Source organism: Pseudomonas sp. LP_7_YM (genome assembly GCF_004364435.1).
Lineage (GTDB): Bacteria > Pseudomonadota > Gammaproteobacteria > Pseudomonadales > Pseudomonadaceae > Aquipseudomonas.
In genome coordinates this window covers 173,015-230,685 of the sequence record NZ_SOCT01000006.1, presented here as the reverse complement: position 1 = coordinate 230,685, position 57,671 = coordinate 173,015, and the positions used below count along the sequence as shown (strand labels likewise).

Annotated in this window: 39 protein-coding genes and 2 pseudogenes (2 of these 41 running past the window's edge); 16 read left to right on the top strand and 25 right to left on the bottom strand. The window is 59.2% G+C overall.

What is annotated here, in order from left to right; translation table 11 throughout:
• The 3 genes in view from iolB to iolC are tightly spaced (at most 54 nt apart) and all read right to left on the bottom strand, a layout consistent with a single transcriptional unit that may run on beyond the window.
• Nucleotides 1-408, bottom strand: the 5' portion of a protein-coding gene (iolB, locus tag EC915_RS16500; RefSeq protein WP_133751594.1) for a 5-deoxy-glucuronate isomerase. The gene continues 402 nt to the left of window position 1, outside the view; 408 of the gene's 810 nt are visible here — the first part of the coding sequence; it begins with the start codon at nt 406-408; the stop codon falls past the left edge of the window.
• A gap of 2 nt (nt 409-410) precedes the next feature.
• Nucleotides 411-1,331, bottom strand: a complete 921-nt coding sequence (gene iolE / locus EC915_RS16495) for a myo-inosose-2 dehydratase (RefSeq protein ID WP_133751593.1) — start codon at nt 1,329-1,331, stop codon at nt 411-413.
• Between the two features lie 54 nt (nt 1,332-1,385).
• The gene (gene iolC, locus EC915_RS16490) at nt 1,386-3,323 is read right to left on the bottom strand and encodes a 5-dehydro-2-deoxygluconokinase (protein WP_133751592.1); all 1,938 of its coding nucleotides are present in this window, start codon (nt 3,321-3,323) and stop codon (nt 1,386-1,388) included.
• A 234-nt stretch (nt 3,324-3,557) separates the two neighbouring features.
• Here iolC and EC915_RS16485 point away from each other — a divergent pair, with 234 nt between their 5' ends.
• From EC915_RS16485 to EC915_RS25665, 3 genes and pseudogenes are all read left to right on the top strand, one after another.
• Complete coding sequence (locus EC915_RS16485; RefSeq protein ID WP_133751591.1) at nt 3,558-4,481, top strand: MurR/RpiR family transcriptional regulator; 924 nt, start codon at nt 3,558-3,560, stop codon at nt 4,479-4,481.
• A gap of 446 nt (nt 4,482-4,927) precedes the next feature.
• Nucleotides 4,928-5,704 (top strand): annotated as a pseudogene (locus EC915_RS25670) (PAS domain-containing protein); the annotation flags it as partial.
• A complete protein-coding gene (locus EC915_RS25665; protein ID WP_372237910.1) occupies nt 5,690-6,241 on the top strand; it encodes a methyl-accepting chemotaxis protein in 552 nt (183 codons plus the stop codon). The pseudogene EC915_RS25670 and the gene EC915_RS25665, both read left to right, overlap by 15 nt.
• 89 nt (nt 6,242-6,330) lie before the next feature.
• Here the strand turns inward: EC915_RS25665 and EC915_RS16475 are convergent, their stop codons facing one another.
• The 11 genes from EC915_RS16475 to EC915_RS16425 all read right to left on the bottom strand — a co-directional run bounded on the left by EC915_RS16475 (nt 6,331) and on the right by EC915_RS16425 (nt 16,306).
• A complete protein-coding gene (locus EC915_RS16475) occupies nt 6,331-7,329 on the bottom strand; it encodes a lysylphosphatidylglycerol synthase domain-containing protein (protein ID WP_256658756.1) in 999 nt (332 codons plus the stop codon).
• Nucleotides 7,330-7,334: 5 nt separating this feature from the next.
• On the bottom strand, nt 7,335-8,585 hold the full coding sequence (gene clsB, locus EC915_RS16470; RefSeq protein WP_133751588.1) for a cardiolipin synthase ClsB: 1,251 nt from the start codon (nt 8,583-8,585) through the stop codon (nt 7,335-7,337).
• Nucleotides 8,582-9,283: an endonuclease/exonuclease/phosphatase family protein gene (locus tag EC915_RS16465; protein ID WP_166651008.1), complete on the bottom strand. Its 702-nt coding sequence runs from the start codon at nt 9,281-9,283 to the stop codon at nt 8,582-8,584. The genes clsB and EC915_RS16465 overlap by 4 nt, the downstream gene beginning before the upstream one ends.
• An 89-nt stretch (nt 9,284-9,372) precedes the next feature.
• Complete coding sequence (locus EC915_RS16460; protein WP_133751587.1) at nt 9,373-10,290, bottom strand: DUF72 domain-containing protein; 918 nt, start codon at nt 10,288-10,290, stop codon at nt 9,373-9,375.
• Nucleotides 10,291-10,436: 146 nt separating this feature from the next.
• Nucleotides 10,437-11,066 carry a CGNR zinc finger domain-containing protein gene (locus EC915_RS16455; RefSeq protein ID WP_166651004.1) on the bottom strand — a complete coding sequence of 210 codons (630 nt, stop codon included), beginning with the start codon at nt 11,064-11,066 and terminating at the stop codon, nt 10,437-10,439.
• A 110-nt stretch (nt 11,067-11,176) separates the two neighbouring features.
• The gene (gene cysC, locus EC915_RS16450; RefSeq protein ID WP_133751585.1) at nt 11,177-11,785 is read right to left on the bottom strand and encodes an adenylyl-sulfate kinase; all 609 of its coding nucleotides are present in this window, start codon (nt 11,783-11,785) and stop codon (nt 11,177-11,179) included.
• A gap of 21 nt (nt 11,786-11,806) precedes the next feature.
• Nucleotides 11,807-12,601 carry a bifunctional 2-polyprenyl-6-hydroxyphenol methylase/3-demethylubiquinol 3-O-methyltransferase UbiG gene (locus EC915_RS16445; RefSeq protein WP_133751584.1) on the bottom strand — a complete coding sequence of 265 codons (795 nt, stop codon included), beginning with the start codon at nt 12,599-12,601 and terminating at the stop codon, nt 11,807-11,809.
• A complete protein-coding gene (locus EC915_RS16440) occupies nt 12,561-13,745 on the bottom strand; it encodes a hypothetical protein (protein ID WP_133751583.1) in 1,185 nt (394 codons plus the stop codon). Before EC915_RS16440 ends, EC915_RS16445 begins: the two co-directional genes overlap by 41 nt.
• A 37-nt stretch (nt 13,746-13,782) precedes the next feature.
• Nucleotides 13,783-14,508: an SDR family NAD(P)-dependent oxidoreductase gene (locus EC915_RS16435; RefSeq protein WP_133751582.1), complete on the bottom strand. Its 726-nt coding sequence runs from the start codon at nt 14,506-14,508 to the stop codon at nt 13,783-13,785.
• The gene (locus EC915_RS16430) at nt 14,505-15,242 is read right to left on the bottom strand and encodes a sulfotransferase family protein (protein WP_133751581.1); all 738 of its coding nucleotides are present in this window, start codon (nt 15,240-15,242) and stop codon (nt 14,505-14,507) included. Before EC915_RS16430 ends, EC915_RS16435 begins: the two co-directional genes overlap by 4 nt.
• Nucleotides 15,239-16,306 carry a transaldolase family protein gene (locus EC915_RS16425; RefSeq protein ID WP_166651003.1) on the bottom strand — a complete coding sequence of 356 codons (1,068 nt, stop codon included), beginning with the start codon at nt 16,304-16,306 and terminating at the stop codon, nt 15,239-15,241. Before EC915_RS16425 ends, EC915_RS16430 begins: the two co-directional genes overlap by 4 nt.
• A gap of 742 nt (nt 16,307-17,048) precedes the next feature.
• Here EC915_RS16425 and EC915_RS16420 point away from each other — a divergent pair.
• Nucleotides 17,049-17,588, top strand: a complete 540-nt coding sequence (locus EC915_RS16420; RefSeq protein ID WP_133751653.1) for a cytochrome b — start codon at nt 17,049-17,051, stop codon at nt 17,586-17,588.
• 4 nt (nt 17,589-17,592) lie between these two features.
• Here the strand turns inward: EC915_RS16420 and EC915_RS16415 are convergent, their stop codons facing one another.
• The 3 genes from EC915_RS16415 to EC915_RS16405 all read right to left on the bottom strand — a co-directional run bounded on the left by EC915_RS16415 (nt 17,593) and on the right by EC915_RS16405 (nt 21,762).
• A complete protein-coding gene (locus tag EC915_RS16415) occupies nt 17,593-18,777 on the bottom strand; it encodes an HlyD family secretion protein (protein ID WP_133751579.1) in 1,185 nt (394 codons plus the stop codon).
• Nucleotides 18,774-20,453 carry an MFS transporter gene (locus EC915_RS16410; RefSeq protein WP_133751578.1) on the bottom strand — a complete coding sequence of 560 codons (1,680 nt, stop codon included), beginning with the start codon at nt 20,451-20,453 and terminating at the stop codon, nt 18,774-18,776. The genes EC915_RS16415 and EC915_RS16410 overlap by 4 nt, the downstream gene beginning before the upstream one ends.
• Nucleotides 20,454-20,574: 121 nt before the next feature.
• Nucleotides 20,575-21,762 (bottom strand): XdhC family protein, encoded by a 1,188-nt coding sequence (locus tag EC915_RS16405; RefSeq protein WP_133751577.1) that lies wholly within the window; start codon nt 21,760-21,762, stop codon nt 20,575-20,577.
• Nucleotides 21,763-22,379: 617 nt separating this feature from the next.
• Here EC915_RS16405 and egtB point away from each other — a divergent pair.
• The 4 genes from egtB to EC915_RS16385 all read left to right on the top strand — a co-directional run bounded on the left by egtB (nt 22,380) and on the right by EC915_RS16385 (nt 27,923).
• A complete protein-coding gene (gene egtB / locus EC915_RS16400; protein WP_133751576.1) occupies nt 22,380-24,527 on the top strand; it encodes an ergothioneine biosynthesis protein EgtB in 2,148 nt (715 codons plus the stop codon).
• Nucleotides 24,528-24,836: 309 nt separating this feature from the next.
• Nucleotides 24,837-25,430 carry a TetR/AcrR family transcriptional regulator gene (locus EC915_RS16395; RefSeq protein ID WP_133751575.1) on the top strand — a complete coding sequence of 198 codons (594 nt, stop codon included), beginning with the start codon at nt 24,837-24,839 and terminating at the stop codon, nt 25,428-25,430.
• A 241-nt stretch (nt 25,431-25,671) separates the two neighbouring features.
• A complete protein-coding gene (locus tag EC915_RS16390; RefSeq protein WP_133751574.1) occupies nt 25,672-26,769 on the top strand; it encodes an enoyl-CoA hydratase/isomerase family protein in 1,098 nt (365 codons plus the stop codon).
• Nucleotides 26,770-26,771: 2 nt separating this feature from the next.
• On the top strand, nt 26,772-27,923 hold the full coding sequence (locus tag EC915_RS16385) for an acyl-CoA dehydrogenase family protein (RefSeq protein ID WP_133751573.1): 1,152 nt from the start codon (nt 26,772-26,774) through the stop codon (nt 27,921-27,923).
• Nucleotides 27,924-27,941: 18 nt separating this feature from the next.
• Here the strand turns inward: EC915_RS16385 and EC915_RS16380 are convergent, their stop codons facing one another.
• From EC915_RS16380 to EC915_RS16365, 4 genes are all read right to left on the bottom strand, one after another.
• Nucleotides 27,942-33,230 (bottom strand): dermonecrotic toxin domain-containing protein, encoded by a 5,289-nt coding sequence (locus EC915_RS16380; protein ID WP_133751572.1) that lies wholly within the window; start codon nt 33,228-33,230, stop codon nt 27,942-27,944.
• Nucleotides 33,231-33,553: 323 nt separating this feature from the next.
• Entirely contained in the window at nt 33,554-38,920 is a 5,367-nt protein-coding gene (locus tag EC915_RS16375; RefSeq protein WP_133751571.1) for a dermonecrotic toxin domain-containing protein, read from the bottom strand.
• A 215-nt stretch (nt 38,921-39,135) separates the two neighbouring features.
• The gene (locus EC915_RS16370; protein ID WP_133751570.1) at nt 39,136-44,439 is read right to left on the bottom strand and encodes a hypothetical protein; all 5,304 of its coding nucleotides are present in this window, start codon (nt 44,437-44,439) and stop codon (nt 39,136-39,138) included.
• A gap of 191 nt (nt 44,440-44,630) precedes the next feature.
• Nucleotides 44,631-45,191 (bottom strand): NADPH-dependent FMN reductase, encoded by a 561-nt coding sequence (locus EC915_RS16365; protein WP_133751569.1) that lies wholly within the window; start codon nt 45,189-45,191, stop codon nt 44,631-44,633.
• A 315-nt stretch (nt 45,192-45,506) separates the two neighbouring features.
• Between EC915_RS16365 and EC915_RS25305 the strand changes: the two are divergent.
• Nucleotides 45,507-45,716: pseudogene (locus EC915_RS25305) on the top strand (hypothetical protein); the annotation flags it as partial.
• An 8-nt stretch (nt 45,717-45,724) separates the two neighbouring features.
• Here EC915_RS25305 and EC915_RS16355 read toward each other — a convergent pair.
• From EC915_RS16355 to EC915_RS16340, 4 genes are all read right to left on the bottom strand, one after another.
• On the bottom strand, nt 45,725-46,348 hold the full coding sequence (locus EC915_RS16355; protein WP_133751568.1) for a GNAT family N-acetyltransferase: 624 nt from the start codon (nt 46,346-46,348) through the stop codon (nt 45,725-45,727).
• Nucleotides 46,349-46,395: 47 nt separating this feature from the next.
• The gene (gene dnaQ, locus EC915_RS16350) at nt 46,396-47,151 is read right to left on the bottom strand and encodes a DNA polymerase III subunit epsilon (RefSeq protein ID WP_372237908.1); all 756 of its coding nucleotides are present in this window, start codon (nt 47,149-47,151) and stop codon (nt 46,396-46,398) included.
• Between the two features lie 210 nt (nt 47,152-47,361).
• Nucleotides 47,362-47,814, bottom strand: a complete 453-nt coding sequence (gene rnhA / locus EC915_RS16345; protein WP_133751567.1) for a ribonuclease HI — start codon at nt 47,812-47,814, stop codon at nt 47,362-47,364.
• A 46-nt stretch (nt 47,815-47,860) separates the two neighbouring features.
• Nucleotides 47,861-48,616, bottom strand: a complete 756-nt coding sequence (locus tag EC915_RS16340) for a class I SAM-dependent methyltransferase (RefSeq protein ID WP_133751566.1) — start codon at nt 48,614-48,616, stop codon at nt 47,861-47,863.
• 97 nt (nt 48,617-48,713) lie between these two features.
• On the opposite strand from EC915_RS16340, the gene gloB reads away from it, so the two are divergent.
• The 7 genes from gloB to EC915_RS16305 all read left to right on the top strand — a co-directional run.
• Complete coding sequence (gene gloB / locus EC915_RS16335) at nt 48,714-49,493, top strand: hydroxyacylglutathione hydrolase (RefSeq protein WP_133751565.1); 780 nt, start codon at nt 48,714-48,716, stop codon at nt 49,491-49,493.
• 99 nt (nt 49,494-49,592) lie between these two features.
• Entirely contained in the window at nt 49,593-51,209 is a 1,617-nt protein-coding gene (locus EC915_RS16330) for a LysM peptidoglycan-binding domain-containing protein (RefSeq protein ID WP_133751564.1), read from the top strand.
• 256 nt (nt 51,210-51,465) lie between these two features.
• Nucleotides 51,466-53,277 (top strand): extracellular solute-binding protein, encoded by a 1,812-nt coding sequence (locus EC915_RS16325; RefSeq protein ID WP_372237909.1) that lies wholly within the window; start codon nt 51,466-51,468, stop codon nt 53,275-53,277.
• Complete coding sequence (locus tag EC915_RS16320; RefSeq protein WP_133751562.1) at nt 53,274-55,169, top strand: extracellular solute-binding protein; 1,896 nt, start codon at nt 53,274-53,276, stop codon at nt 55,167-55,169. Before EC915_RS16325 ends, EC915_RS16320 begins: the two co-directional genes overlap by 4 nt.
• A gap of 1 nt (nt 55,170) precedes the next feature.
• Nucleotides 55,171-56,244, top strand: coding sequence for a microcin C ABC transporter permease YejB (locus tag EC915_RS16315; protein WP_133751561.1), 1,074 nt, complete (start codon nt 55,171-55,173; stop codon nt 56,242-56,244).
• A 1-nt stretch (nt 56,245) separates the two neighbouring features.
• The gene (locus EC915_RS16310) at nt 56,246-57,265 is read left to right on the top strand and encodes an ABC transporter permease (protein ID WP_133751560.1); all 1,020 of its coding nucleotides are present in this window, start codon (nt 56,246-56,248) and stop codon (nt 57,263-57,265) included.
• 1 nt (nt 57,266) lies between these two features.
• Nucleotides 57,267-57,671, top strand: partial view of an ABC transporter ATP-binding protein gene (locus EC915_RS16305; protein ID WP_133751559.1) — the 5' end (the start) only. 1,206 nt of this gene lie beyond the right edge of the window; 405 of the gene's 1,611 nt are visible here — the first part of the coding sequence; its start codon is at nt 57,267-57,269; its stop codon lies beyond the right edge, outside the window.

Below are 57,671 nucleotides of genomic sequence, written 5' to 3'. Positions count from 1 at the left end.
CTTGCCACGCACGCTGCGCTTCATGGTGTCGGGGTTGATCAAGCGTGCGGGCAGATCGCGAGAGCCGTCGCCTGGCGCAGCACACACCGCAATCTGCACCGCGCTCAGCGCAGTCACTTGAGCCTGACTGTTTGGCGGCAGGTACACGGCAAACGGTGATTTGTCCTCGAATACCGACTGCCGATCGCCGATGTTTTCCCAGTTGAACGCGCCCTGCCCCGGCGCCTCGCCGCTGACACTGACCCGACCGCTGAGCAGCACCAGGCACAGTTCCTTGTCTTGGGAGTTGACCGGAAGACGCTCGCCGACCGTCAACCGGTGCGCCGAGAAACCGACGTACTCCAGCACGCCCTCGCCCAGCGCCACGACATCACGCCCGGCGGCTTTGCTTTTCACTAACAGGTTCATGTTCACAGGCTCCTTTGTGCAGGGTTCTGTTCATGGGTGGCGGCCAACAGATTGCGCAGCGTGTCATAGCCTTTTTTAGCGTAGGCATAGCTCGGCGCCACAGCCGGATCCTGTTCCGCCTCGACCACCAGCCAGCCTTCGTAGCGGGCGTGTATCAACACATCCAGCAGCGCGGCGAAATCGATGTCGCCATCGCCTGGCACAGTAAACGTGCCGTTGACGATGCAGTCCGGGAAGCTCCACAAATTATTGCGCGCCAGTTGCACCACCGCTTTGCGCACGTCCTTGAAATGCACGTGACAGACTCGGTCGATGTGTTTGCGCAGGACCTGCAAGGGCTCACCGCCGCCCATGTAGCAATGCCCTGAATCGAACAACAAGCCGACCTCGCTGCCGGTCAGGGCCATGAGTGTGTCGATGTCTTCGGGGGATTCGATGTAGGCGCCCATGTGGTGGTGATAGCCCAGGCGTACGCCTTGGGAGAGGGTAAAACGCGCCAGCTCCGTCAGCTTGTCAGCGTACTCCCGCCAAGCGGTATCGCTATGAAAGCGCGGGCGCTCGACCAGACGAATGCGTTGTCCCTGAATCGCGTCCGCCACCTCGCCATACACCAGTACCTTGGCGCCGTTGTATTTGAGCAGTTCGACGTGGGCACCAATGGCTTGGATCTCTTCGGCCACCGAGCGGCTGGCCAGGCGACCGGAGTACCAGCCCGATACCAGTGCCAGATCATGGGGCCTCAGCACGTCAGCCACGCCTTTGCCGTCCTTGGGAAATTTGCCGTTGAGCTCGAAACCCTCGTAGCCGATTTCCTTACCCTCAGCCAGCGCCGTACTCAGCGGGGTTTCGCCTCCAAGGGCGGGCAAGTCGTCGTTACTCCAGGAAATCGGGTTGATGCCAATTCGAATTGCGGAAGCGGGCATGGCTGCACCTTTATTGTTTTTGTCGCCTTGAAAGTGTTCACGCGTCCTACGAAATCAGGCTCTCGCCTCGCGCCAGGACTCGATCAAAAAGCCAAACGTGCTCTGCACGCGACTGATCAGCCCGGCGTCGTCGATCTCCCCTTCCAGCCAGGCGCGGCTCGGTTCGTGGAAAATCGTGCGGCCCACGGCAAAGCCGCGGCAAGTCGTGCTGTTACCGGCAGCGCGAAAACCGGCAGCAAGGGTTTCGGCCGGCGCGTTGAGCCCCAGCAGCACCACGCCTCGGCAATACGGATCGCGCTCCTGGATCAGGGCATCGAGTTTTTCCCAAACCTGGGCCGATTGCGTTTCGATCTTCCACCACGCCGGGTAGATCCCGAGGTTGTACAAGCGCTTCAACGCACGGTAGATCACATCGGGGTGGCTGCCAGGTTGATCTTTCGGCGGGATGATTTCCAGCAGCAGTTCATGGCCACTGGCCTGAGATGCCTGATACAGCCCCATCAACTGCGCTTCCTGTTCCAGGCGCAGCAGCGGTTCGTCATCCGGGTGGTATTGCACCAGGCACTTGATGATCTGCTCTTTGGGCCATGTGAGCAGATTGCTGCCCACCGAACGGCCGTGTTCGAACGCCAATGGCCGCGAGCCTTGCACTTCGACCGGCCGGGCGATCCACCAGCCCCTTCCGGTGGCCGTGTTCAACGAATCCTGGCCGAAACGCTGATCGGCCAGCAGGCCGACATCCGCTTCGATGCCGCGCTTTTTCAGGTCAGCCTCGACCCGCTCTACCGCCTGAATGAACAGCTGCTTGAGCTGACCGATGCAGGCCAGGTCACGCCCTGCCTTCTGCGCCAGTTCCACTAACTGCCCACGGTGGTCGAAGGCGAAGATGAACAGCTGTTTCCACTGTTTGCGCGGCACGCTGACCTGATGCAGACGTTGCAGGACCAGATCCTGATCGGGCCGGGTAACCGGCACCGGGCTGCTGAACAGGTACTCCAGTTCTACCAGCGTCGGCATGGCCGGGGCACAGGCATGGCGGGAGACCACTAACCCGCCGCAGGCATTGGCAAGCTGACAGCAGCGTTCGTCACTCTCCTCATTAAGCCAACCTTTAAGGAAGCCCGACATGAATGCGTCGCCCGCGCCCAGCACATTGAGGACTTCCACGCGCACGCCGGGGTAAATCGCACCATCTTGGAGCCGTGAAGGAATGGCGCCGTGAATCACCGTGCAGCCCTGAGGGCCGAGCTTGACCACAAGTGTCGCCGCCGTCAGCTCGCGGACCTTGCGCAAGGCGCCGAGCAGATCGGCCGCCCCACCGGCAATCAGGAATTCTTCTTCGGTGCCAACGATCAGGTCGAAACGCGGCAGGATGCGTTGCACGTGCTGACTGACCTTCTGATCCGCCACAAAACGGGTTTCGCCATCTGCCTTGCCGGTCAGCCCCCAAAGCACCGGGCGATAGTCAATATCGAGTACGCGTTTGACAGCGTGTTTTTCGGCATGGTCCAGCGCCACGCTGCTGGCCTTGAACACCTGGTCGGTAGAGAAGTGGGTGCCGGTGATGAGCAGCGCTTTACTTGAGGCGATCTGCGCTTCGTTGATATCTTCGGCGCACAGGGCCATGTCGGCGCAGTTTTCCCGATAGAACACCAACGGAAAGGTCTCGCGGTCCTTGATGCCCAGCAGAACCATGGCGGTGAGGCGCTCGGCATCGACCTTGATGCCGCTGACATCGCAGCCTTCGCGAGCCAGGGACTCGACCAGAAAACGCCCCATGTGATCGTTGCCGACGCGAGTCAGCATGGCTGACTTGACGCCCAGGCGTGCGGTGCCAAACGCGATATTGGCGGAGGAACCGCCCAGGTATTTAGCGAAACTGCTGACGTCTTCAAGGCGCGCACCAATCTGCTGCGCATAAAGATCGACGCCCAGGCGCCCCAGGCATACCACGTCCAATGGACGCCCACTGGCAAAACGAGTCTGGCCCATGCTGGCTCCTTTTATTTTTATTAAGCCTTGGCTCAAGCCCGAGGGCTCGATGCCTGTCTGTGGATGCAGACTAGAACGGGCAGAAGCAAGGAGCAATGTTTTTTCTAAATTTTTTTCATGTGGAATATTTTTTCCACCTCAAGCAAAGGATGACAGATCGTGCTAAACAGGCAGGATATAACCCACAAGCCCTGTAAACTGCGGGCCATAAGAGAAGCCTGAGGAATTGACCGCATGTCCAGCACTGATCAGCCAGCTTTGCCAGATACCGACGACAGCGCGCCGTCGCCCGTCAATGCGCCGGAAACCGCCGATGCACTGCTCAAGCTGATCACTGCCGAATACGAAGGCCTGCCGCGCCAGCTCAAACGCATTGCCAGCTACATGAGCCAGCAGAGTGACCGGATCATGGTCGACCGCATCAGCGACATTGCCCGTGAATGCGAGGTGCATCCCTCAGCCATCGTGCGCTTCTCCCAGCGTTTCGGATTCAGCGGATTCAGCGAAATGCAGGCGCTGTTTCGCGAGGCCTACACGCATAAAGCCACGCCGGTGCAGAACTACCAGCAGCGCATCCGCAGCATGATCGCCAACAAATCGAAGAAGGCCAGCGGTGGCGATCTGGCGCGCGAATGCGTCAACGCCACACTGTCGGGGCTTGAGCGCCTGGCGCTGGAACTGGATGACGAAGCCTTTGAAAAAGCAGTGGACCTGGTGGTCAATGCCGACAACATTTATGTGGTCGGCGTGCGCCGCTCGTTCGCCGTTGCCGATTATCTGGTGTACAACCTGCAACACACCAACAAGCGCATTCATCTGATCTCAGGGCTGGGCGGCAGCTACCGCGAACAGATGCGCAGCGTGCGCGCCAATGACCTGGTGATCGCCATCAGCTTTACCCCTTACGGCAAGGAAACCCAGCACTGCCTGCGCATCGCCCAGCATCATCAAGCCAAAACCTTGATCATTACCGACAGCAATCTGTCGCCGCTGGCCAAACGCGCCAACGCGGTATTGCTGGTCAATGAAGGCAGTTCGTTTGCGTTCCGTTCGCTGAGTGCAACGCTGTGTTTGTGTCAGGCGTTATTTATCGCAGTGGCGTATCGGCTGGAGCTGAAGGTGGACGAGATGTCGGAGCAGGTGGGTTTCGAAGATTAAAAACCGGAGCCGGTCGCGGTCTTGGAGACGACGCTGAACTCAACGGTGGGATTTATTCGCAAGAGGCCGGTACAGCCAACCCAGTTTCATCGCCTGTACTGGCTTTCGCGAATGAATGCGCTCCCACAGAGAACTTTACGCGCCTGCATTATCCCCGTGGCAGACGTCGCAGGTTTCGACGGCAGCGAACGCTGCTAAACCGGGTCTGCCTGATACTCCGCTTCGCTACTGTCGTAACCTTCAGAAGCTCACACAGCAACCAGAAGCTCACACAGCGACAATCCTGTACAAGCTCTAAAATTTGTACAAGTTATGTGTAGCTTTTTGACATTTCGTTTGTGATGATCGCGTCACTGCAAAACGGAAATCGCAGCTGAGTGTTGACCTGCGCTCTCAAGGCCACGGAATGGGATCCCTTCGTCGTTCCATCAGCCCGAGCCACCATCATGTTTTTCGATTCGTCCAAAAACAAAATCATCCAGGACCTGCAACTGACTGTCGCGCATCAGGCCAGTCTGCTGGAGGCTATCAGCCGCTCCATGGCAAGCATCGAGTTCGACCTCAATGGCGTCGTGCTCAAGGCCAATGACAACTTTTTCAAAGCCATGCGTTATCGCCCCGAGCAGGTAATGGGCAAAGAACACCGCATGTTCTGCACGCCCGATTACGCCCGCAGCAGCGAATATTCGCAGCTGTGGTCACGCCTGCGCAGTGGCGAGTTTGTGTCCGCGACTTTTCAGCGGGTGGCAGGAGACGGAGCGGCGGTTTGGCTGGAAGCCAGTTATAACCCCGTGCGGAATACCAGCGGCAAGGTGGTCAAGATCGTCAAGTACGCGATGGACGTGACCGAAAAGCTTCGCGCCGAGAGCGAAAGCCGCAACAAGCTGCAGGCCATCGACCGCGCCATGGCGGTGATCGAATTCGATCTGGACGGCAAGATCATCGCGGCCAATGACAATCTTCTGCGTTTATTGGGTTACAGCCGGCAGGAGTTGCTGGGCAAGAATCACACACTGTTATGCCCCCCTGAACTGACCCGTGGCGAGCAGTATCAGGATTTTTGGCGGCGACTGAACAAAGGCGAGTTTTTCAACGGGCAGTACAAGCGCGTGGGTAAACACGGGCAGACGCTTTGGCTCGAGGCTTCTTACAACCCGGTCTACGACGCCGGCGGTACGCTGAGCAAAATCGTCAAGTTCGCCTCGGACGTGACCGCTCGCATCGAAAAACACGAACAGGATTCCCAGAGCGCAGCGCAGGCGTATCACATCTCGGTGCAGACCCGGAAAGTCGCCGAGCAAGGTACTCAGGTGATTCAGCAGGCTGCGGGGGAAATGCGCGAGATTTCGCGCAATATCGAAGATTCGTCACGGGTTATCGGCCTGCTGGGCGAGCGCTCCGAGCAGATTACCGCCATCGTCAACACCATCCGCAGCATTGCCGACCAGACCAACCTGCTGGCGCTCAATGCCGCCATCGAAGCTGCGCGCGCCGGGGATCAGGGCCGTGGGTTCGCCGTGGTCGCCGACGAAGTGCGCCAACTGGCGGGACGTACCAGCCGCTCGACCGAGGAAATTTCGGGGATGATCCAGCTGATCCAGAATGAGACGCGTCAGGCGATCGTCAGCATGGACAATACCCGCAGCAACGCAGCCAGGGGCGTGGAGCTGGCTAACCAGGCCGGGGCCTCCATCGTGCAGATCAGCACGGGTGCTCATGAAGCGGTCGAAGCAGTCAGGATGTTCGCGGGGAGGGACTGATTGAAAGCCTTCATCCAAGCAACCTCTGTGGGAGCAAATTCATTCGCGAAACGGCGGTACAGTCGATCCATCGCTCTCGGCTATCCGTATCACTGGGCCATGCGCGCTTGGTTCTTGCTGCGCATCGCTTTGGCCCGGTTTTCCAGTACCAGGTACACCACCACTGCCAGAATCAGCGGAATCAGAAAGTAGATCACCCGGTAGCCGATCAGCGCCGCCAGCAGTTGGCCCTTGCTGAACTGGTGCTGCATCAGCGTGATGAAAACCGTTTCCAGCACCCCCAACCCGGCCGGGATATGCGCGATGACCCCGGCAATGCTGCTGATCAGCAGAATGCCCAGTACTGCTGGATAAAAGGCGTTTTCCGGCAACAGCACATAAATCAGCAGCGCCATCAGGCCCCAGTTCAATGCACCCAGCAATGCCTGGCGCAACGCTTGGTTGAGCGATGGCAATACCAGTTGCTGCTTGCGCACCGTCCAGGTGCGTTTGCGGGAAAACCGACAGGCCACAAAGTAGCCGAAACACACCACCAGCAGGACAAAGCCGATCAGTTGCAGCGTGGTGTCGCCGATCTTCCAGCCATCGGGCAGATCAATGAACCCGCCCGCAAACACGAAACCGCCCAGCAGCATGTAGCCCAGCCAATTGGTGATCAGGCTCAGGCTTAGAATCCGCGTAATGGTGGGTACATCCAGCCCCAGACGCGAGTAGAGCCGATAACGCAAGGCGATGCCTCCCACCCATGAACTCAGATTGAGGTTGAAGGCATAGCAGACGAAGGTCACCGGTATGATCTGCGTCACCGACAGCTTGTGTTCGGTATAGCGCCGAGCCAGTACATCAAATCCGCAATAGGTCAAATAGCTGCCGGCTGCCACCACGAACCCCAGCGCCAAGGTGCCGGGCTTGTACGATTCCAGCGCGTGGGTGACCTCATTCCAGTCGAGGTTTTTCATCAGCGTGAACAGCAATACAGGCACGGCGATAAAGAAAAACAGCGTGAACCCGCGCTTGGCCCACTTCAGCCACGGACCGTGCTTAGCCGATTCCGACGATTTATCAGGGCCCTCTGCAGCTTGCGACACCCCGCTCATAGCAACTTCTCCTGGTCTGGCGACAACTCGTGCTTGAGCGCCTCGGCCTCTGGAAGGGCATCGGGCGCCCGCACCGGTTTCAGGCGCGGTCCGTGGACCGGGAACAGCCCGGCAATTGCCGGAAAATGTCGTAAGAAGTGGAAGCTGAAAAAGATCATCGGCGCCCGCCACCACTGCCCTTTCGCCAAGCCGTTGAGGTTGACCAGCTTGCTATGGGCAGCCGCCAATTGCTGCAGATGCTCGTGAAGTTTCTGGTTGAGCGAGCGATCACGAATGAACAGATTGGCTTCCAGATTGAGCGCCAGGCTCAAGGGATCGAGGTTGCTGGATCCGACGGTGGACCATTCCTGATCGACCAGCGCGACCTTGCCGTGCAGCGCCCGTTGCTTGTATTCATGGATCACCACGCCCTCACGTAACAGCCAGGTGTACGTCAGGCGCGAACATACGCGAACGAAGGGCATGTCCGGTTGACCCTGAAGGATCAACGTGACGTTCACCCCGCGTCGGGCTGCGTTGCGCAATTCACGCAGAAACCGGTAGCTGGGGAAGAAATAAGCATTGGCAATGGTGATGCGCTGGCTGGCACTGCGCATGGCCAGCAGGTACTGCTCCTCGATGTCGGTCGTGTGTCGATGGTTATCCCGCTCGGCCATCAACATGCGGGCGCTACCGGCCTTGCGCGTCACCACCTTGAGCGGCGAAAAGGACTTGCGCAGCGCAGGTGCCAGCATGTTCAACGTCGAACGATAGATATCCGCCACGATCGGTCCGCGCACCAGCACCGCATAGTCCTGCTTGGCCGTGATCCCCGTATCACACATATGATCGACGCTGTAATTGATGCCGCCCATGAACGCCAGTTCGCCATCGATGACCACGATTTTGCGGTGCAGGCGACGAAACAGGTTCGTGCGCATGCCCATCAATTTCGGACGCGGGTCGAACAACTGGATCTGCACACCTGCAGTGATCATCGCCTGGACGAACGCCGTGCTCAGGTCGCTGGTGCCATAGTCATCGACCGTGATCACCACCCGCACTCCCCGACTCGCCGCCTCGATTGCTGCCTGTTGCAGGCCCTCACCGATCCGGTCTTCGAAGATGATGAAGGTCTCGATTAACACCTCCTGCCGCGCCGCCCGAATACACTCGAACACCCTGCCAAAGAAGTCTTCGCCGTTGATCAGCAACTCAACCGAGTTACCGTCTTGCCACACGCCGCACTGATCGCTGAAAGACGTCATAGCGTGACCTCCACCGCCAAGGGCGCATGATCGGAAAGGTGCGACCAAGGCCTGTTCGATAGCACCTTGGGCGCTCGGACCTTGACGTTGCGCACGTAGATGCGGTCCAGACGCAGCAGCGGGAAACGCGCCGGAAAGCTTCTCGCCGCTGCGCCGAACGATTCGACGAACACTTCGCGCAGCCCGGTTGCACTCAACACGGCATCAGCCTTCTGCCGCCAGTCATTGAAGTCGCCGGCAATGATCACCGGCGCCTCGGGGGGCAGGCGCGAGACAAGGTCGGCCATCAAACCGAGTTGCCGCTGCCGGTGCGCTTCCCGGAGCCCCAGATGCACACAGATCGCATGCACCTCGCCGAAGCGCGGCACATCCAGCACGCAATGCAGCAGGCCGCGCTCTTCGGTGCCAAGGATGGAAATATCGAGGTTTTCGTGACGCAGGATCGGGTACTTCGACAACAACGCATTGCCGTGATGGCCGTGGGGATAAACCGCATTGCGGCCATAGGCGAAATCCTTCCACATGCTGTCAGCGAGAAACTCGTACTGGGAGGTGGTCGGCCAGTTCTTGACGTTCTGCGCGTGATTTTGCTGTTCGCCGTGAACCTCCTGCAGAAAAATCACGTCCGCCGACACGCTGCGCACGGCATCGCGTAGTTCGGGCAGGATGAAACGCCGATTGAGGAAGCCGAAGCCCATGTGCATGTTCATGGTAAGCACGTTGAGTTTGAATCCGGTCGATGCGCTCTGGCGGCGGCTGGTGATTTCTTCGGGGATCAGGGCACTGGTCAAAACTCCACTCCTTGCAGATCGCCCGGAGCGACTTCCAGCTGATCGGTCAATTCAAAGCGCGTCAGCAACTTGCGTGCGTCGTAAGGCGCGCGCACCTTGATGTCGTTGTCGAAATAGCAATAAACATCCCGCGACTTGCGCGCGCGAGGTGACTTGTCGACAACCCGATGCGCATCCTTTGGCTGGCTGCCCTGACGCCACAGGTCGATCCGGTCGCCCCATCGTTTGATCGCCGCCGGGGTGTAGCCGCTGGCGTACAACTCTTTTTCGCCATGCAGGCGCAGGTAGACGAAGTCGCTAGTGAGATCTTCCAGATACGGCCACTTCCCTGCGGTATCCGCAGTCACCAACGCCACGTTGTACGTGCGCAAGAGCGTAATAAATTCCGGTACGGCAAAGCTTTCATGGCGAATTTCCACGGCGTGGCGTAGGCGCAATCTGGCGGGAATATCCAGATAGCCCGGCTTTTCCATGCGGGCTGCACAGCCTTTGGCACAGGCCTTTGCCGAATTACCATCGTGGGGCAACAGCTTGAGAAAAGCCTCGAACTTTTCGGCGTCGAATTTGAAGCTTGGCGCAAATTGCCAGAGAATCGGGCCCAGCTTGTCTCGAAGCTGAAAGATTCCGGAAGCAAAGAAATTCGCCATGGCCTCGTCGATGTCGTTCAGGCGCTTGACATGGGTGATGTAGCGCGGCGCCTTGACGCTGAATACAAAGCCCTTGGGCGTGTCCGCGTACCAGCGTGCGTAAAGATCCGGCGACTGCAAAGAATAGAACGAGCCATTGATCTCAATGCTGTTCACCGCTCTGGAGGCGAATTTGAGTTCGTTTTTCTGGGCCAGACCTACCGGGTAGAAATCACCGCGCCATGGCACATAGCGCCAGCCCGATATGCCGATACGGATATCGCTCATGCAAGTGCTCTCTGTGTTCGCCACCACGACCGATGCGTGACAGCTCTGAACTAGAGATAAGAAGCTCGAGAGACAGCCAGGTTCCCTGGTTTTTTCAGCACAGGTCGGGATCCTGCCCCCGCACACGGGCCCTGCAGCAGTCCGGCTTACCCAATTGCCCTCCTCGCCTTTTCCTTGGCGCCACACACATTCATCTGACACCACCGCCGTCGCCCATTTTTCGACGTATCAACAAACAACCAATCACAATCCGGCGTAGCGCAGGCTTTTAACCGAACCAGATCAGGCGAGGTCAACAGCGCCGCCGCCTGAACGGCCATGCGCCCAAGAAAACCGCTCGTCATCTCCTCCAGGGTATGACAGGGACGCCAACGCCAGATGACACCCAAAGGCGTTGACACCAACACCCTCTGAGCCGACGTGACCGCGAGCACATGATTCAGCTCCTCAAGGCGCGCCTGATTCACCGCCCCTCCCAGCGCAATGGGCAAGAACAGCCCATAAAGTGCCTCGCGAAACGCCACCAATTGCTTGAATACTGGCACCGTGTGCCAGGAGGAGTCATGCACCAGTTGCACAAGACGTTCATGCTCATCAGGCTCGATCAATCCGACATGCAGGAACCAATGCACGATGTCCTCAAGGCTCGATAACTTATCGACCACTTCTGCCAGTGACGTGCCAGGACGACGACCGTCGCAGGTATTCAGGTAGTCGAGCACGCTCACCCCACCGACGAGCCGAATGGCGTTAATTTTCAACTGACCCATGGACATGGCCCGTCCCCAGCATTGATTGAGCATTCAATAATGGCAGAGATGAGGACATTCGCCCGTTTTTCCGACAACCGCAGCAAGCATGCAGCAAGAATGCGTACTTAATGAGGTTATAAACCTGTCGACTGCCTCAACCAGCCGTCGATCAGGCTCACGGCGTCGGCAACGCTCACCTGATCGCTGCGAATATGCAGCTCCGGACACACCGGCGTTTCATACACCGAATCGATGCCGGTAAAGCCCTGTATATCGCCTTGTCTGGCACGGCGATACAACCCTTTGGGATCCCGCGCTTCGGCTACCGCCAACGGCGCATCGACGAATACCTCCACGAATCGGTCGGTGCCGATGATGGAGCGGGCGAGATGGCGCGTAGCCCGAGAGGGCGAAATCATTGCCACCATCACCGTGAGCCCGACATCGGCCATCAAGGCTGCAACCTCCGCCACGCGCCGTACGTTTTCCTCGCGGTCACGCTCTGAAAACCCCAAGTCGCGGCACAAGCCGGTGCGGACCGAATCCCCGTCCAGAATGCAGGTTTTCAGCCCACGCGCCATCAGGACCGGGGTCAGGCCATTGGCAATCGTGGACTTGCCTGCCGCCGAAAGCCCCGTGAGCCATACCACATGAGGCCGCGCGCCTTCGGCAACGACGTTGTTGGAGAAGTCGAAGGGCAGCACGTTATTCGACGAGGCAGGATCTTGCTGATGGATGTCCATGAAACGCCCTCCAGGCGCCATTCAGGCAATCGCCTGATGAATGATGAAATCGGCACGCATCGGGTCATATAAGCGCTTGAAATCGCCAAAGCTCTGCGGGACCGAAAACCCCGCTGCCATCAGTTCGCTGCGCAACTGCGCCGGCAGGATGGGGAACACTCGCAGGCGGTAACGAGCGCCGTCGGCGAAGCTGTAGACGAACTCGCAAAGTGAGTCATTCAACGCCCCTATCGCCACTTTGGCGGTCTTGCCGCAGTAGTAATACTGCCCCGACGACGAAAAATGCCCGGCCAGGATCGCCTGAAAGTTGCGTTGATCGATCAGCAGCATGCCACCCGGTCGGAGCAGAGAGCGGAAGCGCCGCAAGACTTCGATGCGCTCACTGCGCTCAAAGATATGGCACAACGAACTCCCCAGACAGAGCACCGCATCGAACTGCCCCAAGGTGTGCTGACTCTGCAGAAACTCAAGGTCAGCCCAGTCACTCTGGTAAAGCGCAATATCCAGACCCAGTCGGTCAAAGTTGACCTTCGCCCGTTCGACCATGGTGGGGCTGCCGTCACAGGCGACGACCTCGAAACATGCCTTGCGCAGCTGTGCCGCATGAAACCCGCTGCCTGTAGATGCATCGAAAATCCGGCAGGCCCCCGCGTGGAGCAACATATCGGTAAAGAAATGTCCTTCACCAAGCGCACGCTTGTCCCAGTCGATCAACTCGTCCCAGCGGCTGACAAAATCGGCGCTGTACTGCCGGGCGTAATCCAGATCGTTGGGATCAACCAGGCTGGTGGTCGAGGACGGGCTGCTGGGCAACATGGCTGACTCCCTTGTGAAGAATATGATCGGCAAACGCCTGGTATTTGCGGCCCAGTTCGCAGGCGAACGCGGCTGCGTCATGGACCGTCATTTCGGGCATTAAAAATCCCAGCATTTTTTCCATGACATGCATTTGCTCGCGCCCGAAAGTCACGCTGCCGTCAGCATGAATGGTCTGGATACCGTCCTGACGCTGCCCGGCCTCATTGAGCTCAATGGCAACCTCACGTCGCACGCCATAAGGAAGGCCCAGCAATACACGACCCATGCCGACCTTTACCGGATAACCGCCCGGCAAACCGTCGGGGCCGGGCGCGTGAACATGGACTTCGGTATCGGCGAACAGATTCTCGATGACTGAAACCGCCGACATGGCGGTCAGGTACTGGCCATCCACGCCTCCGAGCCGCCGAAAGTGCTCGGCGACACTGGCGAAAATTTCCCTGGACTTGAAGTAGCCAGTGCTTTCACTGCCGTCGATCCAGTAGGTGAGATTGAAATTGGCATCCGGCGGCAGCCCGCGGCGCGGCACGAAATGGCTGAAAAAATGCTGCCCGACCAGCTTGACCCGCACCTGCGCCGGCTCGCAGCCCGCCAGCCGCGCAATTGCGCTTCGGGTCGCCGGAACCAGATTGGCGATGTTGCCCACCCCTACCGCCGGCGCCATCCCGACCTTGTACAGGATGGCGTTCACCGCATCGGGAAACGCTGCGTTGACCACCAGGGCCTTGGGGCAGGACTGTTTGACTGCGCGCATCAGCGCGTAGGCCGGGGCCAGGTGCATGGGTAGCCATGGACCGAGTTGGGCTTGATCGAGGGCATCGAACGTGACTTTGGGCAGTTGAGTAATGACACGCCAGGACTGCAGAGAGGCACAGTTAAGAATGATGTCCGGCTTGATACACGCCAGGGTCTCGGCGTTGCGCTCGATGGCCGATTCGGTCAGATCCATTTGCCAGCATTCGATTCGCGCCTGCACCTCCTGTTGCAGGGCGGCAAGGCGCATCAAGTTACACAACCGGGTGGTCTGTTCGATATCGCGACTGGCCACATGAAACTCGAACTGATTGCGTGGCACCAGAATTTGCAGAATTTGCAGGCACAGATTACCGCCACCGACGATTAGCAGTTTTTTGCGTTGCATGATGTTTTCTCCAGAAGGTATGTGTCTGCCCTCGTCCCTAACGAGGATAAGCACCGTTATCCACCGCAATGACTTTTCCGGTCAGGTGCCGGCTGTGATCGGAGAGCAGGAACATGACCACATCAGCGACGCCCTCCGGCTCGATCGGGTCCTTGATGAGTTCCTGACGCTCGTACTCTTTCCGGCGATGCTCGGGGATGCGGTCGTGAATCGAGGTGTTGCGAATCAACGCTGGCGAAACTGCGTTCACCCGTACCCGTGGCGCGAAATTCCAGGCGTTGGCTTTGGTCAGCCCGATGACACCGGCCTTGGTGGCGCCATACAGCGCATCCATGCTCCCGACTTCTCCAGCCACCGACGTGATGTTGATGATGCTGCGGGTGTGCTTGGCCGACTGTTCATGCCAGGCAAAATCCTTGGACAGATAAACGAGCGACTTGAGATTGACCGCCCAGATCTCCTCGATTTCAGCATCGCTGTAGTCGTAAACGCTTTTGCCGTGGTACAGCCCGGCGTTATTGATCAGCCCATGCAGCGCCTTGTGATGCGCATAGAGATTGCCGATGAACGACTGATAAACCTCGGGCTTCGAAAAGTCGGCCACGTGGCTTTCCACCTGATGGACCGGTATGCGTTGTTGCAGGTCCCGTAGCCCGAAAGTGTCCTTGTCGGCAGCAATGACATAATACCCGGCCTCTGCGCAGGCAATGGCCGTGGCCTTACCGATGCCGTTAGCCGCGCCGGTGATGACGATTTTCTTCATGAGAGCTCCTGCTGCACGAACTGATTCATGCGTTCATAAAAGGGCAGATGAACCTGGTAATACGCCATCAAATGGGGGTTTTCCCGCAGCTGCCGGTCGTCGAAACGCTCGGGTGAAGCGACGATTCCTGTGCTGCGCTCTGCTTCTTTGTGCCAACTGCGCCACGCTTTCCATTGCGCCGGGCATGAGGGCTCCCAACTCAGCGCCCGGGGCAGGAACTCCAGCTGCAGATGCTCACAGAGCCTGCGCACGGTTTCTTCCGGGCGCCTGGCCAGGTCTTCGCCATTGACCACGTAGGGAATCTTCCCGGTGAGTTTGGTGATCAGACAGAAGATTTCGTACAGCGCCTTGTGGCCGATGGCCTGCAGCGGCATCTGCCGGAACATCGCAAAATGCGAAACGATGGCCTGCGCCGGTTCACGAATGATGAAAACGTTTTGCTGCTCCAGCAAAAATCCCGGATCGGCCTTGAGTTCTTCCAGGCAGTGGTAGCCCATGTCTTTGTGAAACACGTTGCGGGTCTGGCGGGTCGTGCGCAGCAGTACCTTGACGCCTTCGTAGGTGCGCGGCAAACCACAGTTCAGGTCATCATGGGGAATGGCTGACTGTTCATCGAAAGCTACGGAGGCAAAGGGTTCGTGAAAAACCTCGAAGTCGCCGCGTTCAATAAATACCCGTTCAAGAACGGTTGATCGGGACCGTGGATGCGCCCAAAGGGCGACCATGCGGTTCATGAGGCGCGCTCCACCACCCGCTTGCGCAAGGGTCGCGAATGCGAAACATCCGACGCGCCGCCTGCGCTTTTGACAAATGCAAGGAGGCTCTCCTGCCCTGCTCGTGCGTCGTTGCCGGCAGTGATGAATGCCGGGTGCGAATCAAACTCCGATGGCGCCAGCCCCCCCTCAAAATACGCCTGATTGAAATAGGGCATCGCCGTCAGCCTGTCGAGCACTCGCTTGGGTATCTGTAGCCAGCCACTGGCAGGCGTTACCGGCTGCATCCGCTTCTGGCGCCTTATCAGAAACTCGATGATCTGCGGTGTGAGCGTGTACAAGGTGGTCTCTGAACCGGTGCGCTGCAGATGCCAGCACTGCTCGCGACCTCTTGAGTCGATATCGACTTTCAGGCTGCACAGCAGCAGCCGCGCAGGTGTTTCACGGCGTCTGAGCAGCGCTTGCATGGCCTGATAGACGGCAATTTCCGCCCAACGCCGATCCGCAGCCGACAGGTTGAGTCCGCGGCGAGCAGCTTGCTCCCTGAACTGGCCTGGCGCTCCCAGACGGCCAATCATGAAGCTGATGACATACCTTGCGCGCTCGGTCTCCACGCCCTGTAGCCGCGCGCGCAATTGCCCTTCATGGATCGCCTTCAAGCATGCCGCAGCCTGGGAAACGGTGAAGCAGAAGGTGTTATTGATCGAACAGCCCTGTGCCACCAATTGCTCGATGGCCCGATAACCCGGCTCGCTGCCCGGCACCTTGACCATGATGTTAGGCGCCAATCTGGCCAGTTCCAGCCCCCGGGCTATCAGCGACTCCTCGCCCATCGTTTCGCCGCCTTCGATCTGGGCGCAAAACCAGCCATGACGACCCTCTGAGGAGATCCACAGCGGCAGCAACACCCTTGCACCTTCCACGATCATCTGGTCGTAGACCTGACCTGCCTTGTCTTCAGCTGACAGACAGACCGGTAGGCCGTCAATATATCGGCTCCATACTTGAGGGTTTTTCAATACAGCCTCAGCTATCAATCGTGGATTGGTAGTTGCGCCACTGAAACCGTAAATATTGGAAGCCATGGAATCCGGCAGCGTAGCGTCGATAAGTCCGCACATGTCCGGATACTTTGCGCGCAAAGTGTATTTGAAGGATGCATAAAGCGTCGGTGACGAATCCCACCACACTTCAGAATCCATATTTTTCTGTTTTAAAAGGCGCACGAAGTCGGGGACGTTCATAAACGAAGAGCCCTTGCAATGTTACGTGGGTAAAATCGAGGGCCCCAAAGCTTCTGGTCAAAATGCCAGCCTAGTGAGACTGATAGTCAGAGTTCCGAACCGTCCGGGGTAAAGATGGATCCAACCGGATTCCCTGTCAAACTCGTTTTGATGGGTTTCTAATCACGAATAATTATAAGAATGATAAATTTAATAGCAAAAATATTTATTTATCCATTATCGCTAACATCAATCGTTTGAATAACCTCGAATGGTAGAAACACTCAGGATCTACAAGGATCGCCGAAGGACGGCTGTAATACTCTTATAAGCCGCCAATAACACTCTAGCTAGTCGTTATCGGATATATGGATCAGACACTTTTTTGATTTATGCCTAATATATTAAATACGCTGTTAACAGACATCAGTTAACTGCGTACGCGCTACACTACCGCGAGCATCGAAGTTAAAAAAGTATTCATTTGCACAGACGGCAGATTACAGGCATGCCCTTGGGATTTTTTTAATCTGCAGCAATTGCTATAAATGCAAAGCCCACGAAAAAGGGTGAACACCATAAAATCCAAGGAGTCTGACCCGTGATTGTCCCTTCAAATACGCAACGTTACAGCTACAAGGCCCGCTGGTTTCACTGGGCGATGGCCGTCCTGATCGTTCTGGCGTATGCGCTGATTCTCAGCCGCAGCCAATTCGCCAAAGGCACGGACGTGCGGACATTGGTAGTACAGACGCATTTCTGGGTGGGAATCGTCGTGTTGGTCATGGCGTTCTTTCGAATCGCTGAACGCCATCGGCATACACCGCCCGGGATCAGGCCCCCGCTCGAAGGGGCCTTGCGCGTGGCCGCCACGCTGTCGCACTACGCGCTGTATGCGTTTCTTTTCGTGCAGCCCCTGCTGGGGCTGTTCACGGTATTGCTGGAACGCGGCGCCTTGCCCATTCCGTTGACATCACTGTCCATTCCCGGGCCCTTTGCCCTCTCCAAGGAGACCGCGCAAGCCCTGGAGCACTTCCACGTCCTGCTGGGCACGATCTTCTACTACGTTATCGGACTGCATGTGGTGGCTGCGATCTGGCACCATTTTGTGCGCAAGGACAATACCGTGCGACGCATGGTCTGAGTAATCAATGCGGCGTATCGATGGTCCCGTCCACCGGATCCGGCGGAACGGGGCCGTCCTGGCTGGTATCGATGCTGATGACCACCGACATGCCGGGCCGCAAGCGTTCCACGTATTCCTGATCATCGTCCACGGTGATACGTACCGGTATCCGTTGGGCGATTTTGACGAAGTTGCCGGTAGCGTTGTCTGCCGGCAACAGGCTGAACTCGGAACCGGCCGCAGGTGAGATACGCTGCACTCGACCACGCATCTTGCGGTTCTCAAGAGCATCGACTGTGAAACTGACCGGTTGCCCCAGACGCACGTTGGCCATCTGGGTCTCCTTCATGTTGGCAATGATCCAGCGCGGGCGCGGCACCAGCGGCATCAACTGCGCACCGGCGTTCACGTAAGCGCCCAGTCGCGTGCCAATCTGCCCGAGTTGCCCGTCACGTGGCGCCGTGATGCGGGTGTTGCTCAAGTCGATGCGCGCCAGTTCGATGGTCGCTTCCGCGTTTTTTACTGAGGCTTCCAGCGAACCGCGATTGACGATTACCGTTTGCAGATCCTGACGCGAAATTTCCAGTGAGGCCTTGGCCTCTGCCAACGCAGCACGGGCCTGGGCATCGGCAGCGCGGACCACATCCAACTCGCTTTTGGATACCGAGCCATCGGTCACCAGCGCTTGATTGCGTCGTAAATCAGCCGTGGCTTTTTCGCTTTGTGCCTGGGCATTGGCCACGGCCGCCTGCCGCTGAACAATGGTCGCTTCAGCGCTGCGGCGTTGCTGCAGATTGTTGTCCAGGGAAGCCTTCTGGATGCCTAACTGCGCAAGGCCCTGATCCAGATGCTGCTGGTAGATCCGGTCATCGATGCGCACCAGCAGGTCACCCTGCTTGACCCACTGAAAATCCTGCACCGGCACTTCGTAAATATAGCCACTCAATTGTGGCCCGATGATCGTGGTCTGACCGCGGATCTGTGCGTTTTCGGTGCTCTCAATGGGACTGCTGAACGGTGGCAGCTGCCAGGCGTAGAGCACGATGAGCACACCGGCGAGCGCCACGCCGCCAAACAGAATCGCCGAGACCAGCCGGATCCGCGCGGATCGCGGCTGAGTCGTGGCCGGCATCACCGCCGGTGCCGGGGCGGGGCCAGGAGCTGGAGGTGCAGACGTATTGCCTGAAGGTTTTTCGGGTTCTGTCATGTAGGTTGAGCGCCAGAAGGTTGAGCGGAGTTTGCAATCGGCTGGTTCGGAGTGAAGGGTGCGACCGGCTCGGTGGTAATCCACTGCCAGGTTGCACGCCCGGCGATCCAGACCGCAGTCAGAATCGCGATCAGCGCGATCACCATGAAAACGTCGTTGTACGCCAGCGTGTTCGCTTCGCGGGTCGCCGCCGTGGCCAATGCGCGAATGCCCTGACTGGTGCGCGCCGTGGGGTCGGCAATCGCGGAAATGTACGCTGCGCTTGTGCTTTGCAGACGCGCTTGCACCTGGGGATCGAACAACGTGACGTGCTCGACCAGATGCGCCGAGTGAAATTTCTCGCGCCAGACCTGAAAGGTGCCCAGCAGGGCCGAGCCCAACAGGCTGCCGATGTTCTGGCAGATACCGAACATCACCGAAAAACTGACCAGGTTACGTGGGTTGCCAATGACCCCGCTGACGCCCAGTACCAGCGTCGGACCCAGAAAAAACGTGCCGCCGAAGGCCAGCAGGAACTGGCTGAGGTACATCTGCGGCTCGCGGGTCAGGCTGGTGGAAAAGCTGTCCATGATCGACCCTACCGCCATCAGGGCCAGGGATATGATCAAGGGTTTGAGCAGATGCTGCGGGTTGATGGTCATGGCGCTGATGGCGAGCCCGGCCACGCTGCCCAGCAGCATGACGAAATACAGCGTGTGCAGTTGCTGGGTGCCCTGGTTCATGCCCTGCAGAAAACCCACTGCGCCAGTGGACTGCTCCGACAACACCACACGCGTCAGGAGTACGCCCAGAGCGAAGCGGATCATTCGCCCGCTGCCCAACCAGCGTGTAATCAACAACGGACTGGTGCGATTGTGTTCGATGCACAGCCCGGCCAGGATCAGCGCAATGGAAGACGCCAGTGCAATGCCGATCCAGGGTGCTTCCAGCCACCACTCGATCCGGCCTAACGACAACACTGCGCACAAGGCTGCAAAACCGGAAGCGAGCAGTGCAAAGGTGAGAAAGTCGAGCTTCTCGAAGGCCTTGAAGCGATCCCCTGGCGGCAACTTCAGAATCAGGACACAACCCAGCGCCAGCAGGCACATGCCCAGTTCGAACAGGTAAAGGCCACGCCATTCGGCAATCTGCAAAAGGTCTTCGGAGACCAGGCGGGCCAGCGGCGTGGCCAGTTGCGCGGTGCCCAGGCCCAGCACCAGGGCCTTCATCCGCCATTTCTGCGGAAACGCCTGAATCATGTAATACAGACCGAGCGAACCGAGCGCCGCGCCGACCATGCCATGCGCTGCACGCACGGCGACCGCCGACTCGATGTCATTGACGAACAGATGGGCGAAGGTCACCAGCGCGTACAGCACCAGAAAGACTTCGGTAAAGGCGCGCAGGCCGAACTGCTGGCGGAATTTCACCAGCAGCAGGTTCATCGAGACGTTGGTCATCACATAGGCAGCGGGCAACCAGGCGATTTCAGCCTGGGTCGCACCCAGCGACCCCTGCAGGTATTGCAGATTGGCAACCACCAAGGCATTGCCCAGGCCGCCGGTCAACGCCACGATAATGCCGACGATGGCATACGCCAGACGCTTGGGCGTCGAGTGCAAAGGTGTGGACGGCGACCCCGGCAGCGATGGCCGCTCGTGGGGAGCCCAGTCATGAGGTTGGTACTTGTCGTTCATCGGGCAGACCTGATGGATGCTGACCTGAGACCCTGAGTAGAAGGATATGACTCATCAGGACGTCTTGCTGCGTGACGGCGCTGACGGGGCCGAGTATACCGGGCCCGAAACGGAAGGTGTCTTATCCGATCATCCGGAGCCCTGCCGCTTGTTCGAACTTGACATCCACGGCGTGAATGCTCGCTTCACGAAACTTGAGCATGCTGCCATTACGGCCATTGATCACAGCATTGATCTCCGCAAGTATCGACAACGCTACGCTATCCGGCGTATCCCCCCCCAGATCGAGTCCCACCGGATAGTGCAGACGGCTGAGCGCCGGAGCTTCGCGCTCTTGCGATGGCAATTCGTCGAGCAGACGCTCGGTGCGGCTGCGCGGGCCCAACTGGCCGATATAGGCTGGGGCACATTGCAGCACCTGCCCCAGCCAGTGTCGATCCTGAGTCAGGCTATGGGTCATCACCACTACCGCAGCATCGGCAACCATCGCTGCCAGCTCAGGCAGCGGCTGCAGCGGTACCGCCAGTACCCGGTCCGCGTCCGGAAAGCGTGCGGCGCGTGCGAAATGCGGGCGAGCGTCGATCAGCGTGACGTGCCAGCTTTGCAGGCGCGCCATGCTGACCAGCGGCGAAGCGTCGTGGCCAGCGCCGAAAATCACCAGTCGGCGCGGTGCCGGAATGTATTCCAGCAGCACCTCGATATCGCCGCCCGTGCCTTCATAACTGCGAGTTGCCGAACGACGGCCCTCGAGTACCGCGTGCAGATCATCGGTGATCATCCGTGCCAGCCAACGCTCGCGCATCTGCACCCGCGACTCGCTGCTGCCGCCCGGCATTGACGGGCCCAGCGCGACCCGCTCACCTACGGCGACCTGCCGTTCATCGGGCGAGCCAATCACCGTCGCCATCGCAGCGCCCTCCCCGCTGGCTTTGACCTGACGCAACAGGTTCAGCACCAGACTGTCGGCCTGCGGATCCACCCGTTCGAACAGAATATGCACCGTGCCGTTGCAGCCCAGGCCGAAACTCAGCTCAGCCTCTTCCAGATCATCGTCGTCCTCACCGGTGCTGTAGGTGCGAATCGTCGGCTTGCCATTGGCGGTCAGCCACCAGGCCTTCTTGCTCACATCGTTTTCCAGGCAACCGCCACTGACGGTGCCGGTGGCTTCACCGAGTGGCGCAATGACCATGCGCGCGCCCGGACGCCGGTAGGCCGAGCCTTCGACCTTGACCACGGTGGCGATCACCACTTCCTGCTGCCCGCGCTGCGCCTGATCGAGCGCCCCAAGCAAAGTGGATAGATCGTTCATGTGCTTTCCCCCGACCTTCAGATCGAATCCTCGACAGGGTGTGCCTGTGCAAGCTTGCCGAAAATGTTCAGATGCAACGAAGACTGAACATCGTTGCGATTATGTGCTGACTGCCGGCGATGCTTCAGGTTCAGAAAACCGCTGAAAACCACTGACTTTACCGTCAACCGCTGGCACGCAGAGGGCGCGGGGCGGGTAAGCCGTTCATCGGGTTCCAGTACGCCGACGTTCTCGTCTTTGCGAATGTGCTCCGTTCGCCTATTTCCATTGAACATTAGGCGAGAACCGAACATCGAAGTCATTACCCTGACGAGGGCACGCCCGCTATCGCAGCCTCACAGCCAGGGCGGAACGGCTGCAAACACCGTTTGAACGTATGAAATCACCCGCCCATCGGTGCAGGGAGTCCCGTCCCAGGTCAGGCCCTATCCTCAGAGAACGACTCTGGGTGCTCATCGCACGGGCAGTTACCAGTGCACCGCTGCATCGTTCCAACGCTTTCGTCACACGAAGTCCGGGCCGCCGCTTTTTGCGCCGACCCGGGCATGAGAACAGCCGTACCGCCTGGCTGCATCGCATCAGCCTACCGGGCGTCGGCAAGATCCGGAGAAGACCCGATGACGCGCCACTCACGCCAACGACGCGATACACCTGTGACCCACATACTGGGCAACCGCTATCACAGCGTGCGCAGCCGCACCGAACGGCTGGCCGCGCCCCTCAGCCCCGAGGACATGGTGGTGCAGTCGATGCCCGATGCCAGTCCGGCCAAGTGGCACATGGCGCACACCACCTGGTTCTTCGAAACCTTCCTGCTCGCGCCAAACGTCCCTGACTACAAGCCCTTCGACCCGACCTTCGGTTACCTTTTCAATTCCTATTACGAAGCCGTCGGCCCTCGCCATCCACGTCCGCAACGCGGTCTGATGACCCGGCCGGGCGTCGATCAGGTCAGGGCGTACCGCAAATACGTCGATGAGCACATGGCAACGCTGCTGCTGGCCGGCCTGACTGACGAGATGTCAGGTTTGGTCGAACTGGGTCTGGCCCATGAGGAGCAGCATCAGGAACTCCTGCTCATGGACATCCTGCACCTGTTCAGTCTGTCTTCGCTCAAGCCTGCCTACGACCCGGGCTGGCCGAAAGATACCTGTGGGCGGCGCGGGCAATTCAAGCCGCTGGGCGCAGGTCTGGCTCAGATGGGTCACGGCGGCACTGGTTTCGCGTTCGACAACGAAGGGCCGCGTCACACCACTTATCTGCAGTCTTTTGAAATCAGCGACCGGCTGGTGACCAACGGCGAATGGCTGAGCTTCATCGCCGATGGCGGATACCACACCGCCGCGTTGTGGTTGTCCGAAGGCTGGAGCCTGATTCAGGAACAGGGCTGGAACGCGCCGCTGTACTGGCAGCACGACGAGAACGGCTGGAAGCGCATGAGCCTGCGCGGTCTTGAGGACATCGACCCTGCTGCACCTGTCACGCACATCAGCTACTTCGAAGCCGCCGCCTTCGCCCTATGGACCGATGCGCGCCTGCCTACCGAGGCGGAATGGGAGGCAGCCGCTCGCGCGGGGCTGCTGGAGCAGGTGGACGATGTCGCCTGGCAATGGACCCAGAGTGGCTACAGCGCATACCCCGGTTTCAAACCGTCGGTCGGTGCCGTCGGCGAGTATAACGGCAAGTTCATGGTCAACCAGATGGTGCTGCGCGGCGGCGCCAGTGTCACGTCGCCCGATCACAGTCGAGTGACCTATCGCAATTTCTTCCCGACCGACAAACGCTGGATGGTCGCCGGTTTGCGTCTGGCCCGCGACAGCCGTCAACCTGGCATGGTCAACCCGCAAGACAGCGAGTTTGCGCGCGATGTGATCGCCGGGCTGTCCGGGCCGACCAAGACCTTATCACCCAAGTATTTCTACGACGCTGCCGGATCGGACCTGTTCGAGGCCATTTGCCAGACCCCCGAGTATTACCCGACCAAAGCCGAAACCGGGCTGCTCAGGAACATCGCCGCGCAGATCGCAGCGTCCATTCCCCAAGGCGCAGCGTTGGTGGAATTTGGCAGTGGGGCCAGCGAGAAAACCCGCTTGGTGCTGGATGCCGCGCCGCACATCGACGTCTACGTGCCCATTGATATCAGCGCCACGGCGTTGAACAAAGCAGCGAAATCCCTGCGCCAGCAGTATCCGAACCTGGTCGTTGCGCCTCAGGTTGACGACTTCACCCGCGTCCTGACGTTGCCCGAGCAGGCCAAAGGTCATACTCGCGTCGGATTCTTCCCGGGTTCGACCATTGGCAACTTCACCCAGGATGAAGCGGCGCAGTTCCTGCGATCCGCCCACCAGGTGCTGGGCAAGAACGCTCAGTTCATCGTTGGCGTGGACATGGTCAAGCAAGCGCATACGCTGGTCGCTGCCTACGATGACGCTGAGGGCGTGACCGCGCGATTCAACAAAAACCTGCTGACCCGTATAAATCGAGAGCTCGGCGCCAACTTTAACGTTGATGCGTTCAGTCACCTGGCGCTATGGAACGCCGAGCAGGCGCGCATGGAAATGCATCTGGTCAGTCAGGTCGAGCAGGTAGTGGATGTCGCGGGCAACCGCTTCCATTTCGCCGCTGGAGAACGGCTGCACACGGAGAACTCGCACAAATTCACCGTGCAGTCATTCACCGAGTTGGCCGCCCGTGCTGGCTGGTCGGTGAGCCAGTGCTGGGTCAGTGAGGCACCGGAGGTGGCGTTGTTCAGGTTGCAGGCGTAACCCTGAGCAAAGCGGTGGGTTCGGCGCCATGAAATAAGCCGAACCACCCCTCTCGCCGGCAAGGCAGCTCTGTCGACCTGCGTGAATACCGTCGGTTTTCTGCCAACCGGGCGATTATCAGGCCGTGCGGTTTGCCCCCTGAAACAGTTGATGGGTTCGCGCACAGCAAACCCCGTCCCAGACACGCTGCGTTCAAACAAGTCCTGCCTGATTCGTTCGAGCCTTAGCGAGCGTATCGACGCAACTCAGTGCAACCTGCTAACGTCCACGCGCTGGGAGCAACCTCGATAAAGGACGAATCAACCCCTCATGGCCAAACCATCGCATCGTGAAAAAATACTGACCGAAGGACTCAAGGTCGTTCATGAGCGAGGGTTTGCGGGCGCCAGCGTGCGGGATATCGTGCAGGCGGCCGGAGTGCCTCAGGGCTCATTCACCAATCATTTCATGTCCAAAGAAGCCTTCGGTCTGGAGATCATCGATCTGTACTTCGATGCCGCGCGACAAGTGGTCGATCAGACGCTGCTCAACCCCGGATTGTCTCCGGTTGCGCGGGTAGTGGCCTACATCGATACTCACCGATGCACACGGGAGCAGGACGTTCACAAAGGCTGTCTGTTCGGAAACTTCACTGCCGAAAGCACCGAGCATAGCGAACCCATCCGCTTGCGACTGGTACAGATCTACGAATGGCTGACCAGCACGATTGCCAGTTGCCTGGACGATGCGATCAGTCATGGCGATTTGTCGCAGAACCTGGACAGCCGACAAGTGGCGCTGTTCATACTCTCCTCCCTGCAGGGTGCACTGTTGCTGGCCAAGGCCCAGCGCACCCTGGCGACGCTGGAAAGTTTCTCTGCGGTACTGACCAACGACGTGCTGCGCCTGCCCCGTCTGTCTTGATGCGCAAGGGTAGCCACCGCGTGGGCGGCATCGGTTTCAGACGCAGACACGCGAGAGTGAGCGGCTTTTGCCGGCTCCGCACCGGTGCAATCGTTCCCATGCAAACTTGCACACTCGCCCTGCACGATTCTTCATTGTCATTTGCAAAATTGCGCTGTTAGCATCCCAGCTGAACCTCACGGAGCGCGGCCTCTTTTGGTTGCCTGAACGAGCAGACAAAAACAATAACAGGGAGTCAGCCATGACGGCACAGGTAGTATCGGCCGAGACTGCAGATCAGGAGTCGGCCTGCGACACCGTTCTCTGCGAAGTACGCAATCATATTGGTCACATCACCCTCAACCGCCCTCAAGGCCTGAATGCCATCGATCTGAGAATGGTCCGGCAGTTGCAGCAGCAGCTCGATGCCTGGGCAACGGACGAGAACGTTTACGCTGTGGTGCTGAGAGGTGCGGGGGACAAAGCCTTCTGCGCCGGCGGCGACATACGCTCGCTGTACGACAGTTTCAAGCATCAACAGACGCACCATCAGGACTTCTTCGTCGAAGAGTATGCTCTGGACCTTACCCTGCATCACTATCGCAAACCCGTGGTGGCGCTGATGGACGGCTTCGTGCTTGGCGGTGGCATGGGTCTGGCCCAAGGCGTGGACCTGAGAGTGGTGACCGAGCGCAGCCGCCTGGCGATGCCGGAAGTGGCTATCGGCTATTTCCCGGACGTCGGTGGCAGTTATTTCCTGCCACGAGTGCCGGGCGAACTGGGCATCTACCTGGGCGTGACCGGTCTGCAGATCCAGGCTGCCGATGCGCTGTATTGCGGACTCGCTGACTGGTACCTGCAAAGTACACGCCTGGAAGATCTTGATCGGCAGCTGGACGCCCTCAAGTGGACGCTCACCCCGCTCAAGGCCCTGCAGGGCATCCTGGCTAAAATCGCCGTGCAACAATTGTCCGGTGCGCCGCTGCAGCGATTGCGGCCAGCCATCGACCATTTCTTTGCCCTCCCGGATATCCCGAGCATCATCGAGCAATTGCAGGAAGTCACGGTATTCGACACCCACAGCTGGGCCGTGGACACCGCCAATCTAATGAAAACCCGTTCCCCGCTGGCTATGGCCGTGACCCTTGAGATGCTACGCAAAGGGCGGCATCTGCCGCTGGAAACCTGCTTCGACCTGGAGTTGCATCTGGACCGCCAGTGGTTCGAGCGCGGTGACGTGATCGAAGGCGTGCGCGCCTTGATCGTCGACAAGGACAAGAAACCGCAATGGAACCCGCCTAACGTTGAGTCTCTGGATGCCGAGCATGTGGCGAGTTTTTTCAGCGGTCATGGGGCCTGACTATGCAAGACCTTGAGCTGACCGAAGAACAGATCATGATTCGCAACATGGCGCGTGAATTCACGCGCAACGAAATCGCGCCCCATGCCCGTGCCTGGGAACAGGCCGGCTGGATCGACGACGGGTTGGTAGACAAGCTCGGCGAGCTGGGTCTGTTGGGCATGATCGTCCCGGAGCAATGGGGCGGCACCTACATCGATTACGTGGCCTACGCGCTGGCGGTCGAAGAAATCTCCGCAGGCGACGCGGCCACCGGCACCTTGATGAGTGTGCACAGTTCGGTAGGCTGCGGCCCGGTCCTGAACTACGGCAGCGACGCTCAAAAACACCAGTGGCTGGAAAAACTCGCCAGCGGCAAGGCCATCGGTTGCTTCTGCCTGACCGAACCCCAGGCCGGTTCCGAAGCGCACAACCTGCGCACCCGTGCCGAGCTCAAGGACGGCGAATGGGTGCTTAACGGCGCCAAGCAGTTTGTCAGCAATGGCAAGCGTGCGCAGTTGGCGATCGTCTTCGCGGTGACCGACCCGCAGCTGGGCAAGAAAGGCCTCTCGGCCTTTCTGGTGCCCACCGACAATCCGGGCTATCGCGTTGATCGCATGGAACACAAGATGGGCATTCGCGCCTCGGACACCTGTGCGGTGACCTTGAGCGAGTGCCGTATCCCCGAGGCCAATCTGCTGGGCGAGCGTGGCAAGGGCCTGGCCATTGCCCTGTCCAACCTCGAAGGCGGTCGCATTGGGATTGCCGCGCAGGCCTTGGGCATTGCTCGCGCGGCGTTCGAAGCGGCACTGGTCTATGCCCGGGAGCGTGTGCAGTTCGACAGGCCGATCATCGAGCACCAGAGCGTCTCTAACCTGCTGGCCGACATGCACACCCGCATCAACGCCTCACGCCTGATGATTTTGCACGCCGCACGCTTGCGTACGGCGGGCAAGCTGTGTTTGTCCGAAGCCTCCCAAGCCAAGCTGTTTGCCTCCGAAATGGCCGAATGGGTCTGCTCCAAAGCGGTACAGATCCACGGCGGCTACGGCTACCTGGAAGACTACCCGGTGGAGAAATATTACCGGGATGCCCGCATTACCCAGATCTACGAAGGCTCCAGCGAAATCCAGCGCCTGCTGATCGCCCGTGAGTTGCGCCACTACGACCTATAGTCCCGGGCGCACGGGCCCTCATGGACCCGACACCGCGTAATTACGGCGTCCCAAACGCAAAATCAGCAAGGTCAATGTGTCGGCGTTCTTGAGCATGATCTTGCTGCGTACGCGGGCATCCGTCAGGAACAACTCCCGTGCCCGTTCCAGGCGAGCGGTCTTGGCGATCCGCAGAACCGTCGTCAGGCCACGATCATCATCTGCCGTGATATCCCGCAACTTGCCGGTTTCAAGGCGGGTGAAGAGTATGTCTGCAGGGCTGTGATGGGATAACCGATTTTGCTGAATGTCCTCGATATACGTGCGCATTCTCACGTTCGTCGGGTTGTCTTCACGCAACAGATCGGGGTACGGCGCCATGGCTTCGACATAGGCGATGTCATGAGTATCGAGCGCCAGATGCGAGAGTTCATGGAGCAGGTTGGCGGCCTGGTAGTGCATGGCCACCTCGAATCCTTCCCTGACGGCCTCGGGCCTGACCGCAAAGGCGGGCACGTTGAAGAAACGGTCCGTCAAAAACACACGCCGTTTCGGGTCTTTTTTCATGACGAAGGCGATCACGGATTCACGCCCCGGGCGATTGGTGCCCACGATGAAACGCGGTGACGAGAATGGCGACAATGAATCATCGGTAAAGGCTTCCAGCAACGCTTTGACCGAGCTTTTCATTGCGTTGAGCAGGCTCTCGTCAGGACTGGCGACGCCGAAGAAGTCACCCACCAGACGGTTAACACGAGGGTCCAATGAGTTGCCCCGGCGCAGGTGGAGATTATCCAGGCAGTTCTGCAGGTAGGACCTGGCCTGGAAGTGCGCCCGACCGATTCGTCTGGCGCGGTCGCGATACATCGCACGAATCTCAGGCATACCCTTGGCCTCGATGATCAGCCCCTCCTCGGCACTGCGTTGCGCATCGGAGGCGCGGAGCTTGGTGACGACACCTCCGCCACCCTTGAGGCCTTGCTCCAGTACCAGTTGCCACCGCTGGTTGTTATCAAGTTTGATCTGCGGTCCGAGAGAACCGTCGGCACCGACAATGCTCCACGTCCCCTCCTCAGGCAAACCTCTGACGCGGTATACCTTGCCGTTCACCACCGCATAAGGCGTGGCGTCTTTTTTGTTCATAAAGAGATTAAGCAGATTGTCGTGGCGCATTTCGTTGAGCGCTACGCCCTGCGCTTCCAGGCGCTGCAGACGTATCTGCTGTTCAGGGTCCAAACGGGCCACGGTCCAGGAATAAGGCGAGGAAGGCTCATCTTCATCGGGCTCAGCCGGTGACGAGTCCGTGCCGATCTGGTCAATGGACGGCGGCTCTTCGACTGCCTGCTCGCGAGCGGCAACCACTGCGCCCACGGCCGCGGTGAACTCCGAGAGTGCCTTGCCCCAACGGTGTCCCGAAGCCGAGACCGCCGAGGCGTGAAACAGCGAGTGACTCTGCCAGAGCGTCACCAGCGCCCCCAGTTTGCTCGGCAGCAGCGTCAGGGCCTGTCCCAATCCCAGCGCCGCGAGGAAGGCTCTGCCCGCATGATCCACCTGCGCATTGGTCACGGTGTTGGAGATGCTCGCGTTGAGCAATAATTCGACGGTGCCATCGAACAGCTCCTGCAGCGCATTGCCTTTGATCTCGGTGATCCCCAGCGCGACCGGGCCTGGTCTGCGCAGTGGAACATCGAAGTCAAACAGTCCGACGGAAGATGCCAGATGCGGCTCGATAAAGCCGCCATTTGCGTAGCGTCTATGCACCGCTGGGTCGAGGCGCTCCAGCACCAGTTTCTGCAATGCGCGGTCCTGGCGGATATCGGCCATCAGTGCCGCTTGACTCGGGTATTCGCGGAAAATGAAATCGGCGTAGATGGCATAGAGCAGTACAGGGCCGGCGTCGGGCCACGCCGGCCCTATCACGTAGAGCCCGGCCACGGTGTCCGGCGCCATCCCCGGATCGGCAACCAGTTGCAGCGGGCTGATGATCACCCGCACGCCCGCTACAGGCTCACGGGCAATACCGTCGGGCATCTCGAGCACTCGCGAAAGGAACGCATACGCTTGGGCGCTCAGCCTGCCCTGAAGTTTTTCAGGAAAAGCCGTTCCCTGAAGCAGCGACGGTAGCAGTTCGATAAAAATACGCTGGCGCTCGGCGAATTGGGGGTCGTCAGGCGTAAAGGCCTTACGCAACAGCGCCCGATAACCGGCACCTATGTCCAGGCGTCTGGTCAACCGTCGTACATAGTTGGGCGTCAGTAACCGCTCGGCATGGGGTTGTTCGACCGAGCTTATGGTCAGGGCGGCGTCAGGCTCCTCGACGAAACGGTTGATCGAATACTCGGTCAGCGTTTCCTGATGCTCGACCGTGGCAGCGGGCACAATGAAAGGCAATTCCCCCGCTGCCGGAACAGCGCTGACATAGCGACGCGAAATCACCGTGATCTGATCGGGGTTCAGCAGCTCATCGGGGAAGTCCTTGAGCAATTCACTGGCCAGTTGGTCGAACGTATAATCGCGCAGCGCGGGAATATCGAACAGGAAATCCTTGCCACCTTCGCTGGCCAGGTAATTACGTCTCAAGATGTTGTAGTAAAGACTCAGATCGCTGTTGGATATCGTGATCATCCATGAAGGCAGCATTGCATTGAAAATGCTATGAGCGATTCTGACCGACAGCCCATCGAGCATGCGGGTCAGATGTTCGTCCGCTTCGGTCATCCTCGCAGAGTGGCTGAACAGGCCTGCCTCGAACCGGCACCGTACAGCACGCAGGCAAAGCTGCCTCAGGTCTTGTCGTTCACGTGCATGCATGCCTTGTTGCAGTGTCTGCACGATGTGCCCGTCAACCCTGCGCAGCTCGATCTGCAGCTGGTTGGACGACGCACTCGACAAGTAATCACACACCACCGTGCGATCACGTTCTCCCAGAAGCGCCAGCCAACGCTCGTGATATCGGCCATTCAGTTTGCGCTGCAAGAGGTGCTTGAGCGCCTCGATCGAGGCAGTCTGCTGCCAGCCCTGCATGGGGCTCCAAAGCATGACCGGGCTGCCCGGCAGCAATGGCTGATTAAAAACCATCGTGTCGCACAACAGAATCGGCGGGTAGTCGTCACACATCAACCAAATTGAAAAAGCCTCCGTCACGTCCCTCCCCAGTGCGCTGCGCAGGGAGCGCACAGGCCGGTCCAGCACCTGCCGGAGCACGTTGATGCCGGCCTCGCTGATGCGCTTCTCGCGCACCCCCAATGCCAGATCCAGACGCATGGCGTCCTCACGCAGGCGCAGGGTTTCTGTGGCGGGTCGCCATTGTTGATTACCCTGTCGCCAGAGTTCGAAACGCGATTGCTCGAAGCGCTGCAGATAGCGGTCGATGAACGTCGTGGCCACGGTCTCCAGCATGTGATTGATCAGATCTGTCTCCAGGCATGCAGGCACTTGAGAAATCCCCAGCACAGCGTGGGCGCCTGAGGGAAGAAACCGGGAGCGATGACCGCTGACACATTCCAGCAGAAACGACACCAGTTTCATCGAGGCCCTTTGTAGCGATTCACTCACGGGGGTCGCGTGGGACTCGACATCGGAGGGATCGCCAGGCGCTGACTCCAGCCATTGCACACGAATGTCATCGGCGCATGCCGGTCCCTTGACCAGCACACATATGTAGCGCTGCAACGCTTGCTCGGCGAAGTCGATCAAAACGGTATCCATTTGCCGCAGATGCTGAGCGCGTAAGTCCAGGTCCTGGGATTGCTCCACCCACGATGCCGCAAGGCCGTTGTGGGGCTCTACGTCCAGTGCGGTCCGACTGATCGCGGCGCTGTTGCCTGTCAGGCCGGGCGACTGGGCAATGATCAAATCGTCGGACTGCTCGATCCAGACCTCGGCGAAGTTGAGCGGCAGGTCCCGGCACCAGCGGCCCGCACTGAATTGCAGTTGCCGAGGGTCAAGCAGTTGGCGAACGTCCAACGCATCATCGAGCATCGCCGTGACCTGTTCCGGGGCGCTTGGCAATGCCATGGCGTATGCAAGGTTGCGCGCCTGCAAGGCAATGATCGAATCGACACGATCGGCAAACACCGGGGTCTCGATCTCGTCGAGTTCGACCTGCAGCTGGCCCTGCGCAGACAAGATCGATTGGTCCGGCAAGGCCAGCGTCGGGCGAAGCAGCGAACGTCCCTGTACCGAGGAAAAATACGCGGACAACGCCGCAAGATCGGCGAATCTGATCAGCCGGTGGTCGGGCGAAAACCACACTACCTGTCGGTCAGTGTCCAACCGGGACTGTATGAGGAAAGTGCCGACCAGTGGACATGACACGCCCCCTGCGCTGAGGGTCAAGCGACTGCAAAGAACATCGCTGGCTGACAGAATGCCCGTTTCCGATTGCACCAGCGGCAGCAGCGTCTTAAGCAGCGTCGTGGTCAGGGTGTCGTCGTGCAACAGACTGTAGAGCTCGTGACGAAAGCTGTTGTTGAGGCTCTCGATGGCCAGATCACGACAGGTTCGTTGATCACTCCAGTTGCGACTCCAGAATGCCCTGAGCAGGGCAAGGTATTGTTCCCCTACTCCCGCCTTCGCATCAGTCAACGCTCGGGCACACAACGCTGCGTCGACAGCGCTGACCACCATGCCCCGCATGTCGAGAAACTGTCGCCGGACACCCTGCGCAAGCCTGACCTTGCAGCTGTCATCGAATGTCGCCTGGGCCAGTGTCTGGGTAAATGGAACGGTGTCCGTGTCAGTATTTGACTCGGCAACGAGCTGCAGCAGATGTGTCTCGGGGTCGATTGAAAGGTGCGGCAGCGTTCGACGCAGTTGCCGATTCAATGAAGCGGTGGAGGCGTCCAGCAATGAAGGCAATCGCTTCAACTGCGATGTCAGTTGTTCGATGTATTGAACCTGCTGGTCGACAATGGCCAGCATCTGTGCGCGGAACGGATCACCTTCGATTTTCTCGCACTCGAACACGCGCTCGACGTTGCCCCGGGCGAACCGGGTGCACAGCGTTTCCAGCAGCGCCCTGCGACCGTCGAACACCTCGACACCCTTGGCCAACGTATACAGGTAGACCTTTGAATCATTGGGCCGGGCATGACTGAACAGCAGCGCGGCCGTGAGCTCAAAAGGCCTGAACGAGCCGTCGTTGAAGATCAGCCGGTCGACCCTGACAGGATCCGGCCCACCGGCAACCAACGGACGCGCCACGTCCTGTAGCCACAATTGCTCTTCGGCCCGAAGCCGACCGCCTTGCAAGGCGTCGGCGAGTTCATCGATGAAGCGCTGCCTGAGTGATGCGCTGCGCAAATAATTGACTGTCGTGATGGACATGAAAACTCCTTATTGCATGAACGACCCTGTCCGGCGGTGAACCGGTTTCGGGCAACATTGGCAGGAGCGTAAGGAGAAAAATCGGGACCATGCGCTACATAGTGCTGTGCACGATGACTGATATTTCGGATTCACTGATTGCCGCATGGCGCCACCAAAGGGCAGCACAAAGGCGGCAACGACCGACCGGCGTACCGGTCGGCCAGGAGATGACTGGCCTGAAGCGCGGACCATTTTCGTTCGCGCGCATGTGCAAATGGGCAGGCCGTCGATTGATGAACGCTACGATGCGTGTCTCGCAGGCCAGGCCGACTTGCGCGCCTTCATGGGCTTGGCACCACATAGTTATGTCGCCCGAGGCGCACGACCAGCAGGGTCAGGGAGTCGGCATTCCTGAGCATGATCTGGCTGCGCTTGTTCACATCGGTGAGAAACACTGTTCGGGCGTCGTCCAGCGTTTTGCTGCCGGTGATGCGCAATATCGTCGAATAACCGAGGGCGTCATCACGGGTAATGTCTCGCCATTGCCCCTCTTCAAAATGCTTGAACAGGTCTCTCTTCAGGGTGCGGTGTGAAAAACGATAGTCATGCAGACGCTCTATTTCAGCCCTGATCGAGAGATTGCTGGCGGTGTTCTGACGAAGCAGATCAGGATACGGTGCATTGGACTCCAGATAAGCCATGTCCTTGGTGTCCAGGACGATATGCGACAACTCATGGATCAACGTGGTGGCCTGGAAATGCACCGAGGAATCGAAGCCCGCGGCAGCTGCTTCAGGCTTGAGGCGAAAAAGCGGCGTGCGGAAAAACTGCTCCGTTAGAAACAAGCGCTTTTGCGGATCGTCCGGGACGATGAAAGCGGTGACACGTTCACGGCCCTGACGATTGGAACCCACCACGAACCGCGGTGATGAGAACGGCGATAACGATGAGTCCATGACGGCATCAAGCAGTGCCTTTGTCGCGCTCTCGACCTGTGTCAACAACTGCTGGCCGGGTTGATCGGCGCCGAAGAAGTCGCCAATGATATTTGTGATCCGAGGATCCTGCGGTGTGCCTCGCTGGCATGCATTGAGATTTTCCAGACAATTTTCCAGATACAGCCTGGCCTGTTGGTGCGCTTGGGCGATCCGTCTGGCGCGGTCGCGATACAGCAGACGAATCTCGGGCATCCCGCTGGCTTCGATGATCAGCACATCCTCGGCGCTGGAGGTGGCTGACGATGTCCGCAGGCTGCTGATCACAGGGCCCCCGCCCCTTAAACGCATACTGATATCGAGCTGCCAGCGTTGATTACCATCGAGCACAAGCTGGGGGCCCGGCGTGCCGTCAGCGCCGACAATGATCCACTTCCCCTGCTCAGCGATACGCTTGACCTGGTACACCCTGCCAGCGACCACCGCGTAGGGGGTGTCGTCATGCTTGTCCATGTAAAGGTTGAATAACTCGTCGTGACGCAAATCGGTGAGGGCCACGCCTTGGGCTTGCAACCCTTGAAGACGCATCTGCTGTTCAGCAGTCAAGCTGGTACCGCGCCAGGAGAAGTTCGGTAAAGGCTCCTCCTGTTCCAATTGCGCAATCTCCGGGCCGGGCCGGCCGTGCGATTCGGCAGGCTTGTCATCGATGGCCTGTTCCCGGGCGGTAACCATGACACCCATTGCCGCGGTAAATTCGGAAAGCGCCTCGCCCCAGCGATGCCCCGACACCGACACCGCAGAGGCGCGCAACAACGTATGGCTCTGCCAAAGGGTAACCAGTGCTGCCAGTTTGCTCGGCAACAGGTTCAGTGCCTGACTGAACACCAGCGACGCCAGAAACGTGCGGCCCGCCTGATCGGCTTGCTGATTGCTCACTGAATTGGACATACCGATGTCCAGCAGAACCTTGATCGAGTCGTGGTACAGGAACCGCAAGGCATTGCCCCTGACTTCGGTGATCTCCAGCGAGAGGGGTCCCGGCTTGCGCAGCGGGAAGTCATACAGTCCTGTGGAGAATGGCAGATGCGGCTCTACAAACCCACCATGTGCGTAGCGCCGGCGCACCTCCGGTTCAACACGCTCCAGTAGCAGTGCCTGTAATGATTCTTCCGTGCGGATATCGTCGAGCAACGCCGACTGATCAGGGTATTCACGCAACGTAAAAGGCGCGTGGTAGATCGCGTACAGCACCACAGGCCCTGCATTCGGGGCCGCAGGACAAATCAGGTAAACGCCATTGACAGTGTCCGAACTCATTCCCGCATCGGCCACCAGTTGCAGCGGGCTGAGAATCACCCGAATCCCGTCCACCGGCTCACGGGCGATGCCGTCGGGCATGTCCAGCACCCGTGCGATGAAGTCATAGGCCTGGGCGCTGAGTTTGCCCAATACCTTCTCCGGCAGCGCCACCCCCAGCAGTGCAGGAGGCAACTGGTCGATGAACAGGCGTTTTCGAGTCGCGTAGTGAGCATCACCAGGGGTGAACGCCTTGCGTAACAGTGCCATGTACTGCGTTCCCACATCCAGGCGCCTGACCAACTGGCGCACATAGTCAGGCGTCAGCAGCCAGGCTGCCTGCGGCTGGTCATTGGAGGCGACACTCAGCGCGGCGTCCTGCGTATCGACGAAGCGGTTGATCGCAAAGTCGGTCAGCGATTCACTGCGCACTTGCGTGGCAGCCGGAACCGCCGAGGGCAGGTCACCGGCCGCCGGGAACGCACTGACAAAGCGCCGCGAGGTGACTGTGATGCTTTCAGGGTTCCAGGGCTGACCGGGAAAATCCTGGTTCAATCTGGTGCGCAACTGTTCGAGCGCCAGATCCTGCAACGTAGGAATCCCGAACATGAAATCCTTGCCACCGTCGGTAGCAAGGTAATAACGGTTGAAAATACCGTAGTACAGCTTCAGGTCCGACAGGGTTGCCGAGTTTATCCATGAGGGGAGCATCGCCTCGAAAATACTGTTGTCGATTCTCACCGACAGGCCATCAAGCATGTCGGTCAATTGGGCATCGGGTTCGCTCGCCGCTGCAAGCCGGGTGAACAGGTCAGCTTCGAAACGAGAACGTACAGCGCGCTGACACAGGACTTCGAGGTCCTGTTGCTTGCGGCTCAGCACTGCCTGCTGCATGGCTTCGGTAAAATGTCCGTCGACCCTGTCGAGCTCGAAGATGACCTGGTTATCGGAAATCTTTGACAAATGAGCTCGCACCCACGAGCGATCACGCGCCCCGAGCAGCGCCAGCCAGCGTTCGCGATGAACCCCGTTGAGGTTCCGGTGCAAAACGGTTTTCAAGCGCTGCACCGAAGCGTACTGACGCCAGCCAAACTCACAGCACCAGAGCAGTACCGGGCTGCCCGGTTCAAGAGGCTGTGTCAATGCGATCATATTGCTGAGCAAAGCCGCGCAGTGGTCGCCATGCTTGAGGGAGATGGAAAACGCTTCCGTGACTACTCCCCCCAGCGCTGTTCGCCATGCTCGTTCAGGTTGCTCCAGGATCTGTTGGGCCATTTCACTTGCCGTGGCGTCAAATCTGCCTTGACGCGCTCCCAGTACCAGATCAAGGCGCATCGCATCTTCACGAAGGCTTAATGCGTCCCTGGACGGCTGCAACTGCTCATCGCCCTGTCGCAGAAACTCAATGCGCGAGGCTTTGAAGCGCTGCAGATAACGCTCGATAAAGCCGGGCACCAGCTTGCCCAGAGCGTGATTGATGAGGTCCATATGCACCTGCGCCGGCGCCCGGTCCACGATAAGTTGCGCGCCAACGCTCAGGATCGCGGCGCGGTGACCGCTGACACATTCGAGAAGCAGCGCCACCAGCCCTATTGACATTAATTGCTGCGATTCACTGATCGGCACGGCGTGAGCCTCAACGTCCGAAAGATCGACAGGTGCCGACTCAAGCCATTGCACACGAATGTCCTCAGCGCGCACACCCTCCTCGATCCATGCGCACACATAGTGCTGTAATGCCTGTGCTGCAGTATCGTGCAGGAAGTTATCCACCTGCCTGAGGCGTTCAGCCCGGGAATCGAAGGCTTGCGCATATTGCACCCAGGATGCGTCCGGATCGTCGTTGATCTGATCGGTATCCGGAGCGGGTGGGCTCATTGGCTGGCTAGGAGACTGTGGGACAGCAGCCCGTGTGCCCGCGGCGTCGGCATTCGATTCGCCTCGCCGGATCGGTAGACTCTGGCCCGCCCGGGCAGGAGGCCGGGGATCGCCACCCGTGCTGCGCTCAGGCTTGATCCATACCTCGGTAAAGCTGAACGGCGCGTCCCGGCGCCATCGACCGGCATTGATCTGCAACTGCCGTGGATCGAGCAACTGGCGGATATCCAGGGCGTCATCAATCATCGCCGTGATCTGCTCGGGCGCGGCGGACAACTGCAGCGCATACATCAGGTTGCGCGTTTGCAAGGCGATGATCGAATCGACGCGGTCCACCCCTACAGGGCCTGGAATTTCTTCCAGCCCGACCTGTAGCGAGACTGCACTGAACAGATCCGATTGATCCTCAAGCGCCAGCGCCGGGCGCAGTTGCTCACGCCCTGGCACGGTGGCGAAAAAGGCCGCTAATGCTTCAAGGTCCTGGAAGCGGACCCACTGATGATCAGTCGAAAACCACAAAAACGCCTCGGCAGCATCGTCTCTGGGCCTTACAACGAATGTGCCAGCCAAGGCGTACGATTTGCCGTTGCCCGTGCTGACGGTCATCCGGTGACAACGCAGGTGACTGCCTGCAGGTAGAGCGCCCGCAGGCGACTGCACCAGCGCTGAGAGGGCTTGGAGGGTATCGGCACTCAGAGCTTGCTCATGTCGGCAGCGATAGAGTTGGCGACGCAAGCTGTCCTTGAGCGTGCCGACAGCCAGATCGCGGCGGGTGCTGGAGCCAACCACCGGTTGTGTCCAGAACGCACTGAGCAGTTGAGTATAGTGCTCGCCCATGCGGGCCGCCGCCCCGGCAAATGCCCTTGAGAACAATGCGCTGTCGGCGGCATTGGCGATGCGCCCCTGCGCATCGAGATAGCGCCGCATGAAGCCATTGCCAAACTGCACCTTGCAGCTGTCGTCAAACGCCGACATTGCCAAAGTCCGGGTGAAAGGCGTCAGTTGCGCATCATTATTCGCATCCGGGACGAGCTGTAACAGGTGCGTCTCGGGGTTGATCACCATATGCGGAAGCAGTTCACGCAATTGGCGGGTCAGGGAGGCTGTCGATGCGTCCAGCAAGGTGGGCATCAGTTTGAGCTGCGCGGCCATTTGCCCAAGGTTCTCGACCTGCTGGTCGACAATTGCCAGCATCTGCGCCCGGAACGGACTGTCGTCGATCTTTTCGCATTCGAATATCGCCTCAGCGTCACCCTCGGCATAGCGATCACGCAGCGCGCTCAGCAACGCATGGCGATCATTGAAGACCTCGATGCCGTTGGCCAAGCTATACAGATAGGTCCGCGGATTGTCAGTCAGGGCATGACTGAACAGCAACGCCGCCGCGAGTTCATCCGCTCTGGCCGAAGCCGTGTTGAAAAGAATTCGATCGACCCTCACCGGGTCCGGGCGGTCTGTCGGGATGGAATCGGTCAGACTCTGTAGCCACAGCCGTTCTTCGGCTTGAAGACAATGGGTCTGCAGCGCGTCATCGAGCACCCTGAGATAGCGCTGCTCAAGGGCAGCGCTGTGAAAATAGCTGAAGATTGCGGTAGCCATGGAGAACTCCTCATTGCATAAACCGCCCACGCCTGGTGCCGTACCGGGCGTGGGCAAGATGCCAAGGAGCGTAAGGAGAAAATCGCACGGGCTGCACTACATAATGCAGTACCTGCAGATCGGGATTTCGGATTTACTGGTTTAGCGCGCCCGCCCGCCGTCCATGCGTCGCATTGACACATCGGCCAGGCTGCCGATTGCCAAACGTCGATCGCTCAACCGTTCGGCACCGCGAAATTGTGCCGCCCCAGGCGCGATATCAGCAGCGCCACCGAGTCGGCATTCTTAAGCATCACCTGGCTGCGCTTGTGGACATCGGCCAGAAATATATCCCGCGCCCGGTCCAGCGTCTGCGCGCCAGTGATCTGCAGGATGGAAGCAAATCCAAGTCGATCCCCCTGCTTGATCGCGCGCCATTTGCCGTTATCAATTCGGGTGAACAGGTCTTTTTTCAAAGTGCGATGGGACAGTCGGTAATCCTGTAAACGCTCTATCTGGTTGAACCTGCGCAGCGCACTGGAGGTGTTCTTGGGCAACAGATCCAGATGAGGCGAGCTGGCCTCCAGATAAGCGATGTCCCTGGTATCGAGCACCAGATGGGACAGCTCATGGATCAGCGTCGCGGCCTGATAATGTACCGGTTGCCTGAACCCCTGGGCCAGTGCTTCAGGCCTGAGCCGGTACAGGCGTACGTTGAAGAATCGCTCCGTCAGAAAGATACGCTTGCGCGGATCTGCGGGGATCACGAAGGCCGTAACCCGTTCGGTGCCCGGACGGTTGGAACCCACGATGAAACGGGGCGATGACATCGGCGACAAGGACGGATCCATCAACTCGTCGAACAGCGTCTTGATGGTGCTTTCTACCCGGGTCAGCAGCTGTCCGTCAGGGCTCGAAGTGCCAAAGAACTCGCCAAGGATTGTTGCTACGCGCGGATCTGGCGCAGTGCCCTGCGGGTTTACATGGAGGTTGTCCAGACAGTTTTCCAGGTAATGCCGGGCTTGCACATGGGCCTCTTCGATATGCCTGGCCTGCGCACGATAGCGCGACCGAATCTCAGCCATACCCGTGGCTTCGACGCTCAACACATCCTCGGCAGTGGACATCGTGATTGACGATTTCATAGACGCAACGACACCGCCGCCACCTGCGAGGCGCAGATTCAGATCCAGCTGCCAATGCTGATTGCTGTCGAGTAACAGCCGTGGCCCGGCATCACCGTCAGCGCCGACAATCATCCATCTTCCCTCTTCGGGTATAGGCTTGATCTGATACACCTTGCCAGCTACAACGGCGTAACGATTCTTGTTGGCCGGGTTCAGGTAAAGATTGAGCAAGCTGTCGTGACGCATCTGGCTGAGGGCTACGCTCTGCGCTTCCAGCCCCTGAAGGCGCATCCGCTGCTCGGCAGTCAGGGACGTCGAGCGCCATGAAAAAGTCGGTGCCAGTGGATCCTCCTCGACCGTCACCAGCTCCGAACCGCTGCTGCCGGGCGTTGAATGGCGGCTGTCCTCGTTCGCTTGCTCACGGGCCGAGACCATGACGCCAAGTGCTGCGGAAAACTCTGAAAGGGCTTTGCCCCATTGATGTCCCGATATCGAGCGGACCGACTCGCGAAGCAGCGTGTGACCTTGCCAAAGCGTCACCAGCGTGGCCAGCTTGTTGGGTAACAGGCTCAATGCCTGATTCAATACGAACGTTGCCAGAAAGGCTCTTCCTGCCTGATCGATCTGTTCGTTGGTCACCGCCTGGGCAGCGCCCATATCGAGCAACAGCTTGCTCGTGCCCCGGAACAGCGCATGCAAGGCATTGCCTTTGATTTCGGCAACGCCCAATGCAACCGGTCCGGGCCTGTGCAGCGGCAGGTCAAAATCGAACAAGCCGACCGAAGAGGCCAGGTGCGGTTCGCTGAAACCGCCATGGGCGTAGCGCCGCTGCACATAGGGATCAACGCGTTCGAGCAACAGTTTCTGCAATGATTGATCATCACGCATGGCGTGCACCAGTGCCGTTCGGTTAGCGTATTCGCGGAACGTGAACGCCGGGTGGTAGATGGCGTACAGCACTACCGGGCCCGCATGAGGGTCCGCCGGGCAGATCAGGTAAACCCCGGCCACCGTGTCCGGCTTCCTTCCCCTATCGGCAATCAGTTGCAGTGGGCTGATGATGATCGGCACACCGTCCACCGGCTCACGGGCAATGCCGTCGGGCATGTCAACCAGCCGCGAGACGAAGTCACAGGCCCGGGGGCTGATTTTTCCCTGAATCTTTTCGGCCAGTGCCACCATCTGCGTTAAAGGTCGCATCTGTTGAATAAAGAAGCGCTCGCGCGCGGCATACTCGGCGTCAAGGGGCGACAACGCTTTACCCAGTTGCTCCATATAAGCTGCGCCCACGTCCTGTCCCCGGACCAGCTGGCGCAGATAGTCGGGCGTGAGCAACTGCGCCGCTTGCGATTGGCCTTCGGGGTCGACACTCAGGGCAGTGTCCCGCGCATCGATGAAGCGGTTGATCGCGTACTCGGTCAACGACTCATGTTGCGTGATGGTGGCGCCCGGCACAGCGGATGGCAGCTGCCCCACCGGCGGAATGGCGTTCACATAACGACGTGACGTCACGCTGACCTGATCAGGATCCATCGGCTGCCCGGGGAAGTCCTTGCTCAGTTGCGCGCTCAGCCGTTGGCGAGCCGTTGCCTGCAATGAGGGCACATCAAAGAGAAAATCCTTGCCACCGTCACTGGCCAGATAGAAGCGCTTGAAAAGCGCGTAATACGACCTCAGGTCGGGGAGAGAGGCTTGGGATAACCACGACGGCATCAATGCCGCAAAAATACTGTCGGCGATTCGCAACGTCAGAGTGTCCAGCATGGCAAACAGCGGTGCGCTCAGTTCGATGGCATGCGCAAGCCGGCTAAACAGCCCGGCCTCGAAGTGGCACCGTGCGGCGCGCAGGCAAAGTCGGCGCAGCCCCTGCTGCTGGCGAAGCAAGGCTGCCAGTTGCAAAACTTGCATGGCATGTTCGTCAATGCGCTCCGGACGGATGAGGACCTGGTTGTCGGCAGGCTTGGCCAAGTGAGCTTTCAGCAGCGCGCGGTCATGATCACTCACCAGCGCCAGCCAACGCCCGGAGCGGGTTTGCCGAAGTTCGAGCTGCACCGCCTCCTGCAGGGCTTGAATCGAAGCGAATTTGCGCCAGCCTACCGAGCCGCGCCAAAGCATGACCGCACTGTTCTGTTTGAGCGGCTGCCTGACCAACAACGTATCGCAAAGCATCACAGCATCGCCGTCGTAGACCAGCGAAAGTGTAAACGCCTCGGTCAGGTAGCCGCTCATCGCCGTACGCAACGAACGAATCGGACGACCCAGCACTTGGCGAACCATGCTCACAGCAGCGTCGTCGAAACGGCCCTGGCGCTTTCCCAGTGCCAGATCCAGCCGTATGGCATCCTCGTGCAGACTGAGCGCTTCTCCGACCGGCCATAAATGCCGATCACCATGGCGCTGAACGTCGACACGCGAGTTCTTGAAGTGACGGAGATAACGCTCCTCGAATCCGGCCGCCACCTTGTCCAGCATGTAATTGATCAACTGGATCGGAACCGCGGCGTCTGGCGCCGACTCGATCCGAACCTGCGCGCCGGCAGGCATGGCAGGCGCACGGTGGCCGCTGACATGCTCAAGCAGCAACGACACCACATCCTTGGAAACCAACCGCTGCGATTCACTCACCGGTGCGGCATAGGTCTCGACGTCCGATGAGTCGACAGCCGCCGACTGCAGCCACTGTATGCGAATGTCGCGGGCTCGAAGGGCGCCGCCGATCAACACGCAGACGTAGTGCTGCAAAGCATGCTCGGCACAGTCGAGCAGCACATTGCCCAAACCTCGCAGGCGTTTGGCCCGCCCATCCAAAGCCTGCGCCAACTCCAGCCAGGACGCCGACAGAATCATCCTCGGCCGGGTATCGCCAGCGGACTCCTGATCCGGATGGGATGCGACATTATCCGGATCAGCGGAAACAGACGTGGGAAGCGAAACAGCCGCGAAGGGCTTGAGCCAGACGTCATGGAAGTTGAACGGCGACTGCTGCCGCCAGCGCCCGGCACTGAGTTGCAATTGCCGCGGATCAAGCAGTTGGCGAATGTCCAACGCATCATCGATCATGGCCGCCACTTCTACAGGCATGCTGTGCAAACCTGTCACATGCACAAAATTGCGGGACTGAAGGGCGATGATCGAATCAACCCGCTCAGCAAACACAGGTCTGCGGATTTCGGTCAGCGCTACCTGGACATGGCCCTCTTGCTGTAGCACCGGCTGATCCTCGATAGCCAACCCGGGACGAAGTTGCTGATGCCCTTGCGGCGTTTCGAAATAGCGAGCCAATGCCGCCACGTCACTAAAGGTGCGCAAGCGATGGTCAGCACCAAACCACAGTAATGAGCCATCAACGTCATTGCCATTGAGGACCGCAAATGTGCCAGCCAATGGATAGGCAGCACCATTACTGACCTGCAGGGTCATTTGATGGCATCGCATAGCAGTGTTTTCAGGGCGGTCGCCCGAGCCCCATTCCAATAGCGGCGCCAGCGCGGTGAGTACCTTCGGATCAAGCGTGCCATCATGGCTGTGCCGGTAAAGATCACGGCGCAAGCTGTTTTGCAAACTCAAAATCGCCAGTTCGCGGCGTGTACGAGTATCGCTCAGGGGATCGCCCCAATAGGCCCTGAGCAATTGCCGATAGTGGCCCGCCACGCCATTGGCCGCCTTGCTCATGGCCTGGGAAAAAAGCGCCGAGTCGACAGCATTGGCATCCCGTCCCTGGGTATCGAGGAATCGTCGCTGGAAACCCTCTTCGATTTTAAGGTTGCAAAAGTCATCCAGGGTCGCTTGGGCCAGCGTCTGGGTGACCGGTGTCGACTCTACATCCCCTTTGGAAATGCCAACGATCTGTAGCAGATGAGCCTGTGGGTCGATGGACATGCCCGGAAGCGTCTGACGCAGCTGTTCGGCAACCGAGGCATTAACCGCCTGCAGCAACGTGGGTGTGAGCTTGAGCTGTTCGCTCAAGCATGCGAGTTGTTCTACTTCATGTTCGACAATCGCCAGGGTCTGAGCGCGAAATGGATCACCGTCGATTTTCTGGTATTCGAACAGCACCTCGGCATCACCGTGGGCAAACCGGGCACGCAGCTCCACCAAAAAAGCATGACGATCACCGAAGACCTCGACACCGCGCGCCAGGCTGAACAGATAAACCTCGGGGTTATCGGTCAGGCCATGGCTCAACAGCAGGGCAGTGCACAGCTCGAACGGCCTGACCGCGCCTTGGTTGAGCATGAGCCGGTCCACCCGCACGGGATCTTGCCCCCCCAACACCAGCGGACGGGCCAGATCCTGTAGCCACAATCGCTGTTCGGCGCGCAGACGATTATCGTTGAATGCTTCATCAAGCGCGTCGATATAACGCTGCCTGAGGGCGGCACTGTGGAAATAACGGGAAGTGGCAATCGACATGGAAGCTCCTTATGACAGGCTTGCCCGGACCCGGCGGTAAACCGGGCTCGTGCAAAATTGCCAAGGAGCGTAAAGAGAAAAGCCGCATGCACTGCGCTACATAGTGCTGTACACACACCGTGCAGCTTCGGATTTACTGACTTTTCCAGGCAAAGCCCTGGAGGGCTCTCAGGCTTTGCTGAAACGGGTCGTCACGCCTTCGAGGTACGCGCCACATGTTGGCCGAACGCGTCGATGATGCTTTGCAGAAATGGCCGGGTCTTTTCGCTCAGCCGGCCTTGCTCATCAAAGAAGGTGCCGGCGTTGCCCAGATACGCCTCGGGCTGCTGCATGCACAGCACATCGAGAAACACGAAGCTCTGGCGCAAGTGCTGGTTGGCGCCAAAACCGCCAATGGCACCGGGCGAAACACTGACCACTGCCGCTGGCTTGGCTTTGCCCCACGCGCTCTTGCCATAAGGCCGCGAGCCTACGTCGATAGCGTTTTTCAGCACGCCGGGCACCGAACGGTTGTATTCAGGCGTGACGAACAGGAAACCATCCGCGCCCTGCAGGGACTGACGAAATGCGTTGTAAGCGGCAGGCGGCGAGTCGAGGTCGATATCTTCGTTATAAAGGGGCAGATCACCAATTTCGACAATCGTCAGCTTCAGGCTGGAGGGAGCGAGTTCAGCGAGCGCGCGGGCTACCTTGCGGTTAAGGGACGCCTTTCTCAAGCTGCCGACAATCACTGCAATCGAAAACTGGCTCATGGAGATGACCTTTTGCTAATGGAGGAAGAGACAGTTATAGATGAAAGCCACCGTTTGGTCCGCGGGGTTTTTTTGTTGGGATTGATCGAAATGGTCGATATTCATCACGCAGGTTCACATGCATGCCCTACCGTTGGTCGATACTATTTTTTCGCTCTGCGAAAACTACCCCTGAAATCAAGGGTCTGAGAGGCTTGTGTGAGGAAGGTACAGGCGTGCCCTGCAGATTAGCCTTACGAGTGGACACGGATTCAAGGCGCGCAGTGGTACGATGCGAGCGAAAACGAGCAGTTATTTCCAGAGGTTACAAAGCAAATGGCTTCAGTTCTAGTTGGGCAATTTCAGGCCAGGGATGCGGAAGGTCGTGTCTATCAAGTGCATGAATTTCGTGAATCACAACCCGAAGCGACTCACAGTCCGACGCAAGTCTCCACCTATCGCCTGGCTATTGGTGACCGCATGAACCACTTGGGCGGCGATGATTTCGAGCTGCTCCAGTCGGGCACCAAACTCAAGCGCGAACCGCAAGGCGGTCAAGCACCCCTCGTCCAATCCCCCGAGAGCAGCCCCAATACTGATGTGTCTGACGCCTGATCGCTGACAGGATCGTCGAACATCAGGTACCAGAATACCGCTGCTTCGTCGGTGGCCGGGTCGATGGCGCGATAGCGCAGGTAATCGACCCCGCCGACCACGAACCCGTAACTTTCGTACAACCTGCACGCTGCCAGGTTGTTGTTCTGGGTTTCCAGCATGATGCCGGGCAGATTTTGCTTGCGGCTCCAGAACTGCGCTACGTCCAGCAACTTTCGCGCGATTCCGCAGCGCCTGGCCGCAGTGTCCACTGCCAGCTCATCAATGTGAGCGAAGCCATTCCAGTGTCGACTGACCACAATATGTGCAACCGGCTCCTCATCGAGCCAGGCTACCAGCACCGTGCCCGCAGTCGAGTCCCGGTAATTGCAGAACTCTTGCGAATCAATGCCGTAATTCTTTAGATAAGGCTCGACCGGATCGATGCGCCATTGTGCCACCGGCTGGCCGATCTGCACCCGAGCATAGCCAGTGACCGTGAAGGTGAACTCGCTGTTGAGGATGTAATCTTCGAAATACTGGTCCGCAACACGGACACTCAGCGCCGGATCCGACATGGTCACCTGAAGCCTCCTGCAACGCCGAAAGAGAGACGTCCCTGTAGCAATATTTACCGGGCCTGCGCTTCAAGCAATTGTGTCCACAGTGCCGGAGCCCCGGCAGACTTGGCGATCACCGCCAGACGCGCCTCGTGGGCGGCCACTTCGGCTTCGCTGGCAACGATGATCCGGCCTGGGGTGCGATTGGCAACGCGACGCACCTCGGTCGGACGATCCGCACCGCCTTCGCCGTCGTTGTTACCGGCAAGCGACAGCGTGGTCTGCCCACCGGTCATCGCCAGGTAAACGTCTGCCAGGATCTCGGAGTCGAGTAAAGCGCCGTGCAGTTCGCGCCCCGAGTTGTCGACGTCGTAGCGTTTACACAGCGCGTCAAGGCTGTTGCGCTGCCCCGGATGACGTTCACGGGCCATGGCCAGGGTGTCGAGTACCGAGCAATAGGTGGTGAGGTCGGCGCGGTCGTGCTGACCGATCAGGGCGAATTCGTTGTTGAGAAAGCCAACGTCGAACGGCGCGTTGTGGATGATCAGCTGTGCACCCTTGATGAATTCAAAGAACTCATCGGCGACTTCGGCGAAACGTGGCTTGCCGATCAGGAACTGATCGGTGATGCCGTGAACGCCGATCGCGCCCTCGTCACTGTCGCGATCGGGCTGCAGATAGACGTGGAAGTGCCGTCCGGTCAGCCGCCGACCGATCAACTCGACACAACCGATCTCGATCACCCGATGGCTGTCGGTGACGGGCATACCGGTGGTTTCGGTGTCGAGTACGACTCTTCGTTCAGTGATGATGTTTTTTGCAGTCATTGCCTGGCGCCTCGTTTTCAGGCGCGGATATTAACATGGCTGTTTTCGGGATGTGTGTACGAACCCGCGCATGACGACGATCCCCCTCTGGAAGCACATTCATTCGCAAGAAGTCGGTGCGTTCGCGGCCCAGGTGTCGCCTGAAACAGGCGCATCGCCCATGAATGCGCTAGCGCCAGGTTTGTGGACCGACGTTCAGGATCGCCGCCATTACCCGTGTTTGATTCCTCGCACCTCATCCACCCCGCGATTGGCCAACTGGTCGGCGCGTTCGTTGCCATGGTGACCGATGTGCCCACGCACCCATTTCCAGGTAACGTTGTGACGGTTGACCTGTTCGTCCAGCTGGCGCCACAGGTCGGCGTTCTTGACCGGTTCTTTCGCCGCTGTTTTCCAGCCGCGTTTCTTCCAGTTGACCATCCACTCGGTGATGCCCTTCATCACGTATTGCGAGTCGGTCACCAGGATCACGTCGCAGGATCGTTTCAGCTCTTCCAGGCCGCGAATCGCTCCCAGCAGCTCCATACGGTTGTTGGTGGTGTTGGCTTGACCGCCCCAAAGTTCCTTTTCCACGCCTTTGCATACCAGCAGCGCGCCCCAGCCGCCCGGGCCGGGGTTGCCTTTGCAGGCACCATCGGAGAAGAGTTCTACGGTATCGCTCATTACGACTTTTCCAGAATTTAGAGAAGGCTTGACCCACAGCCGGCCATCAAGGCTCGGGGGTGCGCCGATTGACCTTGGCCATCGGCAGCGGCAGCAATTTGCCAATCGGTTCGCGTCGCGGCATACGCACCGGGCGCAGCCCCACCACCAGTTTGCGCGCAACCAATAAATAGAAGCCGCTACCCGGGCTTTGCCAACCGCCCAGACGCTCAAGGCCCGACAACCGGTGCTGCCAGGCAGGGGAAGCAAGCGGCGGACGATAGCACCCGAATCGACGTTTCTCCAGCGCAAAGCCCAGCAGGTTGAGCCAGTCACCGACCCGCGAGGGTGAGATGCAGCGCGCCCGGCGCAGCGCATCGTTGGCGAAGAGATGGCGAATACCCCAGGTGCTCCAGGGGTTGATGCCGATGATCACCAGATGACCACCCGGGCGCACGCTGCTGGCTGCCTCGCGCAGCAGGCCGTGAGGCGACAGACAGAAGTCCAGACCATGCTGCATGACCACCACATCGGCGGCGTGCTCGCTCAGCGGCCAGGCTTGCTCTTCGCAAACGATCTCGACCCCCGGCAGTGGCGCGCCCAGCCTTACATTACGCTGCACTTGCCTGGCCTCGGGCGGGGGCTGCGCCGAAGGACCGTAATGCACCAGATAGCCACCGAAGAACCGTTCGAGCTCTTCCTCCAGCACTTTGCGTTCTTCTTCCAGCAGCAACTGCCCCACCGGCCCCGAAAACCACTCACGGGCAGCGCCGATCAGCTCAAGCCACTGGGGATCGGCCTGGGCAAACGCTTCATCGGTCATTTCCGGTCTCCATGAGATGCCCAGCGCGAGAGGTACTCGCGCGGAGCCTGTTCAGACTCTAAGATTGCGCTTTGTTTCCAGCCAAGTGAATCGCGCCATGATACAGATCGATGCCCTGCCCGCTTTCACCGACAACTACATCTGGTTGTTGCAAGACAATGCCAGCAAACGGTGTGCCGTGGTCGACCCGGGTGACGCCGCACCGGTGCTGGCCTGGCTGGACAATCATCCGCAGTGGCGTCTGAGTGACATTCTGATCACCCACCATCACGCTGATCACACCGGTGGCGTTGTGGCGCTCAAAAACGCCACCGGTGCCAAGGTTTACGGTCCGGCCCACGAGAACATCCCGGCCCGGGACGTCGCGCTGGAAGACGATGACCAACTCACCGTACTCGGCCTGACGTTCGCCGTCCATTCGGTTCCGGGCCACACGTTGGGGCACATCGCGTTCTACCACGCGGATGCGCAGACGCCCTTGCTATTCTCCGGCGATACCTTGTTTGCGGCAGGCTGTGGCCGTCTGTTCGAAGGCACTCCCGGGCAGATGCATCAATCGCTGAACCGGCTGGCGGCCCTGCCCGACAGCACGCTGGTCTACTGCGCCCATGAATACACCCTGAGCAACCTGCGCTTTGCGGTGGCCGTGGAGCCGGACAACCCGGACGTGACCGGCCGCTTCGATCAAGTCACCCGCTGGCGCAAGGAAAACCGCATCAGTCTGCCGTCGAGCCTGGCGCTGGAACGCAAGACAAATCCGTTCCTCAGGGCCTCGCAACCGTCGGTCAAACAAAAAGTGGACGAACGGACAGGTACGGACAATGCCTCGCCTGCAGCGGTTTTTGCCGCCCTGCGCGCATGGAAAGATAAGTTCTAATCGGGTAGCGGATCGGCACAAAAATTCTGAAAGGTTGACCGTTGTTAAGACGCTTTCTAGAATCGCCCGACATTTTCGACTGGAACTATCCCCCAGCCAATGTCGTCATCTATACGCAGAACCTTTAATTCCGACGCATTGACTCGGTTGGCCCAGGCAATAGCAGTGGTTGCGAGCGCTACGTTGGCAGGTTGCCAGACCACCGGCGGCCTGGAATCCGGGAACTCGAGCAACGCCTCTCACACCCCGGCGGTGGCCAAACCCAAGCCGGTGTTCGTCGCTCGCAAACCGGCCCCGCTGGCGCCACCCCATGATGTATGGGAACGCATGCGCCAAGGCTTCCAGTTGCAGGACGGCAACGACCTCAACCCACGTATCGACCAACAGCGCCTGTGGTACGCCAACAACCCGTCGTTTCTCGAAACCGCAGGTGAACGCGGCAGCCTCTACATGCACTACATCGTCGAGCGTCTGGAAGAACGCAACATGCCGCTGGAGCTGGCCCTGCTGCCAGTGATCGAAAGCGCCTACAACCCGATGGCCCTTTCCCGCAGCGATGCTGCGGGCATCTGGCAGTTCATCCCGTCCACCGGGCGCTACTTCAACCTGCGTCAGACCAATTTCTACGATGGCCGCCGTGACATCACGGCGTCCACCACCGCCGCGCTGGATTACCTGACCAAGCTGCATGACATGTTCAACGGCGACTGGCTGCTCGCCCTGGCGGCTTATAACGCTGGCGAAGGGACGGTCAGCCGCGCCATCGAACGCAACGAAAAGCTCAACCTGCCGACCGACTACTGGAACCTGCCATTGCCGCAGGAAACCCGCGACTACGTGCCAAAATTGCTGGCCCTGTCGCAAGTGGTCCTGTCTCCGCAAGCCTATGGCGTCAATCTGAACCCGATCGACAACAAGCCGTACTTCCAGGTCGTCGAGCTAAACCAGCGCATGGACCTGTCCAAGGTCGCACAAATGGCCAATATCGATGAAGACGAGCTCATGCAGCTCAACCCCGCCTTCAAGAAGCGCCTGACCATCGACGGCCCGCAGCATCTGCTGGTACCCACTTCCAAATCGCAATTGCTGACCGCCAGCCTTTCGAACATGAAGCCCGAAGAGCTGGTGGACTGGCAGCAATACCGCGTGCGCCCGGGCGACAGCCTGGCCAGCATCGCCAGTCGCTACAAGGTTTCAACCGGTACGCTAAAAGACCTGAACAGACTGTCGGGTAATCAGCTCAAGCGCGGTCAGGCGTTGACCATCCCGGTCCAGCCGGGCATGAGAATGGCCATGCCGGTGTTTGAAGAAGTGGCCGAAGTGGATGTGAAACCGGCGCGCACCCGCACTTATAAAGTGAAGAAAGGTGAAAACCTGGGTCAGATCGCGCGCATCAACAAGGTGGACGTCAAAGACCTGCAGCACTGGAACAAGCTGTCCGGCTACAACCTGAAAGTCGGTCAGACCCTGGTCATGCAGGACAACAGCAAGCCTGCTGCGAAAACCAGCGCCCGTGCCGTCGCCAAGGCTGACCCTGGCACCCGCAGCGGCGACGCCGACAAAAAGCCAATGCAGTACAAGATCCAGAAAGGTGACTCCATGTACCTGGTTGCCAAACGGTTCAACGTCGAAATGCAGCACCTCAAGCGCTGGAATCCGCGCAGCGGCCAAGCATTGAAGCCAGGGCAGACGTTGACGGTCTATGTGCCGCATTGAGCGTGAGGATGCTTTGGAGGGCGTCGAGTCCAGCGGCCATTGCCCTGTCGGACGTCGATAACTGAGGGAGCGAATTCATTCGCGATGCGGCGCCACGCCGCCTGCAGCAGCTTTCGCGAATGAATTCGCTCCCGCAGCGTTTGGCATTCATTAGCCTGCACACACGACTCCCCCTACCCTTTTTCCAGCCCGGACAAGCTGTTACTGTGACCGACCGCTGCCAGGATCGAATCCCCATTTGATACGCCTCTCGCTGATGATTTTCAGCCTGGTCTTGAGCACGACAGCCGCCGCGACCATCAGTGAAAGCCATGGGTACGCACAGTTCGGTGTCCTCAAATACCCGGCCAGCTTCACCTATTTCGACTGGGTCAATCCCGAGGCGCCGAAGGCTGGCACCTTGCGAATCATGGCGAACGGCACCTTCGACACCCTCAACCCGTACACCTTCAAGGGCAGCAGCCCGATCTCGACCGCCAATTTCGGCCAGTACGGCGTGAGTGAGCTGAACGAACCGCTGATGGTGGGCACCGGGCAGTACGATCCTTCCGGCGACGAGCCCACGTCCAGCTACGGCCTGATCGCCAGAACCGTCGAATACAGCGAAGACCGCAGCTGGGTGGTGTTCAATCTGCGCCCGGGAGCGCGCTTTCACGACGGCAAGCCGATCACAGCCTATGACGTTGCGTTTTCCTATCGGACGCTGCTCAAGGACGGCCACCCGCAATACCGCACTGCCCTGCAGGAAGTGCAGCGGGTGGACATTCTCAATCGCCATCGCATTCGTTTCGTGTTCAAGCGATCCGGCAATCCATTACTGATCTTGCGCCTCGGCGAACTGCCGGTGCTGCCGCAGCATTACTGGAAGAGCCGCGACTTCAAAGCCACCACCTTCGAGCCACCACTGGGCAGCGGGCCTTACCGCATCAGCCAGGTACGTCCGGGCCGCAGTCTGGTGTTCGAGCGGGTCAGGGATTATTGGGGCAAGGATCTGCCGGTGAACCGCGGCAAATACAACTTCAACCGCGTGGAAGTCGAGTTCTACCGCGATGCCGACGTCGCCTTCGAAGCCTTCAAGGCCGGTGAGTTCGATATTTACATTGAGCATCAGGCCAAGAATTGGTTAACCGGCTATGACTACCCTGCGGTGAGCCGCGGCCAGGTGATCAAGGCGCAGATCCCACACCAGATCCCGACCCAGACCCAGGGCCTGTTCATCAATTCCCGGCGCAGCACCTTCGCCGACATCAAGGTGCGCGAAGCGCTGGGCCTGATGTTCAACTTCGAGTGGACCAACCGCACGCTGTTCAACAACGCCTACCAACGCTCGGTCAGCTACTACCCCAACAGCGAGTTCTCTGCAACGGACTTGCCTGCCGGTCGCGAGTTTCTCTATCTGTCGCCTTATCGTGATCAACTGCCCGCGCAACTGTTCACGCAGCCGTTTGTCGCGTCGAAAACCGATGGCGGCGGCGTACCGCGCGACACCCTCCGCAGGGCACTCGGCCTGCTCGCCGAGGCGGGCTGGACGTTCACCGACCGCGGCCTGATCAACAGCGCCGGACAACCGTTGCGTTTCGAAATACTTCTGGTCAACCCGAGCCTCGAACGAGTTCTGCAGCCGTACATCGAAGACCTCAGGCGAATTGGCATCGATGCTCGCCTGCGCACCATCGATCGCGCCCAATACAAACAACGGCTGGACCAGTTCGACTTCGACATGATTCTGATGACCTTGAACCAGACACTTAGCCCGGGCCTGGAGCAATGGCAGTACTTTCATTCCAGCCAGGCCAACATCAAGGGCAGCAAAAATTACGCGGGCGTCGCCAATCCGGTGGTGGATAACCTCCTCAACCAACTGCTGGCGGCGAAAAACCGAGAGGATCAGGTCGCGGCCACCAAAGCACTGGACCGGGTCCTGCTCTGGCAGCACTACATGATTCCCAACTGGTACCTCAACACTCACCGTCTGGCGTACCGCAACCGTTTCGCCTTCGTCACCAACCCGCCCTATACCCTGGGCCTGCGTGCGTGGTGGCTCAAGCCTCTGGAGAAAACCCCATGACTGCCCTGCGCTCCCTGACGCGGGCTGGCGGCCTGTTTCTGAGCCCGTTCCTGCTGGCCCCGCTTCTGTTGGGGATGACCTGCTCAACCCAGGCCGCCCCGCAACATGCGCTAACGCTGTATAACGAGGCACCCAAGTACCCGGCCGACTTCAAGCATTTCGACTACGTGAATCCCGATGCCCCCAAAGGCGGGATTCTGCGTAGCGCCGGGTTTGGCAGCTTCGACAGCCTCAATCCGTTCATCAGCAAGGGCGTGCCTGCAGACGACATTGGTCTGATCTACGACACGCTGATGCGTCAAGGGCTCGACGAGCCGTTCACCGAATACGGCCTGATCGCCAGCAAGATCGAAAGAGCCCCGGATAACAGCTGGGTGCGCTTTTACCTGCGCCCGCAAGCCCGGTTCAACGACGGCCATCCGGTACGCGCCGAAGACGTGGTATTCAGTTTCGAAACGCTGATCAAGGACGGCTCGCCGCTGTACCGCAGCTATTATGCCGACATCGACCAAGCCGTCGCGCAAGATCCATTGACCGTGGTGTTCAAGTTCAAGCACACCAATAACCGTGAGCTGCCACTGATCATCGGCCAGTTACCGGTGCTGCCAAAACACTGGTGGGCCACCCGGGATTTCAACAAGAGCAATCTGGAAATTCCACTGGGCAGCGGACCGTACAAGGTCGCCGAAGTCAACGCCGGGCGTTCGGTGCGCTACGAGCGGGTCAAGGACTACTGGGGCAAGGACCTGCCGGTCAACAGGGGTTTCTACAACTTCGACAAGCTGTCTACGGACTATTACCGGGACAACACCGTCGCACTGGAAGCCCTGAAAGCCGGCGCCTTCGACGTCTGGCAAGAGATGGCTGCGAAGAGCTGGGCCACCGCTTATGACGTTCCCGCAGTGCGTGAAGGCCGCCTGATCAAGGAAGAAATCCCCAATGGTAATCCGCAAGGCATGCAAGGTTTCGTCTTCAACTTGCGCAAGCCGATGTTCCAGGACGTGCGCGTACGCCAAGCCCTGACTTTACTGCTGGACTTCGAGTGGACCAACAAGCAGCTGTTCTTCGGTATGTACACCCGAACCAAGAGCTACTTCGATAACTCGGACATGGGCGCGCGGGGCCTGCCATCAGAAGCGGAGCTGAAAATCCTCGAACCGCTGCGCGGCAAGTTGCCCGATGCGGTATTCAGCGAGGCATTCAAACTGCCGGTCACCGACGCCAGCGGGATCATTCGCGAACAGCAGCGCAAGGCTTTTGCCCTGCTCAAGGACGCGGGCTGGAAAATCGTCGGTGACAAAATGGTCGACACCGAAGGCAAGCCGGTCAACATCGAGTTTCTGCTGGCCCAGACCGAATTCGAGCGCGTGTTGTTGCCATTCAAACGTAACCTTGCCGACCTCGGCATCAACCTGGAAATCCGCCGGGTCGACGTTTCGCAGTACATCACCCGCCGCCGCTCGCGGGACTACGACATGATCGTTGGCAGCTTCCCGCAGTCCAGCTCGCCGGGCAATGAACAGCGTGAATACTGGGATTCCTCCGCCGCCGACAAGCCGGGTAGCTACAACGTGATCGGGCTCAAGGATCCAGCCATTGACACTCTGGTCAGCGGCCTGATCAACGCCGACTCGCGCCAAAGCCTGATCGACCACACCCGCGCACTGGACCGCGCCCTGCTATGGGGCTACTACGTCATCCCCAACTGGCACATCAAGACCTGGCGCATGGCCTATTGGGACCATCTAGGCCATCCACAGAAATCACCGCTGTACGACATCGGCGAAATGACCTGGTGGGTCAAGCCCGATGCGACGCCGGCGATTGCGGTAGAACCTGCCCCGGACGCCGCCACGCCTGAAGCAGCACCTACCCAAGGCACGGAGCAATAACATGCTGGCGTACATTCTGCGACGCTTGCTACTGATCGTGCCGACCCTGTTCGGCATTCTGCTGATTAACTTCGTGATCATCCAGGCCGCTCCAGGCGGCCCGGTGGAACAGATGATCGCCAAGCTCGAAGGCTTTGAAGGCGCCACCAGCCGTATTGCCGGTGGCGGCGCCGAAGTATCGGTGGCCGGCTCGAACTACCGTGGCGCGCAGGGTCTGGACCCGGCACTGATCAAGGAAATCGAGCACATGTACGGTTTCGACAAGTCGGCGCCGGAACGCTTGTGGATCATGATCAAGAACTATGCCCGACTGGACTTCGGTGACAGCTTCTTTCGCGATGCCAGGGTCATCGACCTGATCGTCGAAAAAATGCCGGTGTCGATCTCGCTGGGATTGTGGAGCACGCTGATCATGTACCTGGTGTCGATCCCGCTGGGGATCGCCAAGGCCACGCGACATGGCAGCCAGTTCGACATCTGGACCAGCTCGGCGATCATCGTCGGCTATGCCATTCCCGCGTTTCTGTTCGCCATTCTGTTGATCGTGGTCTTCGCCGGCGGCAGTTATTTCGACTGGTTTCCGCTGCGCGGCCTGACCTCTGGCAACTTCGACGAACTGAGCTGGCTGGGCAAGGTGGGCGACTACTTCTGGCATCTGGTCCTGCCGATCACCGCGCTGGTGATTGGCAACTTTGCCACCATGACCCTGCTGACCAAAAACAGCTTCCTCGATGAAATTGGCAAACAGTACGTCGTCACCGCCAAGGCCAAGGGCCTGACCCAGCACCGCGTGCTCTACGGTCATGTGTTCCGCAACGCGATGTTGCTGGTGATCGCCGGCTTCCCGTCGGCATTCATTAGCATTTTCTTCACCGGCTCACTGCTGGTCGAAGTGATCTTTTCCCTCGACGGCCTGGGCCTGATGAGTTTTGAAGCCGCGATCAACCGTGACTACCCGGTCGTGTTCGGCACGCTGTTCATCTTCACCCTGCTGGGGTTGGTGGTGAAACTGATCGGCGACCTCACCTACACGCTGGTTGACCCACGTATCGACTTCGACCGCAGGGATCATTGATATGACGTTGTCCCCTCTCAATCGACGCCGTTTCGAACGCTTCAAGGCCAACAAGCGTGGCTGGTGGTCGCTGTGGCTGTTTTTGATCCTGTTCGGCGCAAGCCTGGGTGCCGAACTGATCGCCAACGACAAGCCGCTCGCCGTGCGCTATGACGGTGAGTGGTATTTCCCGGTGTTCAAGCGCTACCCGGAAACCACCTTCGGCGGCGAGTTCCCGCTGGAGGCCAACTACAAGAGCCCTTACATCAAGGAATTGCTCGCGGCCAAAGACGGCTGGACCCTGTGGGCGCCGATACCGTTCAGCTACCAGAGCATCAACTATGACCTGAAAGTCCCGGCTCCGGCGCCGCCCTCCCGAGTCAACCTGTTCGGCACCGACGATCAGGGACGGGATGTGCTGGCCCGTGTGATCTACGGCTTCCGTGTCTCGGTGCTGTTCGCCCTGACCCTGACCGTGCTGAGTTCGGTCATTGGCGTGATCGCCGGCGCGTTGCAGGGCTTCTATGGCGGCTGGGTGGATCTGGTCGGGCAACGCTTTCTGGAGATCTGGTCCGGTCTGCCGGTGCTGTACCTGTTGATCATTCTCGCCAGCTTCGTGCAGCCCAACTTCTGGTGGCTGCTAGGGATCATGTTGTTGTTTTCATGGATGAGCCTGGTGGATGTCGTGCGCGCCGAGTTCCTGCGCGGACGCAACCTGGAATACGTGCGGGCCGCAAGGGCGCTGGGGATGCAGAACGGCGCGATCATGTTTCGTCATATTCTGCCCAACGCGATGGTTTCGACCATGACCTTCATGCCGTTCATCCTCACCGGCGCGATCGGCACTCTGACCGCGCTGGACTTCCTGGGCTTCGGGCTGCCCGCAGGTTCGCCGTCGCTGGGCGAGTTGGTCGCCCAAGGCAAATCCAACTTGCAGGCGCCATGGCTGGGCATCAGTGCCTTCGCCGTGCTGGCGCTCATGCTGAGCCTGCTGGTGTTCATCGGCGAATCCGCCCGTGACGCATTCGACCCGAGGAAATGAGATGAATCAGGACAATCTGATCGAAATCCGCAACCTGTCGGTCGAGTTCGTCAACGGGCAGAACGTCCAACGGGTGGTGGAAGGCATCAGCTTCGACATCCGCAAGGGCGAAACCCTGGCACTGGTCGGCGAAAGCGGATCGGGCAAGTCAGTCACCGCCCATTCGATCCTGCGCCTGCTGCCCTACCCCCTGGCCCGGCATCCCACCGGCACCATCGAGTACGCAGGCAGCGAACTGCTGACCGTAAGTGAAAAGCGCATGCGCGCCATTCGGGGCAACCGCATCGCGATGATCTTCCAGGAGCCGATGACCTCGCTGAACCCGCTGCAATCGATCGAAAAGCAGATCAACGAGGTGCTTGGCCTGCACAAGGGCCTGACCGGCAAGGCCGCCACGCGGCGCACC

Bases quoted from the DNA above. Each gene is read 5' to 3' on its own strand.
- clsB (WP_133751588.1), bottom strand. From the start codon at position 8,585: ATGACGTCTTTCAGCGATCAGTGCGGCGTGTGGCAAGACGGTAACTCG.
- EC915_RS16455 (WP_166651004.1), bottom strand. From the start codon at position 11,066: ATGTCCATGGGTCAGTTGAAAATTAACGCCATTCGGCTCGTCGGTGGG.
- EC915_RS16395 (WP_133751575.1), top strand. From the start codon at position 24,837: ATGGCCAAACCATCGCATCGTGAAAAAATACTGACCGAAGGACTCAAG.
- EC915_RS16320 (WP_133751562.1), top strand. From the start codon at position 53,274: ATGACTGCCCTGCGCTCCCTGACGCGGGCTGGCGGCCTGTTTCTGAGC.
- EC915_RS16425 (WP_166651003.1), bottom strand. From the start codon at position 16,306: ATGGCTTCCAATATTTACGGTTTCAGTGGCGCAACTACCAATCCACGA.
- EC915_RS16460 (WP_133751587.1), bottom strand. From the start codon at position 10,290: ATGAGCGATATCCGTATCGGCATATCGGGCTGGCGCTATGTGCCATGG.
- EC915_RS16410 (WP_133751578.1), bottom strand. From the start codon at position 20,453: ATGAACGACAAGTACCAACCTCATGACTGGGCTCCCCACGAGCGGCCA.
- EC915_RS16325 (WP_372237909.1), top strand. From the start codon at position 51,466: ATGATTTTCAGCCTGGTCTTGAGCACGACAGCCGCCGCGACCATCAGT.
- dnaQ (WP_372237908.1), bottom strand. From the start codon at position 47,151: ATGACTGCAAAAAACATCATCACTGAACGAAGAGTCGTACTCGACACC.
- EC915_RS16340 (WP_133751566.1), bottom strand. From the start codon at position 48,616: ATGACCGATGAAGCGTTTGCCCAGGCCGATCCCCAGTGGCTTGAGCTG.
- EC915_RS16380 (WP_133751572.1), bottom strand. From the start codon at position 33,230: ATGTCCATCACGACAGTCAATTATTTGCGCAGCGCATCACTCAGGCAG.
- EC915_RS16440 (WP_133751583.1), bottom strand. From the start codon at position 13,745: ATGCAACGCAAAAAACTGCTAATCGTCGGTGGCGGTAATCTGTGCCTG.
- EC915_RS16315 (WP_133751561.1), top strand. From the start codon at position 55,171: ATGCTGGCGTACATTCTGCGACGCTTGCTACTGATCGTGCCGACCCTG.
- EC915_RS16375 (WP_133751571.1), bottom strand. From the start codon at position 38,920: ATGGCTACCGCAATCTTCAGCTATTTTCACAGCGCTGCCCTTGAGCAG.
- rnhA (WP_133751567.1), bottom strand. From the start codon at position 47,814: ATGAGCGATACCGTAGAACTCTTCTCCGATGGTGCCTGCAAAGGCAAC.
- EC915_RS16365 (WP_133751569.1), bottom strand. From the start codon at position 45,191: ATGAGCCAGTTTTCGATTGCAGTGATTGTCGGCAGCTTGAGAAAGGCG.
- EC915_RS16435 (WP_133751582.1), bottom strand. From the start codon at position 14,508: ATGAAGAAAATCGTCATCACCGGCGCGGCTAACGGCATCGGTAAGGCC.
- EC915_RS16405 (WP_133751577.1), bottom strand. From the start codon at position 21,762: ATGAACGATCTATCCACTTTGCTTGGGGCGCTCGATCAGGCGCAGCGC.
- EC915_RS16465 (WP_166651008.1), bottom strand. From the start codon at position 9,283: ATGGGCTTCGGCTTCCTCAATCGGCGTTTCATCCTGCCCGAACTACGC.
- EC915_RS16415 (WP_133751579.1), bottom strand. From the start codon at position 18,777: ATGACAGAACCCGAAAAACCTTCAGGCAATACGTCTGCACCTCCAGCT.
- EC915_RS16445 (WP_133751584.1), bottom strand. From the start codon at position 12,601: ATGTTGCCCAGCAGCCCGTCCTCGACCACCAGCCTGGTTGATCCCAAC.
- EC915_RS16430 (WP_133751581.1), bottom strand. From the start codon at position 15,242: ATGAACCGCATGGTCGCCCTTTGGGCGCATCCACGGTCCCGATCAACC.
- EC915_RS16485 (WP_133751591.1), top strand. From the start codon at position 3,558: ATGTCCAGCACTGATCAGCCAGCTTTGCCAGATACCGACGACAGCGCG.
- EC915_RS16330 (WP_133751564.1), top strand. From the start codon at position 49,593: ATGTCGTCATCTATACGCAGAACCTTTAATTCCGACGCATTGACTCGG.
- gloB (WP_133751565.1), top strand. From the start codon at position 48,714: ATGATACAGATCGATGCCCTGCCCGCTTTCACCGACAACTACATCTGG.
- EC915_RS16390 (WP_133751574.1), top strand. From the start codon at position 25,672: ATGACGGCACAGGTAGTATCGGCCGAGACTGCAGATCAGGAGTCGGCC.
- EC915_RS16370 (WP_133751570.1), bottom strand. From the start codon at position 44,439: ATGTCGATTGCCACTTCCCGTTATTTCCACAGTGCCGCCCTCAGGCAG.
- egtB (WP_133751576.1), top strand. From the start codon at position 22,380: ATGACGCGCCACTCACGCCAACGACGCGATACACCTGTGACCCACATA.
- iolC (WP_133751592.1), bottom strand. From the start codon at position 3,323: ATGGGCCAGACTCGTTTTGCCAGTGGGCGTCCATTGGACGTGGTATGC.
- EC915_RS16385 (WP_133751573.1), top strand. From the start codon at position 26,772: ATGCAAGACCTTGAGCTGACCGAAGAACAGATCATGATTCGCAACATG.
- cysC (WP_133751585.1), bottom strand. From the start codon at position 11,785: ATGGACATCCATCAGCAAGATCCTGCCTCGTCGAATAACGTGCTGCCC.
- iolE (WP_133751593.1), bottom strand. From the start codon at position 1,331: ATGCCCGCTTCCGCAATTCGAATTGGCATCAACCCGATTTCCTGGAGT.
- EC915_RS16310 (WP_133751560.1), top strand. From the start codon at position 56,246: ATGACGTTGTCCCCTCTCAATCGACGCCGTTTCGAACGCTTCAAGGCC.